Raw genomic sequence first — 57492 nt, forward strand, 5'->3', positions numbered from 1 at the left:
GAAGCGCGGCCCGCGCGCGGGATCGAGGTAAAGCAACTTCTTCAGTCCCATGCCACCGCTGCGGTCAAAGCGCTGCCACGCCCCTTCAGGCTGGGCCAGGCGATCCGCGATCGCATAGAGCGCCGTGGGATTCATGCCAATGCCAAGATGGCTGGCATGCACTTCGATATTCTCGGCGCGTGCCGATTCCTTCTCGACACAGCATTGCCAGGCCACGATACCGTCCGTGCGACTGTAGATCGACGTGGTGGGGACAGGCGGCGGGTCCTTCAGTCCCGCCAGCCGCGGATCCGTGTCGATGCTCTGGCCGCTCGCGAACTCATACATCCGCCATGCGTTATTGGCGCGCGGCGAGCCCGAGAAGGGTGTGCCAAGCGTTACCACGCTCCTGACGTCCTCCGGGATCATTTTTGCAATTTCGCGGGCATAGATGCCGCCAAGGCTCCATCCCACGAGGCTCACGCTGCAACCATGCTCCGCGCTTAACCGCAGCACGCGCTCCACGCACGCCTCGATGACGCCAGGGCGCGGCCCACGGTTCAAGCCCTGCTCCCAGGCATACGGCGCATATCCGCGGTCCTTGAGGAAGTTGCGCAATACCAGGGTCGTCATGTCGCCCGTCGCCAAGCCGGGGAAAACGACCACGGGATGCCCGTCGCCCCGTGGTGCCTGCCTGAGCACCGGCAGCGACAACACGGAAGCCCATAACTCCCATGGTGCCCTGCCCTCCAGCGCCAGCAAGAACCAGCCCGGCGGCCGGACTTCTTCCTGGCGGCCTGCAGCTTCTCGAAGCGACTTGATGCGGGAAACCGCCTCGGAAAAATTCAGCAATTGGGCCAAGGATTCATCTCCTTCCTTGATATCGGCGACCGCGGCGTCCCCGCTATGCGCTGCGCGCTTCGGGTTCCCGGCCAAGCCTGCAGTGATCGGCGATCATTCCTGACAGGAGGGCATCGAGCGCGGGAGGGAAATCATGTCCCATCCCTTCGATGATTTTCAGGGTCGAGCCACGCACGAGGTGCGCCACGTCGCGGCCGCATGCCAGCGGCACAAGCGGATCGTCCGTACCATGGATGACCAGGGTCGGCACCTTGATCGTGCGCAGAAGCGCGCCCTGGTCACCGGAGGATGCGACCGCCATCATCTGCCGCGCGGTTCCGCTCACGCTCACTTTGCGACGCACGCTTTCGGTCACGCGCCGGCGCAATTCCGGCTCAGGCACCGGATAACGGTGCCCGCCGAGCACGCGGAACAGCTCCATGTTATGGTCGATCACACTTTCGATGTCGCGTGGATTCTTCGGCCGCGAAAACATCGCATGGCTGGCCGCCATGGACGGACCGGGCAGCCCCGGTCGACCGCTTGTCGACATGATGGAAGTGAGCGTCAGGACGCGCTCCGGATAGCGGCCGGCGATGATCTGCGCAATCATGCCGCCCATCGACGCACCCACGATATGGGCTTTCTCGATGCCGAGCGCATCGAGAAGGCAGACGGCATCCTTTCCCATGTCGTACAGCGTATAGCCGCTGAACAAGGGCATGTGGAACAGCGATTTGAAGAACGCCATCTGCAGGTTGGGTTTGCCGAAGTGATCCATCTTGCTCGACAGCCCGCTGTCGCGGTTATCGAAACGGATGACGCGAAACCCCTGGTCGGTCAGCCCCTTGCAGAACGCATCCGGCCATGAAATGAGCTGCAATCCCAGCCCTGCGATAAGCAGGACGGGCTCCCCCTTGGGGTCACCCTGAACGTCGTAGGCCAGCTTGATGCCGTTGGCTTCTGTAAATGGCAAAGGTCTTCCTTTACGGTTGTTGCATTGCTGCTGCATTCGCCTGGTGCAGCAGTCAGGGGAATGAGCAATCCCCATGCCGAGCCGGGATGTGCAGTACTAGAGGGGGTGGCGGCGGCGTTCGTGTAATTTCAGCACGCGCTGGTGGAAAAATTTCCCGGTCAGGTTGCGCTCAATCCTGCTTGCTGCCAACGGCCTGGTCGATCAGCTTCTGCGCCGCCCGCCTGCGCTCGGCAAAAAATTCCTTGAGCACGGCGCTGCACTCCTCTGCCATCACGCCTCCGGTCACTTCTGTATGGTGGTTCAGCTTTTCCTGCGCGAACAGGTTGACCACGGAGCCGCATGCACCGGTCTTGGGATCGGCTGCACCGAAAACCACCCTCGCAAGCCGGGCATGCATCATGGCGCCGGCGCACATGACGCAGGGTTCAAGCGTGACATAGAGCTCGCAACCTGGAAGCCGATAATTGCCAAGGATTTCCGCCGCCGCGCGCAGCGCCATGATTTCAGCGTGTGCCGTCGGGTCATGCGTTCCGATGGGTTGATTGAAACCCGTCGCGACAATCTCTCCATCCTTCACCACGACCGCGCCGACCGGCACTTCGCCCAGCGCCCAGGCGTTATGCGCCTGGGAAAGTGCCTGGTGCATGTAGATGGAGTCTTGCATGTCAGTCGTCCGCCGTAATCTCGGCCCAGCAATTGGGCGTCTCGTGCAGGACGAGCTTGTGCAGTCTTAGCCCTGTGCCGTAGTGGTCCTTGTAAGCGGCGTTCAGGATCCTGAACGCCGTCTGCGCAAGATTTTCCACTGTCGGGATGCTGTCGATGATCACAGTCTTGTGGCCAGGAATGCTTTCGAGGAATTCGCGCACGGCCGTGTCTTTTGAATAGGCAAGGAAGGCATGGTCCCAGACGTCGACCAGATGCTGCTTCGCCAGCGCCTTTACGTCCGAGAAATCCATGATCATGCCATTGTCGGAACTGCCCTCCTCGCGCACGATGTCGCCAACGAGTGTGATCTCGAGCGTATAGCGATGCCCATGCAGGTTGCGGCACTGGCTCTTGTGGTCGGGAATGCGATGGCCGGCATCGAATTCGAGCTTGCGGGTAATGGTCAACATGGTATTCAGGGTATGTGCAGCAGCTTGTGTGTTTGCAGGCTCAGTTTCCACTTCGGATTGTTGCGGCAGGTTTCGATCGCAAGGCGCGTGTTTCGCTCGGCATCCGGGCCGTCCATCGGCTGCAGGTAAAAATGCTCGAAGTCGAGCGACTCATAGTCGGCAATGTTCTGGTTCGCCTGCGGGATGACGACCTTCAGTTCGTTTCCACGGTGCACCACCAGCTCGGAGCCGACTTTCGGGCTCACGCACACCCAGTCCACGCCTTCCGGCACGGGGATCGTGCCGTTGGTTTCGATCGCGATGTCGAAACCCTTGGCGTGCATGCTTGCGATGAGGGATTCGTCGATCTGCAGGAGCGGTTCGCCGCCGGTAAAGACCACGAACTTGCTCTTCGTGTACGACACGGGCCAGAGGGCATCGATCTGTTGTGCGAGAAGGTCGGCAGTCGCGTATTTCCCGCCGCGTTCGCCATCCGTGCCGACAAAATCCGTATCGCAGAATTTGCAGACGGCAGACGCGCGGTCGCTCTCCCTGCCCGTCCATAGGTTGCACCCGGCAAAGCGGCAGAACACGGCGGGACGACCTGCATGGGTTCCCTCGCCCTGCAAGGTGTAGAAAATTTCTTTAACGCTGTAAGTCATTGCGTTTCCGGATGCGGAAGCGGCACATGCCGCGAGCCGTGCTGCAGGATCAGTCCCGCGCACGGCTCTATTCCATACTTTTTCACTCCCGGCGGGATGCCGGGCCGGGAATCGTTATTCCCACTCGATCGTTGCAGGCGGCTTGCCCGAGATGTCGTACACGACGCGGTTCAGGCCGCGCACTTCATTGATGATACGGTTGGACACCTTGCCCAGCAGGTCGTGCGGCAGATGCGCCCAATGCGCCGTCATGAAATCCTGCGTCTGCACGGCGCGCAACGCCACGACGTAGTCATAGGTCCGGCCGTCGCCCATCACGCCGACGGATTTCACCGGCAGGAACACTGCAAATGCCTGGCTGGTCTTGTCGTACCAGGAACGGCCCTCTTCGTCCACGGTCGCACGCAATTCCTCGATGAAAATCGCATCGGCACGGCGCAGCAGGTCGGCGTATTCCTTCTTGACTTCGCCCAGGATGCGCACACCCAGGCCCGGGCCGGGGAAAGGATGGCGGTACACCATATCGTGCGGCAGGCCGAGTGCGACGCCCAGTTCTCGGACTTCGTCCTTGAACAGCTCGCGCAACGGCTCCAGCAGCTTCAGGTTCAGGGTTTCGGGCAGGCCGCCGACGTTGTGATGGCTCTTGATGGTGTGCGCCGTCTTCTTGCCCTTGCCGGCGCTTTCAATGACGTCCGGGTAAATCGTGCCTTGGGCCAGCCACTTCGCTTTCTTCAGCTTGCCGGCTTCGGACTGGAAAACTTCCACGAATTCGCGCCCGATGATCTTGCGCTTTGCTTCCGGATCGGTCACGCCGGCCAGCTTGCCCATGAACTGTTCGGTGGCGTCCACACGGATCACCTTTACGCCGAGGTTCTTGCCGAACATGTTCATGACCATCTCGCCTTCATTGAGGCGGAGCAGGCCGTGATCGACGAACACGCAGGTCAGCTGGTCGCCAATCGCACGATGGATCAGTGCCGCAGCGACGCTGCTATCGACGCCGCCGGACAGGCCGAGGATCACCTCCTCGTCGCCCACCTGCTTGCGGATCGCCTCGACGGCTTCGGAAATATAGTCAGGCATGTTCCAGTCCGACTTGCAGCCGCAAATCTCGTGCACGAAACGGCCGAGAATGGCCTTGCCCTGCACTGTATGCGTCACTTCCGGATGGAACTGGACTGCGTACAGCTTGCGCTCTTCATCCGCCATCGCGGCGATCGGGCAGTTGTCGGTCGAGGCCATGAGCTTGAAGCCCGGAGGCATCTCGATGATCTTGTCGCCATGGCTCATCCACACCTTGAGCATGCCGTGGCCTTCGGAGGTCACGAAATCGCTGATGCCGTTCAGCAGCGCTGTGTGGCCGCGTGCCCGCACCTCGGCGTAGCCGAATTCACGTACCTTGCCCATCTCGACCTTCCCGCCGAGCTGCTCAGCCATGGTCTGCATGCCGTAGCAAATGCCGAGAACCGGAACGCCAGCCTCGAACACTGCTTTCGGCGCGCGCGGCGTGTCGCCCTCAGTTACCGAGTTCGGGCCGCCGGAAAGAATGATGCCGGATGCGCCGTAATTGCGCACGAAGTCGTCGCTGACATCGTAGGGATACACCTCGGAGAACACGCCGGCCTCGCGAACGCGCCGGGCGATCAGCTGGGTAACCTGGGAACCGAAATCGAGAATGAGAATTTTGGAGTGCATGGATGTGCTTCTGCTATCAGGATAAATCTGGTGTCGCGGTAATGACGCGGTTGCGCCCCGCATCTTTTGCCGCATACAGGGCCACGTCGGCCTTGCTGATCAATTCTTCGGTGGTCGCCGCCGGAAACAGGTCGGTCGACGCAATACCTGCGCTGATGGTCAGGTTGAGCGCCACACCATTAATGGTTTCCGGCTGCGCGGCGATTGTTGCACGCATGCGCTCGGCCACCGCCATTGCCGTCTTGTGCGAGGAGCCCGGTAATACAATCAAAAATTCCTCGCCGCCGTACCGCCCCAGCGCTTCCTGGGGGCGGATGCAGGATCGCAGCCTGCTCGCCACCTTTACGAGGACCGCGTCACCCGCGGGATGCCCGTAGGTGTCGTTGATCTTCTTGAAGTAATCCAGGTCGGCGACAATCAGTGAAAGCGGAACATTCGCTTTGTCGCACCGGACCGCTTCAATCGTCAGGATCCGCATGATCGCGCCGCGGTTCCATGTGCCGATCAGCGGGTCGATCAGCGACTTGCGGCGCAGGTTCTTGTTTTTCTTTTCCAGCGCGAGCTGCGACGCATTCATCATTCGCAATTCAAGCTCGCGCTCGACCAGTGCTGCCAAATCTGCCAGGGATTGCCTCTCGCCTTCCCGGAACACCGGACGGGGCGTGCAATCGACGAGGCAGATGCGCCCGGCGACCGATTTGTCCGGATGGTAGACCGGATGCGACGCGTAGAACCGGATATGCGGCTTTCCCGCAACGCAGCGATGCTGCCCGAGGGACCGATGAACACTTGCGTCCGCCACGACAACAGGCTCGTCAGAAGCGGAGATCTCGTGACAGAAGGCCATTTCGATCTCGGCCAGCGAACCCGCGGCTTCGGACGCTTGCGGCGTGTCGCCCAGGACGATGATGCAGTTCGATACGTCGAACAGCTTTTTTCCCAGCCTGCGAATGCGCTGAAGCTGGAGGTCGCCATCGGCCTCCTGCTGTCCGCTCAATGCCACCGCGTCAACGCGCGCAGGACTCTCCGCAGTCATCAGACGGCCCCTTGGGCTACCGGATCGTAACGATCAGTCCGCACGGTAGTTCGGCGCTTCTTTCGTGATCTGAACGTCGTGCACGTGCGATTCGCGCATGCCGGCCGAGGTGATCTCCACGAATTCTGCCTTTTCGCGGAACTCGTCGATAGAAGCGCAGCCGCAGTAGCCCATGGAAGAACGGACACCGCCGACCAGCTGGTAAATGATCGCCAGGACGCTGCCCTTGTACGGCACGCGGCCCTCGATGCCTTCGGGGACGAGTTTGTCGGCATTATTCGCCGCATCCTGGAAGTAGCGATCTGCCGAACCTTCCGACATGGCGCCGAGGCTTCCCATGCCGCGGTAGGACTTGTAGGAACGGCCCTGGTAGAGAATGACTTCACCCGGCGCTTCCTCGGTACCGGCGAACATGCTGCCCATCATCACGCTCGATGCGCCAGCTGCAAGCGCCTTGGCGATGTCGCCGGAGAAGCGGATACCGCCGTCAGCGATACACGGGATGCCGGTGCCTTTCAGCGCTTCGGAAACGTTCGAAATCGCAGTAATCTGGGGAACGCCGACACCCGCCACAATGCGCGTGGTGCAGATCGAGCCGGGGCCGATACCGACTTTCACGCCGTCTGCCCCATGTTCCGCCAGCGCGATTGCCGCAGCGGCCGTCGCGATATTGCCGCCGATGACATCCACTTGCGGATAGTTCGCCTTGACCCACTTCACACGGTCCAGCACGCCTTTGGAATGCCCGTGGGCGGTGTCGACGACGATGACGTCAACGCCTGCCTTGACGAGGAGTTCGATGCGCTCGTCGTTATCCGGACCAACGCCGACGGCCGCGCCGACGCGCAGCTTGCCGTGCTCGTCCTTGCTTGCCATCGGGTGTTCGGTCGCCTTCTGGATATCCTTGACGGTAATGAGGCCGCGCAGCTCGAACGAGTCGTTCACGACAAGGACGCGCTCCAGGCGGTGCTTGTTCATGAGGCGCTTGGCTTCAGCGAGGTCGGCGCCTTCCTTGACGTACACCAGCTTTTCGCGCGGCGTCATCTTGGCGCGCACTTCCGCGTCCAGGTCCTCTTCGAAGCGCAGGTCACGGTTGGTGATGATGCCGACCACCGTCTTGCCCTCCACGACAGGGAAGCCGCTGATGCCATGCTGCTCCCGCAGCGAAATCACATCGCGGATGCGCATCGTCGGGGGAATCGTGATCGGATCGCGCAACACGCCGGACTCGAAGCGCTTCACCTTCGCCACTTCGCGCGCCTGCTCCTTCGGCTTCAGGTTCTTGTGCACGATACCAATGCCGCCTTCCTGTGCCATCGCGATTGCCAGCCTCGCCTCGGTCACGGTATCCATCGCGGCCGACAGCAGCGGAATGTTCAGCGTGATATTGCGCGAGAGGCGCGTTTTCAGGGAGGTGTCTTTGGGAAGGATGTCCGAGTGTGCGGGGACGAGCAGCACGTCATCGAACGTGAGTGCTTTCTGGAGTAGACGCATAGTGATTCCTATAGGCGCAAAAGCGGATTATACAGTAATCCATCCAGTACATCGCTTTTTCATGTGATACAGGAATGACATGGGCGCCGCTTCATTGACAGTCGGGATAAGGCATGGCGTAATCGCCCCATCCCCTCACCCGAAGGAATCCGATGAAGCGCGCGTCGTTGTCGAACATTCTGGCCGTCACGGTGGTACTGTCCGCCCTATTCTCGCCCGCCACCGTCAGCGCACAGTACATCTGGCTCGACGAGAAGGGAACGAAACAGTTCTCCGACATGCCGCCCCCGCCGTCGGTACCTCCAGGCCGCATCCTCAAGCAGCCGGCGGCGAGGCCGGCTGCCTCGGCCGGGGGTACTGGCGATGCCAAACCGGCCACGCCTGCCCGCACGGAGCCGACCATCGCAGAAAAGAACGCCGAATTCCGCAAGCGGAAGGCCGAACAGGCCGAGAAGGAGAAGAAGGCAGGCGAAGAAGCTCAGCGCGCAGCAGACAATGCAAAGAACTGTGAGCGTGCAAGAGACTATCAGCGCCTGCTTGACTCAGGTGAACGCATTGCCCGCACCGACAAGAATGGCGAGCGCTCATTCTTATCAGATGAGCAACGCGCGCAGGAATCTCACGAAAACAAGCGCAATCTTGCCGACTGCAAGTAGACGCACACCGCAAGAAGCAAAAGCCCGGTTCTCACCGGGCTTTTTTGTCGCTCTTTTTTTCCGCACGCTTGCGCCGGGATTCCATCGGGTCGGCGATCAACGGTCGATAGATTTCGACCCGGTCTCGCTCGCGCAACCCGGCATCAAGGGGCTTGAGCTTTCCGTACACCCCCACCTTGCAGACGTCCAGGTCGATTTCCGGCACTTCGCGCAACATACCGCTTTGCTCGATTGCGGCCTTGATCGTTGCATCAGCATTCACCTTCACTTCCAGCAAAATCTGACGATCCGGGCGCGCATAGCAAACCTGCACAGAGATATCAGCCATACACAGTCTCCGCCCGCTTGCAGAAGGAGTCGACAAAGCTGTTCGCAATCATGCTGAATACAGGACCGATCACCTGCTCCAGGACGCGACTCGAAAATTCGTAATGCAGGTCGAAATCGATCTTGCACGCATCCGCGCGCAACGCCTTGAACGTCCACGTTCCGTGCAGGTGCTTGAAGGGCCCCTCAAGCAGGGTCATCGTGATCGAAACAGGCCGGACGTGCAGGTTCTCTGTGGAAAACGTCTGCTTCACACCGTGGTAGTTAATCTGCAACGTGGCAATGACCTTTTCGCCCTCGCGCTGGCGCACTTCCGTTCCGCCGCACCAAGGCAGAAATTTCGGATAGTCCTCGATATTGTCGACCAGCGCAAACATCTGCTCCGCGCTGTATCCAAGCAATACCGATTTATGAACGACAGCCATGTGCAATTAACCGTTTGTTAGAATACGAGATTCGAATTTTAACTGACCCGCACTGTTTCCCACACACATGACGATTGTTGATAATAAAAAAGCCTTCCATGATTATTTCATCGAGGAGCGCTACGAAGCCGGCATGGTGTTGCAGGGGTGGGAAGTCAAGTCAATCCGCGCGGGCCGCGTGCAGTTGAAAGAGGCCTACGTGATCGTGCGCCAAGGGGAAGTGTTTCTTTTCGGCGCACATATCAGCCCGCTCCCAACTGCCTCGACGCATATCCATCCGGACCCCGTCCGCACGCGCAAACTCCTGCTGAATGGTGAAGAGGTCAAGAAGCTCATCGGCAAGGTCGAGCGTGCCGGCTACACGCTCGTCCCGTTGAACCTGCATTACACACGGGGCCGCATCAAATGCGAAATCGGCCTTGCAAAAGGCAAGAAGCAGCATGACAAGCGCGAGAGCGAAAAACAGCGTGACTGGCAGCGCGAACAACAATCGATCCTGAAACAGAACCGCCGCTAAGCGCTGCGCTTATGCCTGTTTCTGTGATTTCACCACCTGCATCGCGCCGGCAATCAATCCGCTGATATCGCCCATATTTGCAGGCACGATCAGCGAATTATTGGTCTTGGCCAGCTGCGAAAACGCATTTACGTATTGCTCGGCAACCTTCAGGTTGACCGCATCCGAACCGCCCGGTTCACGGATCGCCGCAGCCGTTTTCCGAAGCGCTTCCGCGCTCGCTTCGGCAATCGCAAGAATGGCGGCAGCCTGGCCTTGCGCCCGGTTGATCGCCGCCTGTTTGTCGCCCTCGGATTTCGCGATGGCGGCCTCACGTTCGCCGGTAGCGATATTGATCTGCTCCTGCTTCCGGCCCTCCGAAGCCGCAATCAGCGCACGTTTTTCCCGCTCCGCAGTGATTTGCGCCTGCATGGCGTGCAGGATTTCCTTGGGCGGCGTCAAATCCTTGATTTCATAGCGCAAGACTTTCACACCCCAGTTCGCGGCGGACTCATCGATCGCAGACACAATCGCCTTGTTGATGTGCTCGCGCTCCTCGAAGGTCTTGTCGAGTTCCATGCGCCCGATGACGGAACGAAGGGTTGTCTGTGCAAGCTGCGTGATGGCGGCAATGTAGTTGGACGAACCATAGGAGGCACGCATTGCGTCGGTCACCTGAAAGTACAGGATGCCGTCGACCTGCAACTGCGTATTGTCTTTCGTGATGCACACCTGACTGGGCACGTCGAGCGGGATTTCCTTCAGCGAATGCTTGTACGCCACGCGATCCACAAAAGGCAGCACGATGTTGAGGCCGGGGCCGAGCGTCGCGTTGTATTTCCCCAGCCGTTCGACGACCCATGCGTGCTGCTGCGGCACGACATTGATAGTCTTGATGACGAATACCACCGCGACGACAAACAGAACCAGGCTGACGCTTCCGAAACCGAAATCCATCTTGTCCTCCGTTTTTATTGATTGATTGTGCCGGGCTCCGCGACGACGAGCCGGTTGCCGCGCACCTCCCGGATAACGTAGGTGCCCGACCGCGCTCGTGCACCAGCCTCCAGTTCTACGTCCCACATGGCGCCGCGATACATGACGCGGGCAGTTCGCGTGCTCCCCTGCTCTCCCGACCAGTCGTCGACGACGAGGGTTTGCCCAATGTCGAGATTTACGTTGGGGTCGCGTTGTGCGTCCCGCCTCGCAGTTTTACCCCACTTGCTGCGCCGAAGTCCATACGTGGCCAGAACGCCGACAACTGCGGCCGCAACCAATTGCGCCGCTGCGCTTGCATCCGCGAGTGCGGCCACCCCGCCCGCGGCAAAGCCGAGGGCAATCATCAGCAGGTAAAACGTGCCGGTAAACATTTCCAGCACGACGAGAATCCCCGCCAGAACGAACCAGGCAATCCAATCGGTCATCGTGTGCTCCTGTTTAAGCCTTCATCAGCAGGTTCCAGAAAACAAAAAGCCCCCGAGGCCCAGAGGGCGACGGGGGCGCAATACAGAGGTACTGCTGTTTTTGTTGGTTATTGTTCGGCGACAAGTTGGCTCAAGTCTAATCGAAAACCCCGGCGCATCAAATGTTTCAAGTCAGATTTTTGCCGACTTACAACAGGTATTTCACTCCGAAACAACTTTCGACCAGACTTCCCGCCTTTAGCCCGCCGAAGCGAGTTTCTGCCAGGTATCGATCACCGTATCGGGGTTGAGCGAGATGGAGGCAATTCCCTCCTTCATCAGCCATTCCGCAAAATCCGGGTGGTCGGATGGCCCCTGACCGCAAATGCCGATGTACTTGCCCTGCGCGCGGCATGCTGCGATTGCCTTCGACAGCAACGCACGCACTGCCTCGTCGCGCTCGTCGAAGTCTGCCGCGAGCAGCTCCATACCCGAGTCACGGTCGAGGCCCAGCGTCAACTGGGTCAGGTCATTGGAACCGATCGAGAAGCCGTCGAAATGCTGGAGGAACTGGTCCGCCAGAATCGCGTTGGACGGCACTTCGCACATCATGATCAGGCGCAGGCCGTTCTCGCCGCGCTTGAGGCCGTTCTTGGCAAGAAGATTAACGACCTTCTCGGCCTGGCCGAGCGTACGGACGAAGGGCACCATGATTTCGACGTTGGTCAGGCCCATGTCGTTGCGCACGCGCTTCATGGCCTGGCATTCCATCTCGAACGCTTCGGCGAAGTCGGCAGCCAGGTAACGGGCAGCGCCACGGAAGCCGAGCATCGGGTTTTCCTCGTCCGGCTCATAGCGGGAGCCGCCAATCAGCTTCTTGTACTCGTTCGACTTGAAGTCGGAGAGTCGGACGATGACGGGCTTCGGCCAGAACGCGGCGGCAATGGTGGCAATGCCTTCGGCCAGCTTGTCGACGTAGAAAGCACGCGGAGACGCATGACCACGGGCGACGGATTCAACCGCCTTTTTCAAGTCCGCATCAATGCCCGGGTATTCCAGGATTGCCTTCGGATGGACGCCGATGTTGTTGTTGATGATGAACTCGAGACGTGCGAGCCCGACGCCGCCGTTCGGAATCGACTGGAAGTCGAAGGCGAGCTGCGGATTACCCACGTTCATCATGATCTTCAGCGGCAGCGTCGGCAGTTCGCCGCGCGACACTTCGGTGACTTCGGTTTCGAGCAGGCCGTCGTAAATCTTGCCCTCGTCGCCCTCGGCGCAGGATACGGTGACAAGCGTGCCGTCCTTCAGCATGTCGGTGGCGTTGCCGCAACCGACGACAGCGGGCACGCCCAGTTCACGTGCAATGATCGCCGCATGGCAGGTGCGACCACCACGGTTAGTGACGATGGCGGATGCACGCTTCATCACCGGCTCCCAGTTCGGGTCGGTCATGTCAGCTACAAGCACGTCGCCGGGCTGCACGCGTTCCATCTGGGACGGATCGTGGATGACACGAACAGGACCGGCGCCGATCTTCTGGCCGATCGCACGGCCGGACGCGAGCACGGTGCCGCTGCCCTTGAGCTTGAAGCGCTGCTGCGCATCGGTGGCTTTCTGCTGCGACTTCACGGTTTCCGGACGTGCCTGCAGAATGTACAGCTTGCCGTCGCGGCCATCCTTGCCCCACTCGATGTCCATCGGGCGGTCGTAATGTTTCTCGATGATGACGGCGTATTTCGCCAGTTCGACGATTTCCTGGTCATTCAGGGAGTAGCGGTTGCGCAGTTCGATTGGCACGTCCACGGTCTTCACGGAGCGACCAGCCTTCGCCTCGCCGGTGAATTCCATCTTAATCAGCTTGGAACCGATGTTACGGCGGATGATCGGCATCTTGCCCTGCTCGAGCATTGGCTTGTGCACGTAAAACTCGTCCGGGTTGACCGCGCCCTGCACCACAGTCTCGCCCAGGCCATAGCTGGACGTGATGAATACAACGTCCTTGAAACCGGACTCGGTATCGAGGGTGAACATGACACCGGCTGCGCCGACATCCGAACGCACCATGCGCTGCACACCCGCTGAGAGTGCGACTTCGGAATGTGTGAAACCTTTGTGGACGCGATAGGAAATCGCACGGTCGTTGTACAGCGATGCAAAGACGTGCTTGATTGCCTCGAGGACGTTTTCGATGCCGACGACGTTCAGGAAGGTTTCCTGCTGGCCGGCGAAGGAAGCGTCGGGCAAGTCTTCCGCGGTGGCGGACGAGCGGACGGCAAACGACACCTCTGCCGACGAATCAGCGACGAGACGCTGGTAGAACTCGCGAATTTCCTGCTCGAGACGCGGCTGGAACGGGGTATCGATGATCCATTGACGGATCTCCGCCCCGGCCTGTGCGAGCGCACGGACGTCATCGATGTTCAGCGAAGCGAGGCGGTCGGCAATGCGCTGCGCTAGCGACGTGCCGGTGCTGCCAGTGTGCGAAAGAAAATCCCGAAACGCCTGAGCGGTTGTGGCAAAACCACCGGGAACGCGGACGCCGGCGCCAGCCAACTGGCTGATCATCTCGCCGAGCGATGCGTTCTTGCCGCCGACGGACTCGACGTCCGTCATTCTCAGGTTTTCAAATGACGCTACGTACGTAGCCCCCTGGGTTGCCCCGGTAGATACTGCGTTGGACATAACTACACCTATTTTGATGATGGAAAATCTGCATATGTGTCCTCGCCGCCACGCTCTTTTTGTTATTCTTCAGGGGCGCGATGTGTCATAAATTGACTGTCATTCTACAGTGTGCCGCCGCAACTTGCCGGACACAATTTAGAACTTTTCATGATTTATAGTTGATCAACATTATGCCAGACCTGCCTGCCCACCTTTTGCCCCCCGCCGACCGTACGGTTTTCTTTGTTTCCGACGGCACTGGCATCACCGCGGAAACCTTTGGGCATTCTGTGCTCACCCAGTTCGAACTGCGTTTCAAGCAGATCAGGCTGCCCTTCATCGACACGCTCGACAAGGCCTACGAGGCCGTGCGGGAGATCAATGAAGCCTTTGACCGCGACGGCAAGCGACCGATCGTCTTTTCCACTCTGGTCAAGGCCGAGCTGTCGACCGTTGTGCGCCAGTCCAAGGGAATGCACATGGACCTGATCCAGACATTCGTGGAACCGTTGGAGCAGGAACTGGGCGTCAAATCGACGCATACCATCGGTCGCAGCCACAACATTGCCGATTCCGAGGATTACAAGAACCGGATCGAGGCGATCAATTTTTCGCTCGCACACGACGACGGACAGTCCGACCAGAACCTCGCCGCTGCAGACGTCATTCTTGTCGGCGTGTCGCGGTCCGGGAAAACGCCGACCAGCCTGTACCTCGCCATGCAATATGGTGTTAAGGCGGCCAATTACCCGCTGATACCTGAAGACTTTGAACGTGGAAAGCTGCCGAGCGGCCTCATGCCCTTCCGTAAAAAGCTGTTTGGACTCTCGATCGCCCCGGACCGCCTTTCCGAGGTGCGTAACGAGCGACGTCCGGGCAGCAAGTATGCGGCTCTTGAAAATTGCCGTTACGAGGTCAACGAAGCGGAGAAGATGATGCGCCGGGAAGGCATTCGATGGATGTCATCGACAGCAAAATCCATTGAAGAAATAGCGACCATGATTTTGCAAGAAATCAAGTCCGACAGACGGGCGTACTAATCGTCGCTTCACGCTGTAACAGCACCGCGGCAGCCCAGCTACGCGGCGTTTTTTTCCACTTGCAAATTATCAAATTCACAAGGCAAATTCGAAACTTACGCGAAACTTACATTCTGCTTTTGAATCGATTATAAAGAGAGTAAGGATCACGGAGGAGACGAAAATGGATCTCGTACTACTTGAGCTAGTGTGCTGGGCCGGCTTGCTGTTTTTCTTCTGGGCGCTGAAAGAGGGCCTTAGCCACGTCGAATCGGATATCGAATCCATGGGACTGGTTCCCAACGGAAGGCATATGCTGGCGCAAAGCGGCCCAATTCGCTTTGAGCGCCCGGAGCGCGTCGAGGAATTGATCGGCAGTTATCGCGACACGCAGATTTTCAGGTATGCCGTCATCCATGGCCTCACCTATCAGTTCGACCGCGTCTGCCCGCCAGATTCAGGAATGCGACTGGAGGCTGACGAGCGTTGCGTTGCTCCGGGGCTTGTGTACCAGGAATGCAATCCTGATTGCCTTCCAGAGAAGAGCGCCGGATAAGACGCTAGCCGATTGTTCGCTGCCTGACCTGTTCGAATAGACAGACGGCCGCGCTTGCCGCGACGTTCAGGGACTCCACCGGTCCCAAGTGCGGTATGGAGACTGATTCGGTCGCCATGGAGAGAAGCTCCTCCGAGACTCCCTGCCCTTCATGCCCGAACATCCAGGCGGTGGGCTTGGTCAGATCCATGTCATAGATTCGCCGGGTGGCGTGCGAACTGGTCGCCAGCACCGGGACGCGTGACGAGCGGATCACAGTGGCCAGATCCACATTCTCCGCAATGGTCAGGGAGAAATGCGCCCCCATCCCGGCGCGCAGCACTTTCGGCGACCAGGAGAAAACCGTTCCCTTGCTGCATAGCACGTGTCGCACACCCGCTGCCGCTGCCGAGCGAAGGATGGATCCGAGATTTCCCGGGTCCTGCAGACCATCGAGAAGAACTGCGGATTCCGTCAGTACCGCAGGAGGATGAATGTGCGGCGTGTCAACCACGAACATGAGGCCGATGCCATGTTCCACCTGGCTGATCGCCTGGTATAGCGCTTCTGGCAGGGCAATGCAGGTGACGCGCGCCACTTCACAATCGTGGACGATCGCGGCGACTTCTGGATTCGCCGTCGAGTGCTCGCTCACCACGCAGAATGGTGGCTTCCCGACCTGATCCAGGTAAGCTTCGCACAGATGCACGCCATCGAGCAGCGACCGGCCCGCCTTCCGCCGCGCCTGCGAACTGGTCGCGAGCTGTTTGAGTTCCTTATACAACGGATTGTCGCGTGAGGTGATCGCCTTCATTTCGCCTCCTGCGCCACTGGACGATCCAGCAAGGCGCGTACCGGCGCATACGACTTACGATGTACCGGCGAGACCCCGTGCAACTGCAGGCGTTCGAGATGCAATGCGGTCGGATAACCCTTGTGCTGATCGAAGGCGTAATCGGGGAACTGCGCATGCAGCTGCAAAAGCGACGCATCGCGAGCCGTCTTTGCCAGAATTGACGCGGCAGAAATTGCCGCAACCTTGTCGTCCCCCTTGATGATGGCTTCCGATCGGATCGGCATGACCGGGCAACGGTTGCCATCAATCAGCGCCAGTGTAGGCACGGGCGACAGCCCCTCCACCGCCCGCCGCATGGCAAGCATCGAGGCCTGAAGGATATTCAAGGCGTCGATCTCGCCCTCCGAGCAAGACGCGATCGCCCACGCCAGCGCCCTCTCCTTGATCTGCACGGCGAGTTCATTGCGCCTTGCTTCCGTCAGTTTCTTTGAGTCGCGCAAACCCTCAATAGGCCTGCTCGGATCAAGGATGACGGCGGCCGCAAAGACGGCGCCGGCAAGCGGCCCGCGGCCCGCCTCGTCCACACCGCAGACCAGTTCGTCGTCGAAGCTGAAAAGGGACAGGCTGTCATTCTGCCTGGTCATACGCTAGCCTTCCTTCCAATCAGCTGCATCACTGCTTGCGCACTTTCGCGCGCTGTATCGCGCAGCAGCGTGTGGTGCATTTCGGTAAACCGCTGCTGCAGGCGGGCGCGAAGCTGCTCGTCCGCCAGCTGGGTCCACAGCGCATCCGCCATGGCCTCCGGCGTCGCGGCATCCTGCAGCAGTTCCGGTACAACAAAGTCACGGGCGAGGATGTTCGGCAAGCCGATCCACGGCTGGTATCCCATGTGCCGAAGGATTTGCCACGACGCGCGCATCATCTTGTACGCAATCACCATCGGCTTCTTGAACAGTGCAACCTCCAGCGTCGCAGTGCCTGATGCCACCAGAACCGCGTCGGCCGCCGCAACGACTTCGTGCGAGCGTCCTGAAAGCAGGTCGAGCGCAACATCACCGAGCCCGGCCTTATGAATCAGTTCGGTAAAGTAGGCACGCTGCCGCTCCCCTGCCATCGGCACGACGATACGGATCGACGGGTCACGGGAAACGAGGCGTTTCGCCGCCTGGATGAATGCGACCGCGTTGTACTTCAGTTCCGACATGCGGCTGCCGGGCAGGATGGCGACGACTTTCGCCGTCAAGGGAAGTCCAAGGGAGGTCCGCGCTGCATTCACGTCGGGCACCATCGGAATCACTTCGGCCAACGGATAACCAACATACGTCACGGGTATTCCTGCCTTGCGATAAATCTCTTCCTCGAACGGGAAGACGACCAGCATGTGCGAGACAACCTTCGCGATTTTCTTGATGCGGCCACCGCGCCAAGCCCAGATGGAGGGGCTGATGAAATGCATGGTCGGAATGCCGGCCTGCTTCAGCGGCGCCTCGAGCCCGAAGTTGAAATCCGGCGCATCCACACCGATGAACACGGCAGGCTTCTCGGCGAGCAGCATGTCGCGCAATGCATTTTGAATGCCCTTGATTTCCCTGTAGTGCGCGAGGACTTCGAACAGGCCGCGCACCGACAGCTTTTCCATTGGCCAGTGACTCTGGAAACCGTACTCCGTCATCCGGTGGCCACCGATTCCATGAATCCTGGCATCGGGCAACTGCGGACGCAATCCCGAAAGCAGTCGGCTGGCGAGCAGGTCACCAGAGCTCTCGCCAGCGACCATCGCGATGGAAAACTCAGCGGACGATGCCACGGGTCGTCGTGTCGAGGAATTCGCGCATCATGCGGACATGCTCCGCGGAGCCAGGAGAATCGGATTCCAGCTTGACCAGCGACGCCTTCGCCTCTTCCAGAGTCAGGCCGGACTTGTAGATCAGCTTGTAGGCGTTGCGGAGATCGGCGATCTGTTCGCGGGAAAAACCGCGTCGCTTGAGCCCTTCGACATTAATGCCATGTGCTGCCGCCGGATTGCCGTTCAGCATGACGAACGGCGGGACATCCTGCGTGAGGCTCGTGCTCATTCCGAGCATGGCGTGCGAGCCGATCTTGCAGAACTGGTGCACGTTGGAAAAACCACCAAGGATTACCCAGTCGCCCACGTGCACATGCCCAGCAAGGGCGGCATTATTTGCGAAGATCGTGTTGTTGCCGACCTGCACGTCATGTGCCAGGTGCACGTAGGCCATGATCCAGTTGTCATTGCCCAGGCGCGTAACGCCCTCGTCCTGCGCCGTGCCCAGGTTGAACGTGCAAAATTCGCGCACGAGATTGCGGTCGCCAATTTCCAGCCGCGTCGGTTCGCCGGCGTACTTCTTGTCCTGAGGCGGGCCACCGATCGACGAAAACTGCAGGAAGCGATTGTCGCAACCGATCGTCGTATGGCCGTCGATGACCACGTGCGGTCCGATCTTCGTGCGGGCCCCGATTTTCACATTGGGCCCGACGATCGAATACGCGCCTACCTCGACCGAATCGTCGAGCTCCGCATTGGAATCGACGATCGCGGTTGGATGGATGACTGTCATTACTGCCCCGCTGGCTGGCTTGCGTCGGCCGCGCTGCGCATCGTGCACATCAATTCGGCCTCGACTGCCACTTGGCCGTCGACCGTTGCCTGTGCCTTGTATTTCCAGATTCCGCGCGACTGGCGCAGGATTTCGACCTGCATCCTGAGCTGGTCCCCAGGCTCGACCGGGCGCTTGAATCGCGCGCCGTCGATACCGACGAAGTAGACCACGCTGTTTTCATCGGGTTTCTGGCCCATGGTCAGGAAGGACAGCAATGCCGCAGTCTGGGCCAGCGCCTCGATCATCAACACGCCCGGCATGACCGGCTTGTGGGGAAAATGTCCGTTGAAAAACTCTTCGTTGACAGTAACGTTCTTGATCGCGGTGATCGACTTGCCAGACTCCCATTCCAGCACACGGTCAACCAGCAACAGGGGATAGCGATGCGGCAGGTATTCTTTGATTTGATTGATATCGAGAGTTTTCATTACTTTTTTTCGGTGAGCGACTTGATAGTTTTTTCCAGCTCGCGGATTTTCTCACGCATTGTTCCCAAATTGCGCACGATCACTGCGGATTTTTCCCAATCGGCATTCTTTGCCAAGGGGTAAAAGCCAGTGTATTGGCCCGGCTCGTGAATGGAACGGGAGACCATGCTGCCGGACGAGATGTGGACGTTGTCGGCTATTGTCAAATGGCCAAGTACCATAGCTGCCCCGCCAAACGTGCAGTACTTCCCGATCTTCGCACTGCCGGCAACGCCGACGCAGCCCGCCATGGCGGTGTGTGCGCCGATGTGACAGTTGTGTCCGATCTGGATCTGGTTATCCAGCTTGACCCCGTCCTCGATGATCGTGTCAGCCAACGCTCCCCGGTCGATCGTCGTATTGGCGCCGATTTCGACGTCGTCACCAATGACGACGCGCCCGGTTTGCGGAATCTTGATGTAGGCCCCTTTTTCCCGCGCAAACCCGAAGCCGTCTGCACCGATTACAGCGCCAGAATGAACAATCCCGCGTTTGCCGATTTCGCATCCGGCATGGAAGGAGACATTGGCAAAGAAATGCGTGCCCTCCCCGACCTTCGCATTGCGACCGACGAAACAGCCGGCGTCGATGACCGCGCCGTCCGCGATCTCCGCACCGGCGTCGATGGTGGCGTGCGGCCCGACCGTGGCGCTGGCAGCAACGCGTGCGTCCGGATGTACGGACGCGCTCGCATGGATACCTGGCTCAACAGGGACCGCATCCAGCTCGGCGAAAAACTGCGCTGTCCTGGCGAAGTACGCGTAGGGGTTATCAGTGACAATCGTGGCGCCCTGGTAAGTGGCGCAGATGACCGGCTCGTCCGCTGCCGAAAGAATGAGCGCAGCAGCCTTTGTCTGCGCTGCCTGCGACCGCAGCTTCGGATTGGAGAGAAACGTGATATGCGACGCGTCCGCTGCGTCGAGGGGAGCGATGCCGGAGATTTCGATCTCTGCATCGCCTGTCAGTTGGCCTCCCAAGCGTTCGACCAATTTACCCAGCCGAGTGCTCATTGCGGCCCCTTGAAAAGTTATTTGTTGAGCGCCTTGAGCACTTTGTCGGTGATGTCGATGCGTGGACTCGCGTAGACGGCTTCCTGGAAAACGATGTCGTACTTTTCGGTCTCCGCGATCTGCTTGATCACCTTATTCGTGCGCTCAAGGACGATGGCGAGTTCTTCATTGCGGCGCTGGTTCAGGTCTTCGCGGAACTCGCGCTGCTTGCGCTGGAAATCCTTGTCCAGGTCGGCCAGCTCGCGCTGCCGCTTGACGCGCTCGGATTCGGAGAGGACCGCGGCGTCCTTGTCGAGTCTGTCCGACATGGATTTCAGACGACTAGCCAGATCCTGCAGTTCCTTGTCGCGCTTCGAGAACTCTTGTTCGATCTTCGCCTGCGCAGCCTTCGCGGGTGCTGCCTCGCGGAAGATCCGCTCGGTGCTCACGAAACCGACTTTCGACTCCTGAGCCTGCGCACCTGCAATCGGAAGCAGGAACGCCGCGATCAAGGCGAAGCACTTAAGCGGCGAAAAGTTGGGGGTTAAAGACTTCAAGGTCATTCTCCGCAGATCAAATTACCATTATGCCATTGACGCTTCAGAAGCCGGTGCCAAGCTGGAACTGGAAGTTCTGCTTGCGGTCGCCGGTCTTCGAATTCAGCGGCACGCCATAACTCAGCTTCAGCGGACCGATCGGCGATACCCAGCTGATACCGGCGCCGACCGCATAGCGCAGTTCGGACACATCCAGCTTCGCGCCCTCGGCATAGACGTTACCTGCGTCAAAGAAAGTAAACCAGCGCAAGGTCCGGTCATTGCCGGAACCCGGGAATGGGAACTGGAGTTCGGCATTGGCGATGATACGCGATGTACCGCCCAACGGGTCTCCGTTCAGTGCGCGCGGACCAAGGGACGAGCCTTCATAGCCGCGAACGGAACCGATACCGCCGGCGTAGAAATTCTTGAAGATCGGATACGGACGTCCGCCCAGGCCGCGACCGTAGTCGATCTCGCCGTTAAGCGCCAGCGTTACTGCACGGAACAGCGGCTTGAACCACTGGTGCTGGTACATCGCGCGGTAGTACTTCAGGCTGCCGGCCGGTGCGAATTCGACGTTGACGCGCTGATAGCGGCCGACGGTCGGCACCAGGGCGCTGTCGCGATTATCGCGCTGCCAGGCGGCAGTCAGCGGGAAGCTGGTGGTCGTGGCATCCGTGCCATTGCCGAAATCCGTGACGTAGCGCTTGTACAGCTCGGGGCTGTCATTGAAACCCGGCACGCCAGTGTATGTCTGGACTTGGGTCCGCTCGATACCGGCGCCAAAGAATACCGTATCCACTTCAGAGAACGGCACGCCGAACTTGATGTTCGCACCGGTTGTCTTGACGATGTAATCGCCTGTGTTGACTTCCGGCGGACGCGTCGTGCGGAGGAACACTTCGTAGCTGCGGCTGACACCGTCATCGGTGAAATAAGGGGTCGTCTGCGAAAGCGCGATCGTCCGATTGCGGCGGCTCGTGTTCACGTCGATGCCAAGCGTATTGCCGCTTCCGAAGGCGTTGGCCTGCTGGATCGAGCCGGTCAGCATGAGCTTTTCACTGCTCGAAAAACCGGCGCCCAGCAAGATGTTGCCGGTCGGTTTTTCGGCCACGGTCATGTTGACGTCCACCTGGTCAGTGGTCCCCGGAACCTCCGGCGTTTCGATGTTCACTTCCTTGAAGTAGCCGAGGCGGTCCACGCGGTCGCGGGACAGGCGGATCTTCTCGCCGTCATACCAGGAGTTTTCGAACTGACGGAATTCGCGGCGGACAACTTCGTCGCGAGTCTTGGTATTGCCGGCGATGTTGATTCTGCGAACGTACACACGCTTGCCCGGATCGATCAGGACCGTGAAGCTGACTTCCTTCTTCTCGCGATTGATTTCGGGATTGGCGTTGACGTTCGCGAAGGCATAGCCAAAATTGCCCATGCGCTCGGAAATCTTCTTGACGCTCTCCGCCAGCTTTTCCCCAGAGTAGACGTCGCCGCTTTTCAGCTCAACCAGGCCGCGCAGCTCTTCCTCGCGTCCGAACATATCGCCTTCCAGCTTGACGTCACCGACCGTGAACTTTTCGCCTTCGCTGATGTTGATCGTGATGTAGATGTCGCGCTTGTCCGGTGTAATTGACACCTGCGTCGACTCGACTTGCATTTCGAGATAGCCGCGGTTCAGATAGAAAGAACGCAGGGATTCGATGTCGCCGGTCAGCTTTTGCTTGGAATACTGGTCGGCCTTCGTGTACCAAGTGAACCAGCCAGGGGTACGCAGGTTCAGCAGGCCCAGGAGATCCTTCTCCGGGAATGCCTTGTTGCCGATAATGTTGATCTGCTTGATACGGGAGACTTCACCTTCGTCCACGGCGAAGCTGATGTTGACGCGATTGCGCTCGACCGGCGTGACCGTGGTGGTGATCTGCACGCCATACAGGCCGCGCGAAAGATACTGGCGCTTCAACTCCTGCTCCGCGCGATCGACCAATGCCTTGTCGAAGATGCGCGATTCGCCCAGGCCGATATCCTTGAGCGCCTTCGTCAACTGCTCCTTGTCGAACTCCTTGGTGCCCGAGAAATCGACAGCCGCAATTGCCGGGCGTTCTTCGACCGATACCACGAGCACATTGCCTTCCACCTCGAGACGGACGTCCTTGAAGAAACCCGTGGCGTAGAGCGCCTTGATCGCCGCAGCGCCCTTTTCGTCATTGTAGGTTTCCCCGACGCGAACCGGCAGGTAGCTGAACACGGTACCGGCCTCGGTGCGCTGGATGCCTTCGACGCGAATGTCCTTGATCGTAAACGGATCCACTGCCAGCGCATGTCCGGCACAGAGGGCAAAGGCGGCAACAGCAATAAGACGGCGGGAAAGGAAAGGCTGGGGAGAACGCTCGGAATATAATTTCATCGGTTGTTTTATTATCAATCTCCCTGCCTGCCGGCGATCCGCTCAGGGCGGACAGGGACTCAGGACATGAGCCGGATGATGTCGTTGAAGACGGCTACCGCCATCAAGGTCATCAAAATGCCCACGCCTGCTCGCTGGGCCAATTCTCCGATCCGTTCGGGGATGGCCCGCCCGGTCAAAAGTTCCAGCGAATAATACAGTAAAAGCCCCCCGTCTAAAACCGGTATGGGGAGCAGGTTCATGACACCGAGACTGATGCTGATGAACGCGATAAAGGTCAGGTAACTGATGATTCCGATTCGCGCAGTCTGTCCGGCATAGTCGGCGATGGTAATGGGTCCGGTGATGTTCTTCCAGGAAACTTCGCCGATGAGCATTTTACCAAGCATCTTGAGCGTCAGTACGCTGGTATCCCAGGTCTTGCCCACGGCCTTGCCAAGCGCCGGCAACAGTGATTCCCGCGCGACGACCATCTCCGGCGCAAGGGGAACTTCGGCCTTGATCCGGCCGATAGTCTGGCCGTTGTGCTCGTAGGATTCGGGGGCGACCGCAAGCGTGAAGGGCCCGCCGGCTCGCTCGCCATCAATCCGGATTGATTTGCCTGGAGAGGCCCGGACAATTTCGACAAACGCCAGACCGTCGAGCACGGGCCGTCCATCAACCGCATGAATGACATCTCCCTCCCGTAGACCCGCATGCATGGCCGGGCCATCAGGAACAATTTTCCCGAGCACCGCCTTCGGACGCGCCATATCGATTCCGAGCTTTGCGAGAAAGTCCCCTTCCAGGTCAGCGGTAGTCAGTCCGTCGAGGCGAATGCTGACCGTTTCCGACGTGGAGCCGGCACCTTCGTCCGTTCGTTGCACACCCAGCTTTGCAGGCTCGCCTTCAAGCGCAAGCTGCATCACTTTCCAGCGCAGGTCGGTCCAGATTTTCACCGCTTCACCATTAACCGACGTAACCAGTTCGCCCCCGCGCAAGCCGGCCTCGTAGGCGGATGTCTTTTCCGGGACGGCCCGAAGACGGGCGGCAGGTTCTGGAATGCCGTAGTTGTACAAGCCGGCAAAAACGGCGATGGCAAGCAGAAAATTAGCGAGTGGGCCAGCGGCCACGATGGCAATCCGCTTCCAGACAGACTGCCGGGTAAATTCCCGTTTCAGGTCTTCAGGGGGGATGGCACTGATATCTTGCTCGCGTGCATCGAGCATTTTGACGTAACCGCCAAAGGGAAGCGCCGACAAGGCCCATTCCGTCTGATCAGGCCCGATCTTCCGTGAATAGACAATCTTGCCCATGCCAACGGAAAAACGGAGAACTTTGACCCCGCACCACCTCGCCACGAGGTAGTGGCCGAGCTCATGCACGACAACCAGCAGGGCAAGTGCAACAAGGAACGCGACTACGGTATGCAGCAGAGTCATTGTTCACCCGATCTAGGTCAATGAATGAAGGACAGCGCTTTCTCCCTGGCTTGCTTGTCCTGTTCCAGCAAATCGCCGAGAGACGACATTGCGGTACTGGGCAAGGAATCCATGACGCTTGAGATGACGCGATCAATGGCGCGGAAACCGATTCTCCTGTCCAAGAATGCTTGGACAGCAACTTCATTTGCTGCGTTCAGTATAGCTGGCGCCGTACCGCCGGCCAACAAGGCATCATAAGCCAGTTTGAGGCAGGGGAAACGGTTGAAATCAGGCTCGAAAAAGGCGAGATGAGCGATCTTTACCAGATCGACTGCCGATACGCCGGATGCGATTCGGTCGGGATAGGCCAGCCCGTATGCAATCGGTGTCCGCATGTCGGGATTGCCTAATTGCGCAAGGACTGAACCGTCCACGTACGAGACCATGGAATGAATGACGCTCTGCGGATGGATGACGACGTCGATCTGCTCGGCGGATGCGCCGAAGAGCCAGTGCGCTTCGATAACTTCCAGTCCCTTGTTCATCATCGTAGCGGAATCCACCGAAATCTTGCGTCCCATCACCCAGTTTGGATGCGCGACTGCCTCTTCCGGCGTGACAGAATCCAGCGTTTCAACGTCACGTTTCAGGAACGGACCTCCGGAAGCAGTCAATAGCACCTTGGATACGCCATGCTTGTCAGGCGCTCTGCCGTAGCCATTCGGCAGGCACTGAAAAATGGCATTGTGTTCGCTGTCGATAGGCAGCAGGGCTGATCCGCTCGCATTAATGGCATCCATGAAGAGGCTGCCGGACATGACGAGCGCTTCCTTGTTTGCAAGCAAGACTTTTTTGCCTGCGCGAGCGGCCGCCAACGTCGGTGGTAAGCCGGCTGCTCCGACAATGGCAGCCATGACGGAATCGCAGCGGGAGGCACTCGCCACCTCGCACAATGCGGATTCACCGTAGGCGACCTCCGTCTTGCAGCCCTTCTCGGCAAGAATGCGAGTCAGCGAGGACGCCGCTTGCGCCGAGCCGACAACGGCAACTTCCGGATGAAACTGCAGGCACTGGGCAGCCAGGTCGTCGACGCGGCTATGGGCCGTCAATGCGTATACCTGATAGCGATCGGGATGACGTGCCACGACGTCAAGCGTTGATACCCCGATAGAACCGGTTGCCCCAAGAATCGTAATTCGCTGCATTGCTACTTCCGTGTCAAAGCCATGAGCCGATCAAGACGGCGAGCGGGAGTGTCGGGATCAGGGCGTCAATCCTGTCCAGGACGCCGCCGTGTCCCGGCAAGAGGTTACTACTGTCCTTCATCTCCGCACGGCGCTTGAGCTGCGACTCGAACAAGTCGCCAACGATGCTCGCCGCGACCATCAATGTCATCACAGTGGTGAATCCAACCCATCCCAAGCCTGCTAGGACACGAGCAGCGAAGGTATCGGCAAGCGCGGGATAGTGCGCAGACAGTCCGGCCAGAATGAGGACAGCCACCCAGCCTCCAATCGCGCCTTCCCAGGATTTGCCAGGAGAGATCGATGGAGCGAGCTTGTGCTTTCCGAACGCCTTGCCGGAAAAATACGCGCCGATGTCCGCAATCCACACGATCGCCATGACTGAAAGCAGGTACAAGGGAGAATGCTGGAACAGCTCGACGATGGCGACGAAGCAGCCAAACACGGCAATGCCATAAACCAGGCTCAGGAGTCGGCTGCCGCCTGATCCTACGGCTGGCAGCCCAAGCGCCAGCGAGGGGGTGAGACGAATCGCCCAGATCGCGACGCAGAGAACGAACAGGAGCTGCATGCCGGCCGTGACCGCAAAATAGACCGCGAGCAGGAAGATCGAAGTCCAGATGACGGCGCCGACAACCGGCCGGGTCGACCGAAACAGGCGTGCAGCCTCCCAGGCGGCAGCGCCGAAGAATGCGGCTGTCACTAGGAGAAAGAAAATCAGGGACTTCGAATATAGGACCGAAAGCAGGACTGCCAGCAATACCAACGCCGTGATGACGCGCGTTTTCAGCATCAGGACGCCTTTTTCTGCTCGATCAGCTGCTCGCTGGTACGCCCAAAGCGGCGCTCGCGCTGCTGGTAGGATTCGATCGCAAGGTCAAGGGCCGGGCCGTCGAAGTCCGGCCAGAATGTTTCGGTGAAGTAAAACTCGGTATAGGCAAGCTGCCAGAGGAGGAAATTGGAAATTCGCTCCTCCCCGCCGGTGCGAATGAACAAATCCGGCTCGGGCGCATACGCCATTGACAGGTGCTGCGCCAGCTTGTCTTCCGAAAAATCCGTCGCGCCCGGATTGGCAGCGACCATCTTTCCGACGGCTTGCATGATGTCCCAACGTCCGCCGTAGTTCGCGCAAATCGTGAGGGTCAGGCGGGAGTTGTTTGCAGTGCGGCGTTCTGCATTGGCAATCAGCTCCTGCAGATTGTCATCGAAGCGGCTCAGGTCGCCGACGATTTTCAGACGAATACCGTTCACATGAAGCTTCGCCACTTCACGTTCGAGCGCGGTCATGAACAGTCGCATCAGCAGCGAGACTTCCTCCGCGGGACGGCGCCAGTTCTCGGAGCTGAATGCAAACAGCGTCAGGTACTCCACACCGCGCTCCACGCATGCCTGCACCATGTCGCGCACTGCCTCGACGCCCTTCTTGTGACCTGCCACGCGAGGCAGGAAACGCCTCGTCGCCCACCTTCCATTGCCGTCCATGATGATGGCGACGTGGCGAGGCACCTTCGAAGCGGTCGGGATGTCTTGCGTTGAACTGGTGTGCGTCATGGTCAGTGTGATACGAAAAAGAGTTGTCGCGGGAAACCCGGCCACACGGAGACCGAGGCGTATGTCATTGAGTTATACACCACTTTCCATGATGCATGCAGGCGGCGCTGCGGAGTAGCTTCCGGCACGTGCGCGTTCCACCACCGGGGAACGCGCACGACCGCCATTAAACGGTCAACAGCTCTTTTTCTTTTTCGGTAATCAGCTTGTCGACTTCGGCGACGAATTTGTCGGTCAGCTTCTGCACGTCGTCCTGCGCACGACGCTCATCGTCTTCCGAGCACGCCTTGTCTTTCAAAAGCTTTTTCAGTGCTTCATTCGCATCGCGACGAATATTGCGAATTGCAACTTTTGCATCTTCGCCCTCACCTTTCACGACTTTGACGATTTCCTTGCGGCGCTCTTCAGTGAGCGGAGGCGTCGGTACGCGGATCAGGTCACCTTGGGTCGAAGGATTCAAGCCCAGGTCCGAGTCGCGAATCGCCTTTTCGATAACGCCCACCATCTTCTTTTCCCACGGCTGCACACCGATGGTACGCGCATCGAGCAGGGTCAGGTTTGCGACCTGGCTGATCTGCGTCGGGGTACCATAGTAATCAACATGGACGTGGTCGAGGATGCCCACGTGTGCACGGCCGGTGCGAACTTTTGCAAGATCCGCCTTCAACGTGTCGATCGACTTGTGCATCTTTTGTTCGGCGGTTTTCTTGACGTCAACGACTGTCATTCTGCTCTCCTGTTTTGCTACGGGTACGACTTAGTTATACATGAACCAGAGTGCCTTCGTCGTCGCCCATGATGACATTCTTGAGGGCGCCCGGCTTGACAATGGAAAAGACCTTGATCGGCAGTTTCTGGTCACGGCACAGCGCGAATGCAGTGGCATCCATGACCTGCAGGTGCTTGGAGATCGCCTCGTCGAAGCTGATGGTCGCATAGCGCACCGCGTTACGGTCCTTGTTGGGATCTGCGCTGTACACACCGTCGACCTTGGTGGCCTTCAACACGATCTCTGCGCCGATTTCCGAGCCGCGAAGTGCTGCAGCCGTGTCGGTGGTAAAGAACGGGTTGCCGGTGCCGGCAGCAAAAATCACGACCTTGCCTTCTTCAAGGTACTGCAGCGCCTTGGGGCGCACGTAGGGCTCGACGACCTGCTCGATGCTGATTGCCGACATGACCCGGGCGGTAATTCCGACTTGGCGCATGGCATCCGCCAGCGCAAGCGAGTTCATGACGGTGGCCAGCATCCCCATGTAGTCGGCGGTTGCCCTGTCCATTCCCTGGGCACCTGGCGCAACGCCACGGAAAATATTTCCGCCGCCAATGACAATTGCCAGCTCAACACCCAGCCCTGCCACCTCGGCCACGTCTGCGACCATGCGCTCGATGGTTGCGCGGTTGATGCCGTACGCATCATCGCCCATCAGCGCTTCGCCGGAGAGTTTGAGGAGGACGCGCTTGTAAGCTGGTTTTGTCATGGGCAAAGACTCCTAGTAATGTCCGGTTCTGCTTGAAATTCGGTTACCCCTATTTCAACAGCCCCTGCCTCCGCAGGCTTAAGGTTAGTTGAAATTCGGGATTTTCGGTGCACCTCGATATTGACGAAGCGTAAATAATGTCGCTTGGCAATAAGGGCATGAATTGATTCATGCACAAGTACACGCGCTGCTGGTAATTCGATACACCTAGAAAAACGGGCCTTTCGGCCCGCTTTCCTTTTGCTTACGCCTGCTTGGCTGCTGCAACCTGTGCGGCAACTTCTGCCGCGAAGTCATCCTGTTTCTTCTCGATGCCTTCGCCGACGACGAACATCGTGAACGACTTCACGGTGGTGTTCGCGGCCTTCAGCATCTGTTCGACAGTCTGCTTGTCATTCTTGACGAATGCCTGGTTCAGCAGGGAGACTTCCTTCAGGTACTTCTGCACGCTGCCTTCCACCATCTTGGCGACAATGTCGGCCGGCTTGCCGGACTCGGCTGCCTTCTGCGAAGCGATCGAGCGCTCGGTCTCGATCAGGTCTGCCGGAACGTCGTTGGACGACAGGGCGACCGGCTTCATTGCAGCGATGTGCATGGCGACGTCCTTGCCGACTTGCTCATCCGCGCCTTCGTACTCGACCAGCACGCCGATACGAGTACCGTGCAGGTAGGAAACCAGCTTGGAGCCGGACTCATAACGCTTGAAGCGGCGGAACGACATATTCTCGCCGATCTTGCCGACCAGTGCGGCACGCACTTCTTCCAGGGTCTTGCCGTCAACGGGCAGTGCGGACAGGGCAGCGACGTCCGCCGGATTCTTCTCGGCGACCAGCTTGGCCGCCGTGTTGGCCAGTGCGATGAATTCATCGTTCTTGGTCACGAAGTCGGTTTCGCAATTGACTTCGATGATGGCGCCAACGCCACCAGAAATCGAAACTGCAACCACGCCTTCAGCGGTGATGCGGGAAGCTGCCTTGGAGGCCTTGCTGCCCAGCTTCACACGCAGGATCTCTTCAGCACGGGCCAGATCGCCGTCGGCTTCGGTCAGTGCCTTTTTGCATTCCATCATCGGCGCGTCGGTCTTTGCGCGCAGTTCGCCTACCATCGCTGCGGTAATTGCCGCCATGTCTTTCTCCTCAATTCAATGAGCGTCTGTTCGGACGCGTTCAACCAAAATACGTTCAAGCCGGCTAAAAAAAAGGGGCGAACCGCTGTTGCCCCTTCTTTGAAGCCCGACACTTCAGGCACAGGGCCTTAGGCCTGCTCGTTGACCTCGACGAATTCGTCGGCGCCGCCCTTGACTGCTTCCAGCACTTCGGTGGTCGCATTGGCACGGCCTTCCAGGATCGCGTCAGCCACGCCGCGAGCGTAGAGGGTGATCGCCTTGGAGGAGTCGTCATTGCCCGGGATGACGTAGGTCACGCCTTCCGGGGAGTGGTTGGTGTCGACCACGCCGATGACCGGGATGCCCAGCTTCGCGGCTTCGGTGATGGCGCCCTTGTGGTAGCCGACGTCGATCACGAAGATGGCGTCAGGAATGCCGCCCATGTCCTTGATGCCGCCGATGGACTTCTGCAGCTTTTCCATCTCGCGCTGGAACATCAGCGCTTCCTTCTTGCTCATCTTCTCGACGGAACCGTCTTCGATTGCCGCTTCCATGTCCTTCAGGCGCTTGATCGAGGTCTTGATGGTCTTGAAGTTGGTCAGCATGCCGCCGAGCCAGCGCTGGTCGACGTAAGGCATGCCTGCGCGCTGTGCTTCAGCAGCGAGGATTTCGCGAGCCTGGCGCTTGGTGCCGACGAACAGGATGGTGCCGCGGTTGGAAGCGAGTTGGCGAATGTACTTCATCGCCTCCTGGTACATACCCAGGGTCTTTTCCAGGTTGACGATATGAATCTTGTTGCGATGACCGAAGATATACGGGGCCATCTTGGGGTTCCAGAAGCGGGTTTGGTGACCGAAATGGACACCAGCTTCCAGCATTTCGCGCATGGTAACGGACATGAATTTCTCCAGGGTTGGGTCTGGAATCCGATCAGTCACCCTTTGGCTGGGCACCCTTTGGGACCGGATTCGCGATTTTTAAACGGGTTTCACTTGAAGTCGTTTCAAGCTAACCCGAGATTCTACCTTAATTTCAACGAATAATTCAAGCCGGCGCGTCGCTATTCCCCAAGCGGGCGCGGCGTGCGTCGTCTATAATTCCCCATTGACTATTATTTACGCTTTCGGGCGTATATTTGCTCGCCATGGGTTCCATTACTATCAAAACCGAAGACGATATCAAGGGTATGCGGATTGCCGGGCGCCTGGCTGCCGAGGTGCTTGATTTCATCACCCCTTACATCAAGCCCGGCGTTACGACCGGCGAACTCGACCGTCTTTGCCACGAATACATGACCAACGTTCAGGGGTCGATTCCTGCACCGTTGAACTACTGCCCGCCAGGTTATACCCCTTACCCGAAGGCAATCTGCACGTCGGTCAACGACGTAGTCTGTCATGGCATCCCCGGCGACAAGGCTCTGAAGAACGGCGACGTGGTCAATCTCGACATCACAGTCATTAAGGACGGCTATCACGGCGACACAAGCCGCATGTTTTTTGTAGGCGAACCATCGATCCTTGCAAAGCGGCTAACGGAAATCACCTACGAATGCATGTGGCTCGGCATTTCCAAGATCAAGCCCGGCGCGCATCTGGGTGACATCGGTTTCGTTATCCAGCAGCATGCCGAGAAGGCGGGCTACAGCGTCGTCCGTGAATTCTGCGGCCACGGCATTGGCAAGGTTTTCCATGAAGAGCCTCAAGTTCTGCATTATGGCCGACCGGGCACGCTCGAAAAATTGCTCCCTGGCATGATTTTCACTGTCGAACCCATGATCAACGCGGGTCGACGTGAAATTCGCGAGATGGGCGACGGCTGGACAATCAAGACCAAGGATAGAAGTCTTTCGGCGCAATGGGAACACACTGTCCTGGTTACCGAGACCGGTTATGAGGTGCTCACTGTTTCCGCCGGCATGCCTCCCCCGCCCGCATTCATCCAGCAAGCAAACCCGACTCAAACCGTTACCGCCTAGCGTACATGGCATCTCTTGCATTGACGCTCAAGGAGCAGTTGAAAGCAGAGCGCCAGGCAGCAATAGCGGCATTCCAGGCAGACGGAAAACCGGAAAAGCTGCTGGCGCAACTGCGCCAGAATGTCGACGCGGCGCTTATCCACGCGTGGCAAAGCTTTTCGCTTCCTTCGAGCGCGGCGCTCGTGGCTGTCGGCGGTTACGGCCGCGGTGAATTGTTCCCGCATTCCGACGTCGACGTACTCGTCCTGCTCGATGCCGCACCGGACGGTGTGCTCCAGGCAAAGCTCGAGGAGCTGGTTCAGCTTTTCTGGGATATCGGCCTGGAAATTGGCCACAGCATCCGAACGGTTGAAGAGTGCCTGACAGAGTCGGCTGCCGACATCACCGTCCAGACCAGCCTGCTGGAGAGCCGTCTCGTTACCGGAAACCGCAAGCTGTTTCAATTCCTGCAGGAGCGCCATACCGCTGCCATCAATCCGCAGGCGTTCTTCCAGGCGAAAACGCTCGAGATGCGCCAGCGCCACGTCAAGTACGAGGACACGCCCTACAGTCTTGAGCCGAATTGCAAGGAAAGTCCGGGCGGCCTGCGCGACCTGCAGGTCATTCTCTGGGTGGCCAAGGCTGCCGGCCTCGGCGACTCCTGGCGCAAACTGGCGGAACGCGGCCTGATCACACCCACTGAAGCACGGCAGCTGACGCAGAAGGAACGCGCATTCAAGGACATCCGTATCCGCCTGCACATCCATGCAGGGCGTCGCGAGGACCGTCTGGTCTTCGACGTCCAGACCCCGATCGCGGAAACCTTCGGGTTCGAGACGACAGAGACGCGCCGTGCCAGCGAATATCTGATGCAGCACTATTATTGGGCGGCAAAGGCCGTGACCCAGCTGAATGGCATCCTGCTGCAGAACATCGAGGCGCAACTGTTTCCGCAGCCCGGATCGCCCCAGCCGATCAACGAGCGCTTCAACGAACTCCACGGGCTCATTGATATTGCCCGCGACGACACATTTGAGACAACGCCCTCGGCGATGCTGGAAGTCTTCCTGCTGATCGCGCAGCATTCGGAGCTCAAGGGGATGACTGCACGCACCCTGCGCGCCCTCTGGCACGCAAGGTTCAAGATCGACAGCAAATTCCGCCGAGATCCAGCGAACCGTGCCCTTTTCCTGCAAATCCTGCAGGCGCCGCAAGGGATCACGCACGCTTTGCGCGGGATGAACCAGACCAGTATCCTGGGTCGCTATCTGCCGAATTTCCGTCGCATCATTGGTCAGATGCAGCACGACCTGTTCCACGTGTACACCGTCGACCAGCACATCCTGATGGTGGTGCGGAACGTGCGCCGCTTCACGATGACGGAGCATGCGCACGAATACCCGTTCTGCAGCCAGCTCATGGCCAATTTCGCGCAGCCCTGGCTGTTGTACATCGCTGCCCTCTTCCACGACATCGCGAAGGGGCGCGGCGGCGACCATTCGAAGCTCGGCATGGCCGATGCGCGCAAATTCTGCAAGGAGCATGGACTGTCCAGGGAAGACTGCGAACTCGTGGTTTTCCTTGTCGAACACCATCTGTCGATGTCCCAGGTCGCGCAGAAGCAGGACCTGTCCGACCCCGATGTGATCCGGAATTTTGCAGGTCTTGTAAAGGATGAGCGGCATCTCACCGCACTCTATCTGCTGACGGTCGCCGACATTCGCGGCACCAGCCCGAAAGTCTGGAACGCCTGGAAAGGCAAACTGCTGGAAGACCTGTACAAGATGACCCTGCGTGTGCTCGGCGGCGAAGACCCGTCAACCGATCACGAGTTGCATAACCGCCAGGAAGCGGCGCTCAAGACGCTTCGCCTGTACGGCCTGCCGCAGGATGCGCATCAACGGCTTTGGCAGCAGCTCGATGTCGCCTATTTCCTGCGGCATGACGCAGCCGACATCGCGTGGCAGACGCGTTCGCTCTACAACAAGACGGACAGCCAGACACCCGTGGTGAAATGCCGCCTCGCACCGATCGGTGAAGGCGTGCAGGTGGCCGTTTATGTGAAGGACCAGCCGGACCTGTTTGCGCGCATCTGCAGCTACTTCGACAAGAAGAACTTCAGCATCCTTGACGCAAAGATCCATACGACGAGGCACGGCTATGCGCTGGATACCTTCCTCGTGACTGAACCGGCGTTTGCGAACAATTACCGCGACATCATCAGCCTCATCGAACATGAACTGACGGAACTGCTCGAATCGAGCGCACCGCTGCCGCCGCCGATCAAGGGCCGCCTGTCGCGCCTTTCGCGCACCTTCCCGATCACGCCGACGGTGGACCTTCGTCCCGACGAAAAGGGGCAATACTATCTTCTGTCCGTTTCCGCCAACGATCGCAACGGCTTGCTGTATTCGATTGCCAATGTACTGGCCAAGTACCGTGTCAACCTGCACACCGCCAAGATCATGACCCTGGGCGAGCGGGTGGAAGACGTGTTCCTGGTAGACGGGCCGATACTCCATAATGCACGCAGCCAGATCCAGCTCGAAACCGACTTGCTGGAAGCGCTTCGCGTCTAACCCTTATCCTCCCTGCATGAACATGAACGAACCAGTACGCCTGTCCAAACGCATGTCCGAACTCGGACTTTGCTCGCGCCGCGAGGCCGACGAGTGGATAGAACGCGGATGGGTGCGCGTCGACGGGAAAATCATTTCCGAACTCGGCAGTAAAGTTTTGCCGAACCAGCGCATTACCATCGAGCGTCAGGCATCTGCGCAGCAGGCGCGGCGCGTCACGGTCATCCTGAACAAACCCGTCGGCTTTGTCAGCGGCCAGGCAGAGGACGGCTACAAGCCGGCCGTCACCCTCGTTTCGGCGGACAGCCGATGGAAAGAGGACAAGACACCGATCCAGTTCCATCCCAGCCACTTGCGCAGCCTCGTGCCCGCGGGACGGCTCGACATCGATTCGGTCGGCATGCTCGTCCTGACGCAGGATGGGCGCATCGCCAAGCAATTGATCGGCGAAGATACGTCGATCGAAAAGGAATACCTTGTACGTGTCCAGTACAGCAAACCTGGCAAGCTGCCGGATTCCGATCTCAAGCTGCTCAATCACGGCCTGTCGCTCGACGGAAAGAAGCTGCTTCCGGCCAAAGTGAGGTGGCAGAACGATGACCAGTTGAATTTCGTACTGCGCGAAGGAAAGAAGCGACAGATCCGGCGCATGTGCGAGGCAGTCGGCCTCAAGGTACTCGGACTCAAGCGCGTGCGGATCGGCCGCGTGAAGCTGGGTGAGCTGCCGGTCGGCCAGTGGCGTTACCTCGGCAGCGACGAACAATTCTAGTCGTCGGCCTGCGCATCGAGTCCGGGAAACAGCACGTCGATGTAGCCGAAGCGCGAAAAGTCCTTGATCCGCATCGGATACAGTATTCCAGCAAGATGGTCGCATTCATGCTGCACGACGCGCGCATGAAAACCGCTTGCCTCTCGCCTGATCGGTGCGCCGTACTGATCGAAACCTTCATATTGCAGACGGCTCCAGCGCGGCACCACGCCGCGCAGCCCGGGAACGGAAAGGCAGCCCTCCCAACCCTCCTCCATCTCGTCCGTTAGCGGCTTGAGGACCGGATTGATCAACACCGTCTCCGGAACTGGAGGTGCATCCGGGTAGCGAACATTCTGCTGGAAGCCGAAGATGACCAGCTGGAGATTGACGCCGATCTGCGGGGCGGCGAGCCCTGCCCCATTGGCCGCGCGCATCGTATCGAACATGTCGGCGATCAGCGCATGCAGTTCCGGGGTGTCGAACTGCGTCACGGCTTCGGCCTGACGCAGCAGGCGCGAGTCGCCCATCTTGAGGATTTCTCGGACCGTCATTTCAATTGTTCCAGGTAGCGAGCGAACGCGGCGCCCATTTCAGGATGCTTCAGGCCCATGGCGACCGTCGCTTGCAGGTAGCCGAGCTTGGAGCCGCAATCGTACCGCCGTCCATCGAAGCGATACGCCATCACGCGCTCATGCTGCATGAGTTGGGCGATACCATCCGTAAGCTGAATTTCCCCTCCGGCACCCTTTCCGATGCGCTCAAGGTAATCGAAGATGCTGTTGTTGAGCACATATCGGCCGACAACGCCGAGGGTGGATGGCGCCTGCTCCGGCATCGGCTTCTCGACGATCCCGTTGACCAGCTCCAGCCGTTCCTTGAAGGGAGTGGTGCTGACGATGCCGTACTGCCTGGTTTCCGCGCGCGGCACTTCCTGGACGGCGAGAATGCTCGCTCCCTCGTTGGCATACGCATCCAGCATTTGGCCAAGGACGGACTTCTGTCCGGCATCGACGTCCATCAAGTCATCCGCCAGCAGAACAGCGAACGGCTCGGTGCCGACCACGGGACGTGCGCAAAGTACTGCATGGCCAAGACCCAGCGGCGCAGGCTGACGCATGTAGATGCAATGGATATCCTTCGGTACGGCATTGCGCAGGATTTCCAGCAGTTCTGTCTTGCCACCGGCCTCGAGCTCCAGTTCGAGCTCATTGGCGGAATCGAAGTGGTCTTCGATGGCACGTTTGTTGCGCCCGGTAATAAAAACCATCTCCGTAATGCCTGCAGCGACCGCCTCCTCGACCGCGTACTGGATCAAGGGCTTGTCCACGACCGGCAACATTTCCTTCGGCTGCGCTTTGGTCGCAGGAAGGAAGCGCGTGCCGAGACCGGCAACAGGGAAGACGGCTTTCCTTACGCGTGTCATTTTTCTTCCAGCATCCTTAACAATGCGGTTTCATCAATGACCGGCACACCCAGGTCCTGGGCCTTGGTCAGCTTGCTTCCTGCTTCCGCCCCTGCGACGACGTAGGACGTCTTTTTCGACACCGAGCCGGACACCTTTCCGCCGGCCGCTTCGATGCGTGCCTGCGCCTCATCGCGGGTAAGGTTGGGAAGCGTGCCCGTCAGCACAAAGGACTTGCCCGTCAGATGTCCCAACTCGGGAGCCGCGCCTGCTGGCAATTGCTCCAGCAGGGCGCGGCAGACTCGGTCGAGATTGCGAACCAGGTCAGCATGATCGCCTTGCGCAAGCCACTCGACAATCGACTCCTTGATGTTCTTTGGAAGATCGACGCTATCCGACGTCCCGATGTCGCCAAGCGACATGACTGTGACACCCTGCTCCGCAGCCTGCCGGCATCGTGTCTCGGTGAATTTCGGAATGCGCAACGCTGCGAGCAATTCCGCCTGGCCCAACTTCTCGCGCAACTTTGCACTGGGCGGATGCTCGTCGCGCGGCTTCACGTTCGCGGCCAGCAGATTGTCGATCGCCTGCTGGTTTCGCTCTTCCGCGAAGAACTCGGAAATCGATTCTGCAACGGTGTCGCCGATGTCCGGCAGGACACGGAGCAAGGCAACCGGGGCCTGACGGATGTTGGCAAGGCTGCCCAGCCAGTCGGCGAGCGTCTTGGCCGTCGTTTCGCCGACATGGCGGATGCCAAGGGCGAACAGCAGCCGCTCCAGTGGCGGGTTCTTGCTCGCCTCGATGGCATCGATCAGGTTCTCTGCCCATTTCGTTGCGATCTTTCCCTTCTGCACGGTCTCCGGCGTGACGCCGTCGCGCTCATCCGCGCGACGCTTCATGTCGAGAAGATCGTCCAGCTTCAACCGGTACAGGTCCGCAATGCTGTGCACGTAGCCGAGGTCGACCAGATTCTCGATGTAGCGGTCGCCGAGCCCCTCGATATCCATCATGCGCCGGCCGGCGAAATGGGCAAATGCCTGCTTGCGCTGAGCCGCGCAGACAAGCCCGCCGGTGCAGCGCCAATCCGCTTCGCCTTCCTCGCGGTCGATATGGCTGCCGCAAACCGGGCACTTGCCTTCCAGGCGCTGGAACATGTTAAACGGCGCGCCGACTGCTTCAGGGCGCCGTTCGAGCACGACGGAGACGACTTCCGGAATGACATCGCCGGCACGGCGCACAATCACGGTATCGCCAACGCGGACATCCTTGCGCCGCGTTTCATCTTCATTGTGTAGCGTGGCGTTGGTCACGGTCACGCCGCCGACGAACACCGGCTCCAGCTTCGCCACCGGCGTGAGCTTGCCCGTGCGTCCTACTTGCACATCGATGTCGCGCACGACGGTCATCTGCTCCTGCGCGGGATACTTGTGCGCCACGGCCCAGCGCGGCTCGCGCGATACGAAGCCCAGGCGGCGCTGCAATGCATAGCTGTTGATTTTGTAGACGACGCCGTCAATGTCGAAAGGAAGTGCGTCGCGAATGGAGGCGACGTGCTTGTAGAACTCGGCCAGGCCCGCAGCGCCGGCGACGACCCTGCGCTCCGCGTTGACCGGCATGCCCATGCCAGCCAGCGCGTCGAGGGTTTCGCTGTGCGATTCGGGTGTCTGCCAGCCTTGCACGTGGCCAAGGCCATAGGCGAAGAAACTGAGTGGCCGCTGTGCTGCAATGGCCGGGTCGAGTTGCCGTACGGCTCCCGCGGCAGCATTGCGAGGATTGACGAACGCCTTCTCGCCCTTTTCACGCTGGCGCTCGTTCATGCGCTCGAATGCATCGCGACGCATGTAGACTTCGCCGCGCACCTCCAGGACCGGCGCATCGCAATTCTCCAAGCGCAGGGGAATCTGCCGAATCGTACGAATGTTCTGGGTGACATCTTCACCTGTCGCGCCGTCACCCCGCGTGGCGGCCTGCACAAGGACGCCGTTCTCGTAGCGCAGGTTGAGCGCCAGGCCGTCGAATTTGAGCTCCACGGCGTACTCGAGTGCCGGCGCATCGACGCCCAGTCCGAGTTCGCGCCGCAACCTGGCATCGAATGCAATGGCGCCGCCTTCCGTGGTGTCCGTCTCAGTACGGATCGACAACATCGGCACCGCGTGCCGTACCGGCTCGAACTGCGGCAAAGGTTTGCCGCCGACACGCTGCGTCGGCGAATCGGGCGAAATCAGGTCGGGATGCGCCTGCTCCAGCGCAACCAGTTCGCGAAACAGCTTGTCATACTCCGCGTCCGGAATCGTCGGGTTGTCCAGCGCGTAGTAGGCGTGGTTGTGGCGGTTGAGCTCGGACTTCAGCCATGCAGCCCGCTCCTGCCAATGAGGTGTTCCGGGACTCGTCGTCCCGGAGGAACTGGAAAACAGGTCGGGTTGCATTGGTCAGCTGAACAGGCGCAGTGCGCGTGTAGATCCTGCCGGGATATTCGCGGACTCCATGTGCTTGTAGAAGGCGTCTACTTGTTCGGCAATTTCGGCCAATGCAGGTTCCGCCAGTGGCTGATTGCCGTCATCGACCACCACACCATCCAGGCGAGAGGCAAGCATGCGTGCACATGCCGTCATCGCACCGAAACCATCACGCTGCGGCGCAACGCGAGGCACATCGAGCAGCAGCGTCAAGCGGGAGGTCGTTTCGGCCGCAAGCGACACATTGGTGGACAGGGAGAAAAGAATTCCACCTTCACCATCAGGCATCACAAGACGGCCGTCGGGTCGGAGGTCAAAACCCTGGCGTTCGAGTGCCGCAAGCAGAGTGTTGATGGCCCAGGGCGCACCTTTCGATTGCACATTCACACTCAGCTGCGCGTCATATTCGGCAACGAACTGGTGCAAGGAACGCGCGCGCGCCATGACATGCGCCATGTCCGGAACGTCGAGGTCGGCGTCCATCTCGTCTGCCAGCTGACGCAAGCGCGTAATGACCTCGGAGTATTCGATCTCATTCAACGCGCCACTGCGATTTGCAAGCTGCACGCCTGCGAAGAGCCCGTAGTACTGGCCGCCATGGGCGACAGGCTCCCAGCTGCTGTCCTCGCGCTGACCGATGAAGTGAACCGGTTTGTTCCCGACGTGGCGCAGGGTCTGCAACTTTTGCATGACCTTGTCTCCGCGCACTGGTGCCTGCAGCGTGAGCGAGATCGAGCAGTCGATCAGATCGTCGATCGGTAGTTCCTTCTGCGAAACCTCGACCAGTTTCTCGATCTGCTCTTCCGTCGAAGCCGCGGCGGAATCGGCTTCCGGCGATGCTGTTTCCACGCCGGGCGCCAGTGTCGGCTCCTGCCTTGCAGCGGATGGAACGTCAGAAGGGTTCATGAGCACATCGTCGTGCTCCGATGAAAAAGCGCGCTGAACACTTTTGCGCGCCTTGTACTCCTGCCACTTGTTATAGCTGATTACGCCGACGACGATCGTGCCGCCGATGGCCATGAGGCTCATTTGAAGTTCCGTCATGCCGCACGTACCTCGTTCGAAAAGGGATGGAAGTCATGCCATCCGGAAATCTGTGTTCGCGTCATTTGTGATTCCAGGTAGATGCCGAGCATGCGCGAAGCGCGCGAATACTGGCTTGGGGACGAGGAAACCACCCTCGCCGGTACCCGGCTGAGAGTAGTGTCGGTCAATAAAGTTGTCAAGCAAGACAGGCCGGCTCGACGCGTTGTCATGCTGGTGGTCCAATTAATAATGTTCACCGGGAATTGATCCTTGCCGAAACATTGGTTCCGGCCCGTTGACGTTCGTCAATACAGGCGGAATGACGTGAACAATAGAATAACAACTATTCCGCAGCGACATTTTTCCAGTAGCAAAGCGCGCACTGTCATTGCTGAACCAGGTTTCGGCCTCTTTGCCGAAACGCCAGAAAATTCCTTTCTTATCTGGAGGATTGCATGGAATCTCAATATGGAACAAGCGCGAGCATGGCTCGTGCCTATGCCAGCGAAGAAGCCCACGCGCGCCCAAATACCACCCCGCGTCAGGCAGTCAACACAGCAGGAATGAACATGCGTTCCACCAGCTCAGGTTTCGACATTTCCCGTTCGAAAGAATTCAAATTTCAGCAACTCGCGATGATGTCGATCAGCCCGATCGTGCGATCGATCCAGCGCTGGTGGTTGCAACGCGCCGAGCAGCATTACCTGATTTGCGCCGATGTGGAGCAGCAGCGTGCACGTGAAGCCCAGATGAACGTCGCCTACTACCAAAAACGTGCTGCACTGGCGCGCTCCGCCCGCAACTAGTCCGCGTCAACGCTTGCGTGCCCTTGCTGCGGCTCGCAAGCGCTTCCCACATCAGGCCGCCTGCGCTTCCGCCGCAAAATTCGCAGCCGCTTCCATATCCACCGCGACAATCCGGGATACGCCCTGCTCCTGCATCGTGACACCGATCAGCTGCTGGGCCATTTCCATGGCGATCTTGTTGTGCGAAATGAAGAGGAACTGTGTTTGCGAGGACATGCGTTTGACCATATTGCAGAAGCGCTCGGTGTTGGCATCGTCCAGCGGTGCATCCACCTCGTCCAGCAGGCAGAATGGTGCAGGGTTGAGCTGGAACATCGAGAACACCAGCGCAGTCGCGGTCAGCGCTTTCTCGCCGCCGGACAACAGGTGAATCGTCGCATTCTTCTTGCCGGGCGGCTGCGCCATCACCTGCACGCCTGAGTCGAGAATTTCCTCGCCCGTCATGATGAGCTTCGCCTGGCCGCCGCCAAACAGGACCGGGAACAGTTCGCCGAAATGTTTGTTCACCTTGTCGAAGGTGTCCTGCAGCAGTTCGCGTGTTTCCTTGTCGATCTTGTTGATCGCGTCTTCCAGCGTCGTGATGGCTTCCGTCAGGTCGGCGTGCTGGGAGTCGAGGAATTTCTTGCGCTCCGATGCTTCCGCAAGCTCATCGAGTGCTGCCAGGTTCACCGCACCGAGTGCCGCGATGGCATTGGTCAGGCGTGTGACTTCGCCTTGCAGATAGGACGGCCGAAGATCGGGGTTCAGCTTTTCGGCCAGTGCCGCTTCGTCGGCCTGCGCTTCGATAAGGTGCTGCGCATACTGCTCCTGGTTCAGGCGCGCGGCCTGTTCCTTCAGCTGCAACTCCATGATCTTGTCGCGCTGCGGCTGGAGACTGCGCTCGGCCTGCAGGCGCGACTCCTCGGAATGACGCAACTGCTGGGTCAACTGGTCGAGCTCGTGGCGCGCATCCGCGAGCGCACGTTCCTGGTCGCTGCGCTTTTCAAGCAGGTCTTGCAGGCCTGCCTGCGCAGCCTGGTCGTCGAGGGTCTCGAGCTCGAGACTCCCCTGCTGCATGCTGGCGAACAAGCGGGCGGACTGCTCCAGCGCCGTGGCGATACTGCGCTTCAGCTCTTCGATCTTGTTGCGGTGTGCCTTTTCGGCGAACTCGGCTTCCTGCGCAGCGCGTTCAAGTTCACGCAGGCGCAGGCGGGCATCGTTGAGCTGCTGTTCCTTGGCTAGATAAGCCGTCTGACCAGTCTCGTGCTTTTCCTGCAGTTCGGCAAGTTCGATGTCGAGCTGTTCGAACTTCTCTTCCGACTCAGCCTTGGCCTGTTGCTGTTCCGACTCCTGCGCCGTGATTTCCGCGAGGTCGGATTCGATCTGCGTACTGCGCTGGTTGAAACGGTCCTGTACCTCGGAGAGCTTCATCACTTCGAGCTGGAGGCTGTGCACGGTCTGCGTCAGCTGGCTAACGCGCTGGCGCAATTCGCCGAGGCGCTGCGTCGCTTGCGTGAGTGCGGATTCGGCGCGCACGGCGCGCGATTTTGCCTCATCGGCAAGCATCTGCTGCGCACGCAATTGCTTGGTGATGTTATCGATTTCCTGCTGCCGTGCGAGCATGCCGTCCTGTTCGGAATCGGAGGCATAGAAGCGCACGCTGGTCTTGCCGATGACATGACCCTGCTTCGTCACGAAGTAGCCGCCTATCGGCAGCTTCGCACGGTCAACGAAGGCTAAGTTCGTGTCGTCGGCAATGAAGACGTTGTGCAGCCAATCCTCCATCAACGCACGCAAGCCCGGATCGTTCAATTGCAGCAGGTTGATGAATGGCTTCAATCCAGCGGGCGCTTCGACCGCTGCGCCGACGCTGGTAGCATTCGGCGTGAACAGTGCCAGCTTGGCCGGAGGTGCATCGTTGAAGAAAGCCTTCGCCCAGTCGAGGTTCGACATTTCCAGAGCGGAAGTGCGTTCACGCAGGACGGATTCCAGGGCGGTTTCCCAGCCCTGGTCGATATGCAGTTTTTGCCAGAGGCGCGGCAGCTCGCCGAGTTCATGCTTCTTCAGCCAGGGCTGGACCTTGCCCTGCGTCTGCACGTTTTCCTGCAGCTGCTTCAGCGCGGCAAGACGTGCTTCGAGCTGTGCGTTGTTCGCAGTCTCGGTATTGAGCTGGTGCTGTGCCGCGCGGCGCTCTTCTTCGAGCTGCGGCTGCTGTTCCTGCGCCGACTCGAGCTGCTCCCTGGCCTCTTCCAATGTGGCTTGCTTCTCTTCAAGCTGCATCTTCAGGTTGCTCAGGTGCGCCGTGTCGGGCATGGCCATGCCGTTCTTTTCCTGCTGCAGGCGTTCCTTGCGGGAAGCGAGATTGGCGAGGATGTTCGACGCGTTGCGCTGATGCGCGGACTCAAGCTCGATCTGCTGTTGGACCTGCATGATCTTGCCGCGCGACTCGGTCGTCGCCAGTTGCGCTTCGCGCCACGCCTGCTCAAGCGCCGGCAGGTTGTCGTGTTGCGTCTGCGCGGCCTGTTGCGCCTGTTCGACCCGCAAGCCATGTTCCTCGAGATGCATTTCGGCTTCCTCGAGTTCCTCCTGCTGTTGTTGCCCTTGGCGCTGCCACTGGTCGCGCTGTGCTGTCAGGGAATTCAGCTGGGTTTGCAGGCGGTTGCGCGACTCGATCACGAACTTGATCTGCGCTTCAAGGCTGCCGATTTCCGAATTGGTCTGGTAGAGGTGGCCCTGCGCGGTATGCATGCGATCGCCGGCGGCATAGTGCGCTTGGCGCATGTGCTCCAGTTCCGTTTCGACATGGCGTAATTTGGCGGTCTGCTCTTCGAGTTCGGTCTGCGCGCGTTCGATGTCGCGGAAGTATTTTTCCTGCTCCGATTTGGCTTCGTTCTTGCGCAGCAGCCAGAGCAGCTTCTGCTTCTCGGCCTGATCCGCCTGCAGCTCGCGGAACTTTTGCGCGACCGCTGCCTGCGCTTCCAGCTTTTCGAGGTTGGTCCCGAGTTCGCGGAGGATATCCTCGACGCGCGTCAGGTTCTCGCGGGTATCGTGCAGGCGGTTTTCGGTTTCCCGGCGGCGCTCCTTGTACTTGGAAACACCGGCCGCCTCCTCGAGGAAGATGCGCAGGTCTTCCGGGCGCGCTTCGATGATGCGCGAAATCATGCCCTGACCGATGATCGCATAAGCACGCGGCCCGAGGCCGGTACCGAGGAAGATGTCCTGGATATCGCGGCGACGCACGGCCTGGTTGTTGATGTAGTAGGTCGAGGTACCATCGCGGGTGAGCGTGCGCTTCACGGCGATCTCGGCGTACTGGCTCCATTGGCCGGCAGCGCGGCCGTCGCTGTTGTCGAAGACGAGTTCGACGGAAGCGCGCCCGGCAGGCTTGCGGCTGGTCGAGCCGTTGAAGATGACGTCCTGCATGGACTCGCCGCGCAACTCGGACGCCTTGGATTCGCCCAGCACCCAGCGAACCGCATCCATGATGTTGGACTTGCCGCAACCATTCGGGCCCACCACGCCGACCAGCTGTCCGGGCACCTGGAAGTTGGTCGGGTCGACGAAGGACTTGAATCCGGATAATTTAATGGAATTTAGACGCACTTTATCGACTGTTCTTGACTAGTTGGAGCGGGCGCCTGATGCCGCCTCGACAAAGGGGCCTATCATAACATTTCACATCCTTGGATCATCACTTTTACCTAGGGAAATCCCTCCGGCGCAGGCGGGGCGCCGACGGTATAATGCCGCCTTTGGTCTTTTTGCATCCCACCTCTTCCAGCCGAGCCCTCCCCCGTGAATCCGCTGTTAAACAAATTACAACCCTACCCCTTCGAAAAGCTGAAGCAACTGCTCGCAGGCGTGAAGCCGAACGCCGCCTATGCCCCGATCAGCCTGGGCATCGGCGAGCCAAAGCATCCGACACCAGCGCTGATCAAGAGCGCGTTGAGCGACAATCTTGCCGGTTTGGCAAGCTATCCGACAACGGCCGGTTCGGAGGCATTGCGCGGGGCCATCGCGGGTTGGCTCGAACGACGCTATCGCTTGCCAAAAATCGATGCAGCGACGCAGATCCTTCCGGTGAACGGGTCGCGCGAGGCGTTGTTTGCCCTCGCGCAAACGGTGATTGACCCGACCAGGGGCGACGCGCTCGTCATGTGCCCGAATCCGTTCTACCAGATCTACGAGGGGGCGGCCTACCTGTCCGGGGCGCAGCCCTATTTCGTGAATTCCGATCCGGCACGCAATTTTGCGCCGGATTTCAAGAGCGTGCCCGCCGACATCTGGCCGCGGGTCCAGCTGCTTTACATCTGCTCACCCGGCAACCCCACTGGCGCCGTCCTTAACCTGGACGACTGGAAGGAACTGTTCGACCTGTCCGACAAGTACGGCTTTGTCATTGCATCGGACGAGTGCTACTCGGAGATCTTCTTCAAGTCCGAAGCGCCGCTTGGCGGCATGGAAGCGGCGCATATGCTGGGACGCACCGGATATCCGCGCCTGGTGTCTTTCTCAAGCCTGTCCAAGCGGTCGAATGTCCCCGGCATGCGCTCCGGCTTTGTCGCGGGCGATGCCGAGATCCTGAAGAAATACCTGCTCTACCGCACCTACCACGGCAGTGCGATGAGTCCATCCGTGCAGGCCGCATCGGTCGCCGCCTGGAATGACGAACAGCATGTCGAGGAGAACCGCGCGAAGTACATCGCGAAATTCAACCAGGTCACGCCCTTGCTGGAAGAAGTGCTGGACGTGCGCCTTCCCGACGCCAGTTTCTACCTCTGGGCGAAGGTCGACCGCTACAGCGGCATGTCCGACACCGAGTTCGCGAAGCGCCTGTACGCCGAATATAATGTGACGGTGTTGCCTGGAAGTTATCTGGCCCGCGAAGCGCACGGTATCAACCCGGGACAGAACCGCATCCGCATGGCGCTGGTGGCCGAGGTGGAGGAATGCCTCGAAGCGGCGCAGCGCATCGTCGAATTCACCAAGAAATTATCCTGATCCATCAACTTGAGAAGCAAAGCAAATGACCCAACAACTCCAGCAGATCATTGACCAGGCCTGGGAAGACCGCGCCAATTTTTCTCCGAAGTCCGCCCCGGCGGAAGTGCGCGACGCCGTCGCCCACGTCCTGGAGCAGCTCAACCAGGGTACGCTGCGCGTGGCGCAGAAGGACAGCGGCAGCTGGGTGGTGAACCAGTGGATCAAGAAGGCGGTGCTCCTGTCCTTCCGCCTGGAAGACAACGTGCCGATGCCGGCTGGCGGCAGCATGCAGTTCTATGACAAGGTCCCGACCAAGTTCGCCAATTACACCGCCGAGGATTTCGCCAAGGGCGGCTTCCGCGTAGTGCCGCCGGCCGTTGCCCGCCGCGGCAGCTTCATCGGCAAGAACGTGGTGCTGATGCCGTCCTACGTCAACATCGGTGCCTATGTCGATGAAGGCGCGATGGTCGACACCTGGGCCACCGTCGGTTCCTGCGCGCAGATCGGCAAGAACGTCCACCTGTCCGGCGGCGTCGGCATCGGCGGCGTGCTGGAGCCGATGCAGGCCAACCCCACCATCATTGAAGACAACTGCTTCATCGGCGCACGCTCGGAGATCGTCGAAGGCGTGATCGTCGAAGAGAACTCCGTGATTTCGATGGGCGTGTACATCGGCCAGTCGACGAAGATTTACGACCGCGCCACCGGCGAAGTAACTTACGGCCGCGTTCCCGCCGGTTCTGTCGTCGTCTCGGGCAACCTGCCCTCCGCCGACGGCAAGTACAGCCTGTACTGCGCCGTCATCGTCAAGCGCGTGGATGCCAAGACCCGCGCCAAGACGGGCATCAACGAGCTGCTGCGCGACGCCTGATCGTGTGAAGCCAGGCCGCCGTCCGGCGGCCTTTTTCATCCGGCTACCTAGGAGAGCATCATGGCAATGGACCGTCTGTTCCAGCTGATGAAGGACAAGAAGGCATCGGACCTGTTCATCACCGTGAACTCGCCGATCCATATCAAGATCAACGGACACCTGCTTCCCGTCAACCAGCAGAAAATGGACAACGCGACCATCAAGTCGCTGTTGGCGGAAGTCACTTCCGCAAAGCAGATGCAGGAACTGGAAGACCATAACGAGCTCAACATGGGTATTCCCGTGCCGGGCGTTGGCAGCTTCCGTCTATCCGCCTTCCGCCAGCGGGGCAGCATTTCAGCGGTGTTTCGTTTCATTCCAGGCGATATTCCGCGCCTTGCCGACTTGAATGTGCCGCCCGTGCTGGCCGAAGTCATCATGGAAAAGCGCGGCCTGATCCTCGTCGTGGGCTCCACGGGCTCGGGGAAGTCCACGACCATCGCCGCGATGCTCGATCATCGCAATGCGAGCAAGACCGGCCACATCCTGACGCTGGAAGACCCGATCGAATTCCTGTTCTCGAACAAGAAATCCATCGTCAACCAGCGCGAAATTGGCACTGACGCCGACAGCCTGCACATTGCATTGAAGAATGCGTTGCGCCAGGCGCCCGATTGCATCCTCATCGGCGAGATCCGCGACAAGGAAACCATGGGCAATGCGCTGGCCTACGCGCAGTCCGGCCACCTCGTCGTGGCGACCCTGCATGCCAACAATAGCTACCAGGCCCTGACGCGCATCATCAACTTCTATCCGCTCGAGACGCGCCCTTCCCTGCTCGTCGATCTTTCGGTCACGGTCAAGGCGATCATTTCGCAACGTCTCGTGCAGGCCAAGGATGGCGGACGTCGAGCGGCAGTCGAAGTGCTGCTGAACACGCGCCACGTCGCCGAATTGATCGAGCAAGGCGAAATCAGCCAGATCAAGGAAGCGCTCGAGAAGAGCATGGCGCCTGGTTCGCAGACCTTCGAACAGGCGCTGATGCAGCTCATCCAGGATGGCGTGATCACGCAGGACGAGGCGCTGGCCAACGCCGACTCGGCGACCAACCTCTACTGGCTGATCAACAATTCGCAGGGCAAGAAGCCCGAGCCGGAACCGGAGCCCAAGAAGGACGAGGGTCCCACTTTTACCGAATTCACGCTGAACGTCTGATTCATGGCAGTCACTCTCTACGGCATCCCCAATTGCGATACGGTCAAGAAGGCAAGGACCTGGTTGGACCAGAACGGCGTCGCTTATGTGTTCCATGATTTCAAGAAGGCCGGGCTCACCCCGGCGCATGTGGACGGCTGGCTGAAACAGGTGGCATGGGACGTGCTGGTCAACCGCAAGGGAACGACATGGCGCGCATTGCCTGACGAGCGCAAGGCCGCGATAGCGGATGCGGCAAGCGCCGCGTCGCTGATGCTGGAATCGCCGTCGGTCATCAAGCGTCCTGTCCTCGATTTCGATGGTGCCACGTACGTTGGCTTCTCTGACGCCAACTACCAACAGATTTTCAACAAGTAATCCATGAGTAAAACACTCGCGCTGACCGAAGAGCTCATTGCCTTATCGTCCGTCACGCCGGACGACAAGGGTTGCCAGCGCTGCCTGATCGACCTGCTGGAACCGCTCGGTTTCAAATGCGAAACCATCGAATCCGGTGGTGTCACCAACCTGTGGGCGCGTCGCGGCACGGCGCAACCTCTCGTCGTTTTTGCAGGCCATACGGACGTCGTTCCGAGCGGGCCGCTCGACCAGTGGCACTCCGATCCGTTCACCCCAACGCAGCGCGACGGCAAGCTCTACGGACGCGGTGCGGCGGACATGAAAACCTCCATCGCCGCAATGATCGTCGCGGTCGAAGAATTCACCGCGGCGCATCCCGCCCACCCTGGTTCAATCGCCTTCCTGCTGACCAGCGACGAGGAAGGCCCGGCGACGGATGGCACCGTCATCGTGTGCGACATGCTCAGGGCGCGCAACGAACAACTCGACTATTGCATCGTCGGCGAACCGACCTCGACCGATCAACTGGGCGACGTGATCAAGAACGGCCGCCGCGGTTCGATGTCCGGCAAACTGATCGTCAAGGGGGTGCAGGGTCACATCGCCTATCCGCAGCTGGCAAAGAACCCGATTCATCTCGCCGCGCCGGCCCTGGCCGAACTCGCTGCCGAGAAATGGGATGACGGCAACGAGTACTACCTGCCCACGTCCTGGCAGATGTCGAACATCCACGCGGGCACTGGCGCGACCAATGTGATTCCCGGCGAGGTCGTCGTCGATTTCAATTTCCGCTTTTCGACGGCGAGCACGGTGGACGGCCTGCAGAAGCGCGTACATGCGATCCTCAACAAGTACGACTTCGAGTACGACATCAAATGGACCATCGGCGGACGCCCCTTCCTGACGCCGCGCGGGAAGCTGAGTGACGCACTTACGGCGGCAATCAAGGCCGAGACGGGGCTGGATGCCGATCTGTCCACCACCGGCGGCACTTCGGATGGACGCTTCATCGCGCAGATTTGCCCGCAGGTGATTGAGTTCGGCCCGCCGAATGGCAGCATTCACAAAATTGATGAGCACATCGAATTGCGCTTCATTGATCCCTTGAAGAACATCTATCGCCGCACGCTGGAAAATCTCCTTCAGTAAAACACTCCCCCTTTCCTTCCCGGAGAGGACTTTGGCATCCAATGCCGCACAGAACACGGACCTCCTCATGACTCCAAACGATTTCACTACCGTCCGCGACCTGCTCCGTTATGCGGTCACCCGGTTCAATACCGCCAAGCTGTTTTTCGGCCATGGCAGCAGCAACGCCTTCGACGAGGCGGCCTACCTGATCCTGCATACCCTCCAGCTTCCGCTCGACAAGCTGGAGCCGTTCTACGATGCGCGCCTGCTGCCGGATGAAACGGCCGCTGTGTTGAAAGTCATCGAGCGCCGCGCGACAGACCGCGTCCCCGCCGCCTACCTGACGAACGAGGCATGGCTGGGCGACTATCGCTTCTATGTCGACGAACGCGTCATTGTCCCGCGCTCCTTCATTGCAGAACTGATCCCCGACCATTTTTCGCCATGGGTGGTCGATCCGGAATCCGTCGAAAACGTTCTCGAACTATGCACCGGCTCCGGTTGCCTGCCCATCATGCTGGCCGACGCCTTCCCGAACGCATCGGTAGACGCCGTCGACATTTCCCCTGACGCGCTCGCCGTCGCCCAGCGCAACGTCGACGAGTACGAACTGGGCGACCGCATCACGCTGATCGAGTCGGACCTGTACGCCAAGGTGCCCAAGAAGAAATACGACCTCATCGTCACGAACCCGCCGTACGTCAATGCCACCTCAATGGGCAAGCTGCCGCAGGAGTACCTGCGCGAGCCGCAGATCGCGCTTGCTGGCGGAGAGGACGGCATGGATCTCGTCCGCAAGATCGTCGCGGGAGCGGCCGAACGCCTTACACCCAACGGTGTACTCGTCGTTGAAATCGGGAACGAAAGGGAATTTGCCGAGGCCGCCTTTGCGGATCTCGAACTGACCTGGCTGTCGACCTCCGCAGGCGATGATGCCGTTTTCCTGCTGACCGCAGACCAGTTGAACGCGCAATGATCCGTTTCCAGCAAGTCAGCCTGACCAGAGGCATCAAGCCGCTGCTCGAAGGCGTCGACCTGACGCTGAACCCCGGCGAGAAGATCGGCCTCATCGGCGCGAACGGCGCGGGCAAATCCAGCCTGTTTGCCATGCTGCGCGGCGAACTGCATGCCGACCTCGGGGAAGTCGATTTCCCCGCAAAGTGGCGCATGGCATATGTGGCACAGGAAACACCGGCGCTCGACCGTCCCGCCATTGAATACGCCATCGATGGCGACGCCAATCTGCGCCGCCTCGAAACGGAACTGGCCCAACTGGAAGGCACGTCGGGCTGCCACGCCGAGGGCACCCGCATCGCAGAACTGCACGCCGCGCTGGCCGATGCAGACGCCTACACCGTTCGCTCGCGCGCCGAGCAATTGCTGACCGGCCTCGGCTTTTCGCAAGACCAGATGCTGCGACCGGTGGCGAGTTTTTCCGGCGGCTGGCGCATGCGCCTGAATCTCGCGCAGGCACTGATGTGCCCTTCCGACCTGCTCCTGCTGGATGAACCGACCAACCACCTCGATCTCGACGCCATCATCTGGCTCGAGGACTGGCTCAAGCGTTATCCGGGCACGCTGATCATCATTTCGCACGACCGCGATTTTCTCGACGGCGTGGTAAACGTGATCGTGCATATCGATGACAGGAAGCTGAAACGCTACGGCGGTAATTACTCGTCCTTCGAGACGCAGCGCGCGGCGCAGATCGCGTTGACCCAGGCGGCCTACGAGAAGCAGGCAAGGCAACGCGCGCACCTGCAATCCTTCATCGACCGCTTCAAGGCCAAGGCCACCAAGGCACGGCAGGCGCAGAGCCGCATGAAGATGCTGGCGAAGATGGAAGAAATCGCGCCCTTGCGCGCGGCTGCGGAATTCTCGTTCGAGTTCCGCGAGCCGCTCAGCGCGCCAAATCCGCTACTGGTGATGGAAGAGGTGGCCGCGGGATACCGCGTGGAAGACCCGACCACCCATGCAATCACCGACAAACCGATCGTCTCGCGGATCGATTTTTCGCTTCAGACCGGCCAACGTATCGGCCTGCTGGGCGTCAACGGCGCCGGTAAATCGACCCTCGTCAAGACCATCGCCGGTGAAATCCAGGCGCTGAGCGGCGACATGCGGCTCGGCAAGGGACTCTCGATCGGCTATTTTGCGCAGCACCAGGTGGAAATGCTGCGGCATGACGAATCGCCGCTGTGGCATTTATCGCGCATCGCACCGACGACGCGCGAGCAGGAGTTGCGCAACTTCCTCGGCGGCTTCAATTTCGGCGGCGACATGGTCTCCAGCAAGATCGCACCGTTTTCCGGTGGTGAAAAGGCGCGGCTCGCGCTGGCGCTGATCGTCTGGCAACGTCCGAACCTCCTGCTCCTCGACGAACCGACCAACCACCTCGATCTCGAAACGCGGGAAGCGCTCACCATGGCGCTGGCGCAATTCGAAGGCACGCTTGTACTCGTGTCCCACGACCGTCACCTGCTGCGCGCCACGACCGACCAGTTCATGATCGTGGCAGACGGCAAGCTTCAGGCTTTCGACGGCGACCTCGATGACTACCGCGACTGGCTGTTCAAGACAAAACTCGGCAAAGGCGACGCGCCGGCAACTTCCTCGGAGAAGCCGTCCGCCCAGCAGAGCACGGCCGCCGCATCGGAGTCGCGCGAAGACCGCCAGGAACGCCGCAGGCTGGAGGCGGAAGAGCGCCAGCGCCTGTCCGCCCTGCGCAAGCCCATCGAGTCCCGGATCAAGCGCCTCGACGAACAAATGACGAAGCTGAACGTGCGCAAGGGGGATGTCGATGCGCGCCTTGCGGACCCGTCCATATACGACGACGCCAACAAGGAAGAGCTCAAGGCGCTGATCCTCGATCAAGCCTACATCGCCAAGGAACTGGAACAACTCGAAACCGAGTGGCTGGAGCAACAGGACGCACTGGAAAAACTGTCAGCCTGACAGAAAGCAACAAACAGGAGGAAACGCATGAACGACGCTGTCGACCGTCCCTTGCAGGGTATTCGTGTTCTGGACCTCACCAGGCTGTTGCCCGGACCGGTCGCCACCATGCACCTGGCCGATATGGGTGCGGAGGTCATCAAGATCGAAGATCCCGGCCTCGGCGACTACGCCCGCACCATGGGCCATGTCCGCAAGGAAGTGTCGCAGTTCTTTGTCGCCGTGAATCGCGGCAAGCAGGGCATGCGCCTCGACTTGAAGGACGCCGTTCAGCGCGAAACCTTCCTCAAGATGGTGGAAACGGCCGACGTCGTCGTCGAAAGTTTTCGTCCGGGCGTCATGGACAAGCTTGGCGTCGGCTGGGAAACGCTTCGCAATCGCAATCCGCGTCTCGTGATGTGCGCGATTTCGGGCTATGGCAAGGACGGTCCGTTCGCGCAGCTGGCCGGGCATGACATCAATTACATCGGCATCGCCGGTATGCTGGAACAGAACGTCGGGCCGGATGGCATCCCGGCCCTGCCCAACCTCCAGGTCGGCGACCTGCTTGGCGGCGCGCAGGCGGCGGTGCAAGGCATCCTGGCTGCCCTGGTCGGCGCAAAGGCTGGCGGCAAGGGCCGCCTTGTCGACGTTTCCATGACCGATGCGGTATTCGCGCACAACATCATGCCGCTTGTCGCCGTCAACAACTTCGGCCGTTCGGCGCAACCTGGCCGCGACCTGCTCACCGGCGGTGTTCCCTGCTACAACGTCTATCGCACTGCCGACGCACGCTTCATGGCCGTGGGTGCGCTGGAGCTGAAATTCTGGGAAAGCTGCTGCGATGTCCTCGAACGCCCAGACCTGAAAGTGCGTCACTGGAGCCTGGGGCAGGAAGTCGGCGGCGCAGACGCGATGGCAGTGAAGGCTGAGCTCGATGCAATCTTCGCCAAGCAAACGCTCGCGGCATGGACAGACAGGTTCGCCAGAGCCGACTGCTGCGTGACGCCTATCCTGCGCGCGGATGAAGCGGTCGCGCACCCGCTCTTCCAGGCGCGCGGCATGGTGGCACGCAAGGAACACCCGAGCGAAGGCGAATACTGGTCGACTGGTCCTGCGGTAAGATTCCACGGGTAGGCGCTTGCCCTCCCGAGCAGGCCCGGAAATCCAATAGACATGCCACACGCGTTCCCTCATCTCCATACCCGCCGGCTGAATCTCCGCCAGATTGTGCCGTCGGATGCACCGGCACTGTTTTCCATCCATTCGGATGCGGAATGGATGCAATGGTATGGCGTGGATCCGATCACAAGCCTCGCCGAGGCCGAGCACCTGGCCGCACTTTTTGCAGGATGGTTTGTCGCAGGCACCGGTTTTCGTTGGGCGCTGGAGCGCAAGCAGGACAGGCAGGTGATCGGCACCTGCGGATTGTTCCGATGGAACAAGAGCTGGCGCAACTGCGTGATCGGCTATGAGATCGAGCGAGCGCACCAGCGTCAAGGCTACATGCGCGAGGCCGTGAGCGCCATCCTCGACTACGGGTTCGACGTCATGTCCCTGCACCGTGTGCAAGCGGAAACGCATCCCGACAACCGGGCTTCAATCGGGCTCGCGACCCGCCTTGGCTTCCGGTTCGAAGGCGTCCACCGCGAACAGGCGCATTGGGACGGACGATTCCACGACCTCAATTGCTACTCCCTGCTGGAACCCGACTGGCGCTCGTTGCGCCGACGCGGATAAACATCGAAAAGGCTTCCCTTTGGTTGCGACTCTCAACATCATCGGATGCGGCAATGTCGGGAAGGTGCTGGGACGCCTGTGGGCGCAAAGTGGTGTGTTCCTCATTCAGGACGTCCTGAACCGTTCCCTGGGTAGTGCCACCGCTGCGGTCGATTTCATCGGCATGGGGCGTCCCGTTGGCGATTGGGCGGAACTGCGACCAGCGGACGCCCTCCTGATCGGAACGCCGGACGACCGGATCGAAGCTGCGTGTGACAGCCTGATACGTTCCGGCACCCTCCGTCCTGCCGCCACGGTATTCCATTGCAGCGGCGCCCTGCCCTCCCACATCCTCGCCAAGACGAGATCGTACGGCGCATCGGTGGCAAGCGTGCATCCGATTCGCAGCTTTGCAGGGCCGGAGAGCGTGGCGGCCAGCTTTCCCGGAACCTGGTGCGGCATCGAAGGCGACCTGCCTGCAGTCGAATCGCTTTCCGCGGCATTCTCGGCAATCGGCGCGCAACTCGTCCGGATCAATCCCGAATACAAAAGCGTCTATCATGCCGCCGCAGTGTTCTCTTCGAACTATCTCGTCGCGCTGCTCGACGTGGCCGTGGAGGCCTACGCGAAGGCTGGCGTTCCGCGTGAGGAAGCACTCAAGCTGATGGAACCGCTGGTTCGCGGAACGGTCGATAACGTCTTCCGCCTAGGCACGACGGACGCGCTTACCGGCCCCATCGCGCGCGGTGACGTCGCGACCGTGCTCAGGCAATACCGCGCGGTGAGCTCCTGGGACAAGCGTGCCGGCGCGCTGTACAAGCGCCTCGGCAAGTTTGCCGCGGGCATCGCCGCACGCAGGCGCAAGCACAGCAAGTCCGACTGATACCTCACCATTGACAAACAAGAGATCCACCATGCCTCTTTCTTCCTACCTCGGCAATTTCCCCGTCGCCGGGGATCGTGTGTATGTCCACGCCTCCGCGCAGGTCATTGGCGATGTCATCCTTGGTGAGGACAGTTCGGTCTGGTGCAATGCCGTCGTACGCGGCGACGTCAACCGCGTCCGCATCGGCCGCTGCAGTAACGTGCAGGACCTCACGATGTGCCATGTGTCGCATAAGACGCCGGCTAAACCGGAGGGCTCGCCGCTCGTCATCGGCGACTATGTGACGATCGGCCATTCGGTCATCCTGCATGGCTGCAAAATCGGCAATGAATGCCTCGTAGGCATGGGCACGATTGTTATGGACGATGCAGTGATCCCGGACCGGGTGATGATCGGCGCAGGCAGCCTGGTCCCGCCGGGCAAGGTGCTGGAAAGCGGGATGCTGTACGTCGGCCGCCCCGTCCAGGCGGTCCGGCCGCTGACTTCGGAAGAAATCGCCTACCTGCGCTACTCTGCCGAGCACTATGTGCGCGTAAAGAACAACTATATGGAAGAAGCCCGGGACGTACCCGAGGCAGGATGAGGACTCACCGTTTCGGCGAGTAGATGTCGTGACCGGCTTCGTCAATCTGGCGGCGCAGGGCGCGCCGCTCTTCCGGAGTCATGCGCCCCTGTCGGCGCATGTTTTCCGCCTGCTGGCTGTTGGATTGCGCCTCGCCTGACGAGCCGTATCCGCTGCTTTCCGGCACGATTGCCCCATCCCGCCGGCGCTCCGGCGGGATGTTCTGGACCGGTTCACGCGGCACATTGCGATCGAGGGTCACGCTCTGGATATGGTAGGCGCGCACGGCATCCCTCGCTTCACGGCGGCCGTAGCCCGGGTCGGCGAACACGCTCGCCGCACCGAATACCAAAAGTAGAAAGAAACCGAATCGATGGAATCGCATTTTGTAAAACCACTTCGCCTTATCATGATTGCCGTCCGGGTCGCGGTCTTGCGTTAGACTGCATTGACAGCAAAAGGCTGACTGATAATGTGGAAGTGTATGCGTCACTTGAGGCACACTAAACCCGTTTAAGGTAAAGTTTGTAACACTTTGTAATGCTTTGCGCCAGAGACATTGATCCAGTTTTTTCTGACGTTACCATAGCGCCATGAACACGACCAACCCTACTGCACTTACGCCCGGACAGACGCCAAGCGGCCACCAGGCCCGCATTCTCGTCGTCGATGACGACCAGCGCCTGCGCGACCTCCTGCGCCGTTACCTTGCCGAACAGGGCTTCAACGTCGTGACCGCGGAAAACGCGCAGGCGATGAACAAGCTTTGGATCCGGGAGCGCTACGACCTCCTCGTACTCGACCTGATGCTGCCGGGCGAGGACGGCCTCTCGATCTGCCGCCGCCTGCGCGGCGCGGGTGACCAGACGCCGATCATCATGCTGACCGCCAAGGGCGAGGATGTGGACCGCATCGTCGGCCTCGAAATGGGCGCGGACGATTACCTTCCCAAGCCCTTCAACCCGCGCGAGCTTGTGGCACGCATCAATGCCGTCCTGCGCCGCAAGGGGCCGGACGAGATTCCGGGTGCGCCCTCCGAGACGCCGCAGACCTTCCAATTCGGCGATTTCATCCTCGATCTGGGTACCCGAACGCTCAAGAAAAATGGCGAAACGATCTCGCTGACTACCGGCGAATTCTCGGTACTGAAAGTCTTTGCCCGCCATGCCCGCCAGCCCCTCTCCCGCGAAAAGCTGATGGAACTGGCGCGCGGACGCGAATACGAAGTATTCGACCGCAGCCTGGACGTGCAGATCTCGCGTCTTCGCAAACTGATCGAGCCTGACCCGTCCAATCCGATCTACATCCAGACGGTCTGGGGCCTGGGTTACGTCTTCATTCCGGAAGGCCAACCGCGCTGAGTAGAGGATCTTGATCCCCATCATAGGAAACCGGCTTGGCTGGCTGAAAAGCGGCCTGTTCTGGCGGACCTTCTTCCTGCTCGCCTTCCTCATCACGGCGAGCATCCTCGCTTGGGTGACGAGCTTCCGAATTGTGGAACGCACGCCGCGCGCCCAGCAGATGGCCGCCCAGGTCATCTCCATCGTCACGATTACCCGCGCTGCGCTCACCCACTCGGCACCCGAGTTACGGCGAGAGCTGCTGTTCGACCTCGCCAGCAATGAAGGGATCCGTATTTACCCGCTGGAGGACACCGATGTGGTGGGCCCCGCGCCGGACTCCGAGCTGATGCAGGTGCTGGAAGCCTATGTGAAGGCCCGGCTCGGATCGGATACGAAGTTTGCCGGACGGGTGAACGATGTGGGCGGTTTCTGGGTCAGCTTCAAGATCGAAGATGACGAATACTGGCTGCGGCTGGACCGGGAGCGGATCGAAGGCGTGTCGAACATCCAGTGGCTGGGCTTCGGCACCGCTGCCCTCACCCTATCCCTGCTGGGCGCGGTGTTCATATCCCGTCTGATCAACCAGCCGCTGTCGCGCATCGCCACCGCCACGCAGGCGATCGCCAAGGGCATCTGGCCGGCGCCCTTGCCGGAACGCGGCCCGACCGAGATCAAG

At 59.8% G+C, this 57492-nt stretch carries 56 protein-coding genes (2 of these 56 only partly in view); 21 read left to right on the forward strand and 35 right to left on the reverse strand.

All coding sequences use genetic code 11. The annotated features are described in order from the left end of the window. The 8 genes from ACNOHI_RS12720 to guaB form a co-directional block, all read right to left on the reverse strand. Window positions 1–840, reverse strand: partial view of an esterase/lipase family protein gene (locus tag ACNOHI_RS12720; protein WP_420475041.1) — the 5' portion only. 12 nt of this gene lie to the left of the window's left edge; 840 of the gene's 852 nt are visible here — the first part of the coding sequence; the start codon lies at window positions 838–840; its stop codon lies off the left edge, out of view. Window positions 841–883: 43 nt separating this feature from the next. After that, window positions 884–1795 (reverse strand): alpha/beta fold hydrolase, encoded by a 912-nt coding sequence (locus ACNOHI_RS12725; RefSeq protein WP_420475042.1) that lies wholly within the window; start codon window positions 1793–1795, stop codon window positions 884–886. 169 nt (window positions 1796–1964) lie between these two features. Next, window positions 1965–2459 (reverse strand): tRNA adenosine(34) deaminase TadA, encoded by a 495-nt coding sequence (tadA, locus tag ACNOHI_RS12730; protein ID WP_420475043.1) that lies wholly within the window; start codon window positions 2457–2459, stop codon window positions 1965–1967. 1 nt (window position 2460) lies between these two features. Continuing rightward, complete coding sequence (gene queD / locus ACNOHI_RS12735; RefSeq protein WP_420475044.1) at window positions 2461–2910, reverse strand: 6-carboxytetrahydropterin synthase QueD; 450 nt, start codon at window positions 2908–2910, stop codon at window positions 2461–2463. Between the two features lie 5 nt (window positions 2911–2915). Then, entirely contained in the window at window positions 2916–3551 is a 636-nt protein-coding gene (gene queE / locus ACNOHI_RS12740) for a 7-carboxy-7-deazaguanine synthase (protein ID WP_420475045.1), read from the reverse strand. 114 nt (window positions 3552–3665) lie between these two features. After that, window positions 3666–5246, reverse strand: coding sequence for a glutamine-hydrolyzing GMP synthase (guaA, locus tag ACNOHI_RS12745; RefSeq protein WP_420475046.1), 1581 nt, complete (start codon window positions 5244–5246; stop codon window positions 3666–3668). 16 nt (window positions 5247–5262) lie between these two features. Further along, window positions 5263–6282, reverse strand: coding sequence for a diguanylate cyclase (locus tag ACNOHI_RS12750; protein WP_420475047.1), 1020 nt, complete (start codon window positions 6280–6282; stop codon window positions 5263–5265). A gap of 33 nt (window positions 6283–6315) precedes the next feature. Continuing rightward, the gene (gene guaB / locus ACNOHI_RS12755; protein ID WP_420475048.1) at window positions 6316–7776 is read right to left on the reverse strand and encodes an IMP dehydrogenase; all 1461 of its coding nucleotides are present in this window, start codon (window positions 7774–7776) and stop codon (window positions 6316–6318) included. Between the two features lie 152 nt (window positions 7777–7928). Between guaB and ACNOHI_RS12760 the strand changes: the two genes are divergently transcribed. Next, entirely contained in the window at window positions 7929–8432 is a 504-nt protein-coding gene (locus tag ACNOHI_RS12760) for a DUF4124 domain-containing protein (RefSeq protein ID WP_420475049.1), read from the forward strand. Between the two features lie 31 nt (window positions 8433–8463). On the opposite strand, the gene ACNOHI_RS12765 is transcribed toward ACNOHI_RS12760, so the two are convergent. Beyond that, entirely contained in the window at window positions 8464–8760 is a 297-nt protein-coding gene (locus ACNOHI_RS12765; protein ID WP_420475050.1) for an RnfH family protein, read from the reverse strand. Further along, complete coding sequence (locus tag ACNOHI_RS12770) at window positions 8753–9184, reverse strand: type II toxin-antitoxin system RatA family toxin (protein ID WP_420475051.1); 432 nt, start codon at window positions 9182–9184, stop codon at window positions 8753–8755. Before ACNOHI_RS12770 ends, ACNOHI_RS12765 begins: the two co-directional genes overlap by 8 nt. 67 nt (window positions 9185–9251) lie before the next feature. On the opposite strand from ACNOHI_RS12770, the gene smpB reads away from it, so the two are divergent. Continuing rightward, window positions 9252–9701 (forward strand): SsrA-binding protein SmpB, encoded by a 450-nt coding sequence (gene smpB, locus ACNOHI_RS12775; protein ID WP_420475052.1) that lies wholly within the window; start codon window positions 9252–9254, stop codon window positions 9699–9701. A gap of 9 nt (window positions 9702–9710) precedes the next feature. On the opposite strand, the gene ACNOHI_RS12780 is transcribed toward smpB, so the two are convergent. The 3 genes from ACNOHI_RS12780 to ppsA all read right to left on the reverse strand — a co-directional run bounded on the left by ACNOHI_RS12780 (window position 9711) and on the right by ppsA (window position 13699). After that, window positions 9711–10637, reverse strand: a complete 927-nt coding sequence (locus ACNOHI_RS12780) for an SPFH domain-containing protein (RefSeq protein ID WP_420475053.1) — start codon at window positions 10635–10637, stop codon at window positions 9711–9713. A gap of 14 nt (window positions 10638–10651) precedes the next feature. Continuing rightward, window positions 10652–11104, reverse strand: coding sequence for an NfeD family protein (locus ACNOHI_RS12785; protein WP_420475054.1), 453 nt, complete (start codon window positions 11102–11104; stop codon window positions 10652–10654). Between the two features lie 237 nt (window positions 11105–11341). After that, window positions 11342–13699: a phosphoenolpyruvate synthase gene (ppsA, locus tag ACNOHI_RS12790; protein ID WP_420475055.1), complete on the reverse strand. Its 2358-nt coding sequence runs from the start codon at window positions 13697–13699 to the stop codon at window positions 11342–11344. Between the two features lie 242 nt (window positions 13700–13941). On the opposite strand from ppsA, the gene ppsR reads away from it, so the two are divergent. Together ppsR and ACNOHI_RS12800 are read left to right on the forward strand one after the other, a co-directional pair. Continuing rightward, entirely contained in the window at window positions 13942–14790 is an 849-nt protein-coding gene (ppsR, locus tag ACNOHI_RS12795) for a posphoenolpyruvate synthetase regulatory kinase/phosphorylase PpsR (protein WP_420475361.1), read from the forward strand. A 163-nt stretch (window positions 14791–14953) separates the two neighbouring features. After that, window positions 14954–15325 carry a hypothetical protein gene (locus ACNOHI_RS12800; RefSeq protein WP_420475056.1) on the forward strand — a complete coding sequence of 124 codons (372 nt, stop codon included), beginning with the start codon at window positions 14954–14956 and terminating at the stop codon, window positions 15323–15325. Between the two features lie 4 nt (window positions 15326–15329). Here ACNOHI_RS12800 and ACNOHI_RS12805 read toward each other — a convergent pair whose 3' ends face one another. The 16 genes from ACNOHI_RS12805 to rpsB all read right to left on the reverse strand — a co-directional run bounded on the left by ACNOHI_RS12805 (window position 15330) and on the right by rpsB (window position 30797). Then, window positions 15330–16118: a TrmH family RNA methyltransferase gene (locus ACNOHI_RS12805; protein WP_420475057.1), complete on the reverse strand. Its 789-nt coding sequence runs from the start codon at window positions 16116–16118 to the stop codon at window positions 15330–15332. Then, window positions 16115–16744 carry a ribonuclease HII gene (gene rnhB, locus ACNOHI_RS12810; RefSeq protein ID WP_420475058.1) on the reverse strand — a complete coding sequence of 210 codons (630 nt, stop codon included), beginning with the start codon at window positions 16742–16744 and terminating at the stop codon, window positions 16115–16117. Before rnhB ends, ACNOHI_RS12805 begins: the two co-directional genes overlap by 4 nt. Continuing rightward, on the reverse strand, window positions 16741–17877 hold the full coding sequence (gene lpxB, locus ACNOHI_RS12815; RefSeq protein WP_420475362.1) for a lipid-A-disaccharide synthase: 1137 nt from the start codon (window positions 17875–17877) through the stop codon (window positions 16741–16743). The genes rnhB and lpxB overlap by 4 nt, the downstream gene beginning before the upstream one ends. A gap of 13 nt (window positions 17878–17890) precedes the next feature. Further along, entirely contained in the window at window positions 17891–18679 is a 789-nt protein-coding gene (gene lpxA, locus ACNOHI_RS12820; protein ID WP_420475059.1) for an acyl-ACP--UDP-N-acetylglucosamine O-acyltransferase, read from the reverse strand. Beyond that, window positions 18679–19149, reverse strand: coding sequence for a 3-hydroxyacyl-ACP dehydratase FabZ (fabZ, locus tag ACNOHI_RS12825; protein WP_420475060.1), 471 nt, complete (start codon window positions 19147–19149; stop codon window positions 18679–18681). Before fabZ ends, lpxA begins: the two co-directional genes overlap by 1 nt. Continuing rightward, a complete protein-coding gene (lpxD, locus tag ACNOHI_RS12830; RefSeq protein WP_420475061.1) occupies window positions 19149–20198 on the reverse strand; it encodes a UDP-3-O-(3-hydroxymyristoyl)glucosamine N-acyltransferase in 1050 nt (349 codons plus the stop codon). Before lpxD ends, fabZ begins: the two co-directional genes overlap by 1 nt. Before the next feature lie 17 nt (window positions 20199–20215). Further along, on the reverse strand, window positions 20216–20740 hold the full coding sequence (locus ACNOHI_RS12835) for an OmpH family outer membrane protein (RefSeq protein WP_420475062.1): 525 nt from the start codon (window positions 20738–20740) through the stop codon (window positions 20216–20218). 37 nt (window positions 20741–20777) lie between these two features. Then, entirely contained in the window at window positions 20778–23117 is a 2340-nt protein-coding gene (bamA, locus tag ACNOHI_RS12840) for an outer membrane protein assembly factor BamA (protein ID WP_420475063.1), read from the reverse strand. A 59-nt stretch (window positions 23118–23176) separates the two neighbouring features. Further along, window positions 23177–24538, reverse strand: a complete 1362-nt coding sequence (gene rseP / locus ACNOHI_RS12845) for an RIP metalloprotease RseP (protein ID WP_420475064.1) — start codon at window positions 24536–24538, stop codon at window positions 23177–23179. A 17-nt stretch (window positions 24539–24555) separates the two neighbouring features. Beyond that, the gene (gene ispC, locus ACNOHI_RS12850; protein ID WP_420475065.1) at window positions 24556–25725 is read right to left on the reverse strand and encodes a 1-deoxy-D-xylulose-5-phosphate reductoisomerase; all 1170 of its coding nucleotides are present in this window, start codon (window positions 25723–25725) and stop codon (window positions 24556–24558) included. Between the two features lie 13 nt (window positions 25726–25738). Then, a complete protein-coding gene (locus ACNOHI_RS12855; RefSeq protein ID WP_420475066.1) occupies window positions 25739–26557 on the reverse strand; it encodes a phosphatidate cytidylyltransferase in 819 nt (272 codons plus the stop codon). Next, window positions 26557–27315, reverse strand: coding sequence for a polyprenyl diphosphate synthase (gene uppS, locus ACNOHI_RS12860; protein WP_420475067.1), 759 nt, complete (start codon window positions 27313–27315; stop codon window positions 26557–26559). The genes ACNOHI_RS12855 and uppS overlap by 1 nt, the downstream gene beginning before the upstream one ends. A gap of 166 nt (window positions 27316–27481) precedes the next feature. Further along, window positions 27482–28042, reverse strand: a complete 561-nt coding sequence (gene frr, locus ACNOHI_RS12865; RefSeq protein ID WP_420475068.1) for a ribosome recycling factor — start codon at window positions 28040–28042, stop codon at window positions 27482–27484. A 34-nt stretch (window positions 28043–28076) separates the two neighbouring features. Then, window positions 28077–28793 (reverse strand): UMP kinase, encoded by a 717-nt coding sequence (gene pyrH / locus ACNOHI_RS12870; protein ID WP_420475069.1) that lies wholly within the window; start codon window positions 28791–28793, stop codon window positions 28077–28079. 244 nt (window positions 28794–29037) lie between these two features. Beyond that, window positions 29038–29919, reverse strand: coding sequence for a translation elongation factor Ts (tsf, locus tag ACNOHI_RS12875; RefSeq protein ID WP_420475070.1), 882 nt, complete (start codon window positions 29917–29919; stop codon window positions 29038–29040). A 128-nt stretch (window positions 29920–30047) separates the two neighbouring features. Then, window positions 30048–30797, reverse strand: coding sequence for a 30S ribosomal protein S2 (gene rpsB / locus ACNOHI_RS12880; protein WP_420475071.1), 750 nt, complete (start codon window positions 30795–30797; stop codon window positions 30048–30050). A 245-nt stretch (window positions 30798–31042) separates the two neighbouring features. Here rpsB and map point away from each other — a divergent pair, with 245 nt between their 5' ends. Genes map through ACNOHI_RS12895 form a run of 3 tightly spaced genes read left to right on the forward strand, consistent with a single transcriptional unit; the run spans window position 31043 to window position 35203 of the window. Further along, window positions 31043–31876, forward strand: a complete 834-nt coding sequence (gene map / locus ACNOHI_RS12885) for a type I methionyl aminopeptidase (RefSeq protein WP_420475072.1) — start codon at window positions 31043–31045, stop codon at window positions 31874–31876. Between the two features lie 5 nt (window positions 31877–31881). After that, window positions 31882–34434, forward strand: a complete 2553-nt coding sequence (locus ACNOHI_RS12890; protein ID WP_420475073.1) for a [protein-PII] uridylyltransferase — start codon at window positions 31882–31884, stop codon at window positions 34432–34434. Between the two features lie 22 nt (window positions 34435–34456). Then, a complete protein-coding gene (locus tag ACNOHI_RS12895; RefSeq protein ID WP_420475074.1) occupies window positions 34457–35203 on the forward strand; it encodes a pseudouridine synthase in 747 nt (248 codons plus the stop codon). Here ACNOHI_RS12895 and def read toward each other — a convergent pair. From def to ACNOHI_RS12915, 4 genes are read right to left on the reverse strand one after another with little or no spacing between them, the layout of a single operon-like run. Then, window positions 35200–35736 carry a peptide deformylase gene (gene def / locus ACNOHI_RS12900; protein ID WP_420475075.1) on the reverse strand — a complete coding sequence of 179 codons (537 nt, stop codon included), beginning with the start codon at window positions 35734–35736 and terminating at the stop codon, window positions 35200–35202. The genes ACNOHI_RS12895 and def overlap by 4 nt on opposite strands. Then, a complete protein-coding gene (gene galU, locus ACNOHI_RS12905; protein WP_420475076.1) occupies window positions 35733–36608 on the reverse strand; it encodes a UTP--glucose-1-phosphate uridylyltransferase GalU in 876 nt (291 codons plus the stop codon). The genes def and galU overlap by 4 nt, the downstream gene beginning before the upstream one ends. Beyond that, entirely contained in the window at window positions 36605–39013 is a 2409-nt protein-coding gene (ligA, locus tag ACNOHI_RS12910) for an NAD-dependent DNA ligase LigA (RefSeq protein WP_420475077.1), read from the reverse strand. The genes galU and ligA overlap by 4 nt, the downstream gene beginning before the upstream one ends. A gap of 3 nt (window positions 39014–39016) precedes the next feature. Next, complete coding sequence (locus ACNOHI_RS12915; RefSeq protein ID WP_420475078.1) at window positions 39017–40087, reverse strand: cell division protein ZipA C-terminal FtsZ-binding domain-containing protein; 1071 nt, start codon at window positions 40085–40087, stop codon at window positions 39017–39019. A 437-nt stretch (window positions 40088–40524) separates the two neighbouring features. Between ACNOHI_RS12915 and ACNOHI_RS12920 the strand changes: the two genes are divergently transcribed. Next, window positions 40525–40875: a hypothetical protein gene (locus ACNOHI_RS12920; RefSeq protein WP_420475079.1), complete on the forward strand. Its 351-nt coding sequence runs from the start codon at window positions 40525–40527 to the stop codon at window positions 40873–40875. Between the two features lie 51 nt (window positions 40876–40926). Here ACNOHI_RS12920 and smc read toward each other — a convergent pair whose 3' ends face one another. Continuing rightward, complete coding sequence (smc, locus tag ACNOHI_RS12925) at window positions 40927–44457, reverse strand: chromosome segregation protein SMC (RefSeq protein ID WP_420475080.1); 3531 nt, start codon at window positions 44455–44457, stop codon at window positions 40927–40929. Between the two features lie 192 nt (window positions 44458–44649). On the opposite strand from smc, the gene dapC reads away from it, so the two are divergent. The 11 genes from dapC to ACNOHI_RS12980 all read left to right on the forward strand — a co-directional run bounded on the left by dapC (window position 44650) and on the right by ACNOHI_RS12980 (window position 55494). Continuing rightward, window positions 44650–45855: a succinyldiaminopimelate transaminase gene (gene dapC, locus ACNOHI_RS12930; RefSeq protein WP_420475081.1), complete on the forward strand. Its 1206-nt coding sequence runs from the start codon at window positions 44650–44652 to the stop codon at window positions 45853–45855. Window positions 45856–45880: 25 nt separating this feature from the next. Then, on the forward strand, window positions 45881–46708 hold the full coding sequence (gene dapD / locus ACNOHI_RS12935) for a 2,3,4,5-tetrahydropyridine-2,6-dicarboxylate N-succinyltransferase (RefSeq protein WP_420475082.1): 828 nt from the start codon (window positions 45881–45883) through the stop codon (window positions 46706–46708). Between the two features lie 60 nt (window positions 46709–46768). After that, window positions 46769–47902 carry a PilT/PilU family type 4a pilus ATPase gene (locus ACNOHI_RS12940; RefSeq protein WP_420475083.1) on the forward strand — a complete coding sequence of 378 codons (1134 nt, stop codon included), beginning with the start codon at window positions 46769–46771 and terminating at the stop codon, window positions 47900–47902. Between the two features lie 3 nt (window positions 47903–47905). Next, complete coding sequence (locus tag ACNOHI_RS12945; protein ID WP_420475084.1) at window positions 47906–48259, forward strand: ArsC family reductase; 354 nt, start codon at window positions 47906–47908, stop codon at window positions 48257–48259. 3 nt (window positions 48260–48262) lie between these two features. After that, the gene (gene dapE / locus ACNOHI_RS12950; protein ID WP_420475085.1) at window positions 48263–49390 is read left to right on the forward strand and encodes a succinyl-diaminopimelate desuccinylase; all 1128 of its coding nucleotides are present in this window, start codon (window positions 48263–48265) and stop codon (window positions 49388–49390) included. Between the two features lie 67 nt (window positions 49391–49457). After that, entirely contained in the window at window positions 49458–50348 is an 891-nt protein-coding gene (prmB, locus tag ACNOHI_RS12955) for a 50S ribosomal protein L3 N(5)-glutamine methyltransferase (protein WP_420475086.1), read from the forward strand. After that, window positions 50345–52327: an ATP-binding cassette domain-containing protein gene (locus ACNOHI_RS12960; protein ID WP_420475087.1), complete on the forward strand. Its 1983-nt coding sequence runs from the start codon at window positions 50345–50347 to the stop codon at window positions 52325–52327. The genes prmB and ACNOHI_RS12960 overlap by 4 nt, the downstream gene beginning before the upstream one ends. A 27-nt stretch (window positions 52328–52354) precedes the next feature. Then, window positions 52355–53443 (forward strand): CaiB/BaiF CoA transferase family protein, encoded by a 1089-nt coding sequence (locus ACNOHI_RS12965; protein ID WP_420475088.1) that lies wholly within the window; start codon window positions 52355–52357, stop codon window positions 53441–53443. Between the two features lie 39 nt (window positions 53444–53482). Then, window positions 53483–54046 (forward strand): GNAT family N-acetyltransferase, encoded by a 564-nt coding sequence (locus tag ACNOHI_RS12970; RefSeq protein WP_420475089.1) that lies wholly within the window; start codon window positions 53483–53485, stop codon window positions 54044–54046. A 19-nt stretch (window positions 54047–54065) separates the two neighbouring features. Further along, window positions 54066–54908: a Rossmann-like and DUF2520 domain-containing protein gene (locus ACNOHI_RS12975; protein WP_420475090.1), complete on the forward strand. Its 843-nt coding sequence runs from the start codon at window positions 54066–54068 to the stop codon at window positions 54906–54908. 31 nt (window positions 54909–54939) lie between these two features. Next, entirely contained in the window at window positions 54940–55494 is a 555-nt protein-coding gene (locus ACNOHI_RS12980) for a gamma carbonic anhydrase family protein (protein ID WP_420475091.1), read from the forward strand. A 4-nt stretch (window positions 55495–55498) separates the two neighbouring features. Here ACNOHI_RS12980 and ACNOHI_RS12985 read toward each other — a convergent pair whose 3' ends face one another. After that, on the reverse strand, window positions 55499–55804 hold the full coding sequence (locus tag ACNOHI_RS12985; RefSeq protein ID WP_420475092.1) for a hypothetical protein: 306 nt from the start codon (window positions 55802–55804) through the stop codon (window positions 55499–55501). A 262-nt stretch (window positions 55805–56066) separates the two neighbouring features. Here ACNOHI_RS12985 and ompR point away from each other — a divergent pair, with 262 nt between their 5' ends. Next, on the forward strand, window positions 56067–56834 hold the full coding sequence (ompR, locus tag ACNOHI_RS12990; RefSeq protein ID WP_088709035.1) for a two-component system response regulator OmpR: 768 nt from the start codon (window positions 56067–56069) through the stop codon (window positions 56832–56834). Window positions 56835–56847: 13 nt separating this feature from the next. Continuing rightward, window positions 56848–57492: the beginning of an ATP-binding protein gene (locus ACNOHI_RS12995; protein ID WP_420475363.1), read on the forward strand. The gene runs 708 nt beyond the window's last position; 645 of the gene's 1353 nt are visible here — the first part of the coding sequence; it begins with the start codon at window positions 56848–56850; its stop codon lies beyond the right edge, outside the window.

The organism is Noviherbaspirillum sp. ST9, assembly GCF_048799745.1.
Classification (GTDB): Bacteria; Pseudomonadota; Gammaproteobacteria; order Burkholderiales; family Burkholderiaceae_D; genus Noviherbaspirillum.

Coding starts and splice junctions, on each gene's coding strand:
- ACNOHI_RS12915 (WP_420475078.1), bottom strand. CDS start 40,087: ATGACGGAACTTCAAATGAGCCTCATGGCCATCGGCGGCACGATCGTC.
- ACNOHI_RS12800 (WP_420475056.1), top strand. CDS start 14,954: ATGGATCTCGTACTACTTGAGCTAGTGTGCTGGGCCGGCTTGCTGTTT.
- rnhB (WP_420475058.1), bottom strand. CDS start 16,744: ATGACCAGGCAGAATGACAGCCTGTCCCTTTTCAGCTTCGACGACGAA.
- ACNOHI_RS12835 (WP_420475062.1), bottom strand. CDS start 20,740: ATGACCTTGAAGTCTTTAACCCCCAACTTTTCGCCGCTTAAGTGCTTC.
- ACNOHI_RS12920 (WP_420475079.1), top strand. CDS start 40,525: ATGGAATCTCAATATGGAACAAGCGCGAGCATGGCTCGTGCCTATGCC.
- ACNOHI_RS12765 (WP_420475050.1), bottom strand. CDS start 8,760: ATGGCTGATATCTCTGTGCAGGTTTGCTATGCGCGCCCGGATCGTCAG.
- ligA (WP_420475077.1), bottom strand. CDS start 39,013: ATGCAACCCGACCTGTTTTCCAGTTCCTCCGGGACGACGAGTCCCGGA.
- tsf (WP_420475070.1), bottom strand. CDS start 29,919: ATGGCGGCAATTACCGCAGCGATGGTAGGCGAACTGCGCGCAAAGACC.
- ACNOHI_RS12895 (WP_420475074.1), top strand. CDS start 34,457: ATGAACGAACCAGTACGCCTGTCCAAACGCATGTCCGAACTCGGACTT.
- ACNOHI_RS12890 (WP_420475073.1), top strand. CDS start 31,882: ATGGCATCTCTTGCATTGACGCTCAAGGAGCAGTTGAAAGCAGAGCGC.
- guaB (WP_420475048.1), bottom strand. CDS start 7,776: ATGCGTCTACTCCAGAAAGCACTCACGTTCGATGACGTGCTGCTCGTC.
- ACNOHI_RS12750 (WP_420475047.1), bottom strand. CDS start 6,282: ATGACTGCGGAGAGTCCTGCGCGCGTTGACGCGGTGGCATTGAGCGGA.
- pyrH (WP_420475069.1), bottom strand. CDS start 28,793: ATGACAAAACCAGCTTACAAGCGCGTCCTCCTCAAACTCTCCGGCGAA.
- queE (WP_420475045.1), bottom strand. CDS start 3,551: ATGACTTACAGCGTTAAAGAAATTTTCTACACCTTGCAGGGCGAGGGA.
- rseP (WP_420475064.1), bottom strand. CDS start 24,538: ATGACTCTGCTGCATACCGTAGTCGCGTTCCTTGTTGCACTTGCCCTG.
- fabZ (WP_420475060.1), bottom strand. CDS start 19,149: ATGAAAACTCTCGATATCAATCAAATCAAAGAATACCTGCCGCATCGC.
- ACNOHI_RS12760 (WP_420475049.1), top strand. CDS start 7,929: ATGAAGCGCGCGTCGTTGTCGAACATTCTGGCCGTCACGGTGGTACTG.
- rpsB (WP_420475071.1), bottom strand. CDS start 30,797: ATGTCCGTTACCATGCGCGAAATGCTGGAAGCTGGTGTCCATTTCGGT.
- lpxD (WP_420475061.1), bottom strand. CDS start 20,198: ATGAGCACTCGGCTGGGTAAATTGGTCGAACGCTTGGGAGGCCAACTG.
- ACNOHI_RS12855 (WP_420475066.1), bottom strand. CDS start 26,557: ATGCTGAAAACGCGCGTCATCACGGCGTTGGTATTGCTGGCAGTCCTG.
- ACNOHI_RS12980 (WP_420475091.1), top strand. CDS start 54,940: ATGCCTCTTTCTTCCTACCTCGGCAATTTCCCCGTCGCCGGGGATCGT.
- bamA (WP_420475063.1), bottom strand. CDS start 23,117: ATGAAATTATATTCCGAGCGTTCTCCCCAGCCTTTCCTTTCCCGCCGT.
- guaA (WP_420475046.1), bottom strand. CDS start 5,246: ATGCACTCCAAAATTCTCATTCTCGATTTCGGTTCCCAGGTTACCCAG.
- dapD (WP_420475082.1), top strand. CDS start 45,881: ATGACCCAACAACTCCAGCAGATCATTGACCAGGCCTGGGAAGACCGC.
- ACNOHI_RS12960 (WP_420475087.1), top strand. CDS start 50,345: ATGATCCGTTTCCAGCAAGTCAGCCTGACCAGAGGCATCAAGCCGCTG.
- prmB (WP_420475086.1), top strand. CDS start 49,458: ATGACTCCAAACGATTTCACTACCGTCCGCGACCTGCTCCGTTATGCG.
- map (WP_420475072.1), top strand. CDS start 31,043: ATGGGTTCCATTACTATCAAAACCGAAGACGATATCAAGGGTATGCGG.
- ACNOHI_RS12785 (WP_420475054.1), bottom strand. CDS start 11,104: ATGACCGATTGGATTGCCTGGTTCGTTCTGGCGGGGATTCTCGTCGTG.
- ppsA (WP_420475055.1), bottom strand. CDS start 13,699: ATGACGGACGTCGAGTCCGTCGGCGGCAAGAACGCATCGCTCGGCGAG.
- smpB (WP_420475052.1), top strand. CDS start 9,252: ATGACGATTGTTGATAATAAAAAAGCCTTCCATGATTATTTCATCGAG.
- dapE (WP_420475085.1), top strand. CDS start 48,263: ATGAGTAAAACACTCGCGCTGACCGAAGAGCTCATTGCCTTATCGTCC.
- ompR (WP_088709035.1), top strand. CDS start 56,067: ATGAACACGACCAACCCTACTGCACTTACGCCCGGACAGACGCCAAGC.
- ACNOHI_RS12970 (WP_420475089.1), top strand. CDS start 53,483: ATGCCACACGCGTTCCCTCATCTCCATACCCGCCGGCTGAATCTCCGC.
- uppS (WP_420475067.1), bottom strand. CDS start 27,315: ATGACGCACACCAGTTCAACGCAAGACATCCCGACCGCTTCGAAGGTG.
- ACNOHI_RS12940 (WP_420475083.1), top strand. CDS start 46,769: ATGGCAATGGACCGTCTGTTCCAGCTGATGAAGGACAAGAAGGCATCG.
- ppsR (WP_420475361.1), top strand. CDS start 13,942: ATGCCAGACCTGCCTGCCCACCTTTTGCCCCCCGCCGACCGTACGGTT.
- ACNOHI_RS12770 (WP_420475051.1), bottom strand. CDS start 9,184: ATGGCTGTCGTTCATAAATCGGTATTGCTTGGATACAGCGCGGAGCAG.
- ACNOHI_RS12805 (WP_420475057.1), bottom strand. CDS start 16,118: ATGAAGGCGATCACCTCACGCGACAATCCGTTGTATAAGGAACTCAAA.
- queD (WP_420475044.1), bottom strand. CDS start 2,910: ATGTTGACCATTACCCGCAAGCTCGAATTCGATGCCGGCCATCGCATT.
- lpxA (WP_420475059.1), bottom strand. CDS start 18,679: ATGACAGTCATCCATCCAACCGCGATCGTCGATTCCAATGCGGAGCTC.
- ACNOHI_RS12965 (WP_420475088.1), top strand. CDS start 52,355: ATGAACGACGCTGTCGACCGTCCCTTGCAGGGTATTCGTGTTCTGGAC.
- ACNOHI_RS12780 (WP_420475053.1), bottom strand. CDS start 10,637: ATGGATTTCGGTTTCGGAAGCGTCAGCCTGGTTCTGTTTGTCGTCGCG.
- galU (WP_420475076.1), bottom strand. CDS start 36,608: ATGACACGCGTAAGGAAAGCCGTCTTCCCTGTTGCCGGTCTCGGCACG.
- ispC (WP_420475065.1), bottom strand. CDS start 25,725: ATGCAGCGAATTACGATTCTTGGGGCAACCGGTTCTATCGGGGTATCA.
- ACNOHI_RS12945 (WP_420475084.1), top strand. CDS start 47,906: ATGGCAGTCACTCTCTACGGCATCCCCAATTGCGATACGGTCAAGAAG.
- def (WP_420475075.1), bottom strand. CDS start 35,736: ATGACGGTCCGAGAAATCCTCAAGATGGGCGACTCGCGCCTGCTGCGT.
- frr (WP_420475068.1), bottom strand. CDS start 28,042: ATGACAGTCGTTGACGTCAAGAAAACCGCCGAACAAAAGATGCACAAG.
- lpxB (WP_420475362.1), bottom strand. CDS start 17,877: ATGGTCGCTGGCGAGAGCTCTGGTGACCTGCTCGCCAGCCGACTGCTT.
- tadA (WP_420475043.1), bottom strand. CDS start 2,459: ATGCAAGACTCCATCTACATGCACCAGGCACTTTCCCAGGCGCATAAC.